The following is a 56,388-nucleotide window of genomic DNA, read 5'->3' on the forward strand; positions in this document are numbered from 1 at the left end:
GGTGTCGCCATGCCCAAGACGGCCTACGTCCGCACCAAACCGCATCTGAACATCGGCACCATGGGTCACGTCGACCACGGCAAGACCACCCTGACCGCCGCCATCACCAAGGTCCTCGCCGACCGCGGCGCCGCCACCCGGTACGTCTCCTTCGACCGCATCGACCGTGCCCCGGAGGAGGCGGCGCGCGGCATCACCATCAACATCGCGCACGTCGAGTACGAGACCGACACCCGGCACTACGCCCACGTCGACATGCCCGGCCACGCCGACTACGTCAAGAACATGGTCACCGGTGCCGCGCAGCTCGACGGGGCGATCCTCGTCGTCTCCGCGCTCGACGGGATCATGCCGCAGACCGCCGAGCACGTCCTGCTCGCCCGGCAGGTCGGCGTCGACCACATCGTCGTCGCCCTCAACAAGGCCGACGCGGGCGACGAGGAGCTCATCGACCTCGTCGAACTGGAGGTCCGCGACCTGCTCACCGCGCACGGCTACGGCGGCGACGCCGTGCCCGTCGTACGGGTCTCGGGGCGCTGGAGGGCGACCCGCGCTGGACGGCGTCGGTCGAGGCGCTGCTCGACGCGGTGGACACGTACGTCCCGATGCCGGAACGGTACGTGGACGCCCCGTTCCTGCTGCCGGTGGAGAACGTGCTCACCATCACCGGCCGCGGCACGGTCGTCACCGGCGCCATCGAGCGCGGCACGCTCCGCGTGGGGGACCGGGTGGAGGTGCTCGGCGCCGGCGTCGGCACCGTCGTCACCGGGCTGGAGACCTTCGGCAAGCCCATGGAGGAGGCGCAGGCCGGGGACAACGTGGCGGTACTGCTGCGCGGCGTGCCCCGGGACGCCGTACGGCGCGGGCACGTGGTGGCCGCGCCCGGCAGCGTCCGGCCGCGGCGGCGGTTCACCGCGCGGGTGTACGTGCTGTCGGCCCGCGAGGGCGGACGCACGACGCCCGTCTCCACCGGCTACCGGCCGCAGTTCTACATCAGGACGGCCGACGTGGTCGGCGACGTCGACCTCGGTGACGTGGCCGTCGCGCGGCCCGGCGACACGGTGTCGATGACCGTGGAACTGGGCCGGGAGGTTCCGCTGGAGCCCGGCCTCGGGTTCGCCGTCCGTGAGGGCGGCCGCACCGTGGGGGCGGGCACGGTGACCGCCGTCCACTGAACAGCGTCAGGGGAAGGCCCGCCGACCGGTTCCGGCCGGTCGGCGGGCCTCGAGCCCTCCTGCACGCAGGCACAATGGGCAGGTGAACGAGCCCATACCCGTGACCCGCGTCACCGATCACGGCACCGTCAAGCTGATGCCCGACGTGGACCGGGAGCGGGCGTGGCTGCTGACCGTCGACGGTGCGCCGCAGTCGTACGTCGACCTCGACGAGCCGACGCACCTGGAGTTCGAGTACGCCCGACGGCTCGGCCACGTCCTGGACGTCGTCGCGGAACCGGGACGCCCGCTGGACGTCCTGCACCTCGGTGGCGGTGCGTTCACTCTGCCGCGGTACGTGGCGGCGACCCGGCCCGGCTCCCGGCAGGACGTCGTGGAGGCCGACCGGGGACTGCTGGAGCTGGTCGCCGGACACCTGCCGCTGCCGGACGGCGCGGGCATCACGGCGCACGCGGCCGACGCGCGCGCCTGGCTGGCGTCCGCGCCCGCCGACTCGGCGGACGTCCTGGTCGCCGACGTCTTCGGCGGCTCCCGCGTGCCCGCGCACCTGACGTCCCTCGCGTACGCCGGGGAGGCGGCGCGGGTGCTGCGGGACGGCGGCGTCTACCTGGCGAACCTCGCCGACGCGGCGCCGTTCGCCTTCCTGCGCTCCCAGCTCGCCACCTTCGCCGCGCTGTTCGAGTATCTGGTGCTGATCGCCGAGCCGGGCGTGCTGCGCGGGCGCCGCTTCGGCAACGCGGTGCTCGTCGCCGCGCACCAACCCCTCGACACCGCAGCCCTGGCCCGGCGGACCGCCGCCGACGCGTTCCCCGCCCGGGTCGAACACGGCCCCGCCCTACGGGACTTCACCGGCACCGCTCGGCCCGTCCTGGACGGGGACGCCGTCCCCTCACCCGAGCCACCGGGCGGCTCGTTCGGCATTGGCTGACCTTTGCATTCCGTGTGGCCGGTGAGGCTGAAAGGATCTGATATGACGTCAACTCAGCGGCAGTCGGTGCGTTGAGCGGATTCAAGGGTGGAAGGGGCGGGGGATGGCGGACGCGGAGGCGGATGCAATCGAGATCGTCCGTGCGAAAGAGGAGCACCTCGAGCAGATCGCAGAACTGGCTGCGTCGCGAAGCCTGGACCGTACGGATCGGAGTACGGCAGCCGCGGAGGGCTTCCTCGTCTCGGGCTATGCAGTGGAGACCTACCGGGCCCGGTTGACCACGGCCGAGCACTTCTACGTAGCGGTCAAGGGCCGAAACGTTCTCGGCTTTTTGCTGGCCTACAGCGACCAGCAGATCGAAGCCGACGAGTGGCTCAACCGCAGGATCAAGACGGTGCTGGGCAACTTCCTGGTGATCAAGCAAATCTGTGTGTCACGCTCTGCCGCCAGACAAGGCATCGCGTCGCGGCTGTACTACCAAGTCCTCGAGCAGTGGAAGCAGAGCCCCGTGATCGCCGCTGTCGTCTCCGATCCGCCCAACGAAGCTTCCAGCAGGTTCCACCGCAAGCTCGGCTTTGAGGAGCTGACCCGGCTCACGCCCCCGGACGGCCGCCTGCGCGTGGTGTGGGTGCGGCGCCAACCGCGGGAAGGGATGCTGCAGACGCAGTACACCATCGCCGTGGACCTCTACAAGCACGAGGACTCGATCAACTGGCAGAAACTGAACAACTTCCTGTACATCACCGCCGGCCTCGCCGCCGCCGTCGGCATCGCCCTGGGGCCCGACGGAGCCAAGTCCGAGCGGCTCGCTCGCTGCCTGGTCCTGATCATCTCGGCCATCGGATTCTGCGCGGCTGTGGCGTTCTCCCAGATGCTGCGTTACGGGCGCCGCTACCTGCTGGCCCGTAAGCAGGTGGTCACGGAACTGGAAGAGCGCATGGCCTGGCACGGTGGACAGCGGATCGTCGGCCGGGCGGTGGGAGAGACCGGCTCGGAGTGGCTGCAGGTATCGCCGACCGGGCTGTTCATGGTGCTGCTTCCCGCACTGACGGCGATGTGCTGGCTCATGATGATCGCCGTGGTGATCGTCGGTTGACCGCGCGGGCCATGCCGCGACGGGTTCGAGGGTCCGGACCGGGAGTCGTGACAGAACACTCCGGTCCGGACCTGGCGTCGTGCATCAGCCGCCCGTGGGCTCCCCGTGCGTCCGGACCGTGCTGAGGATCTTCATGATGGTCTCGTCGGGTACTTCGTCCTTGACGCCGCGGGCGCCGTAGAAGTTCCAGGAGACGAAGTCGCCGGCCGAGTTCTTGAAGCCGAACGTGAAGGCCTTGCCGTCGCTCGCGCACTTGCCCTTCTGCGGCGTGCCGTTCGACTTGGCCGTGGCGATGCTGCCCTTGATGCCGGCCTTGGTCGTGTAGGCCTTGGCCTTCTTGTCGAAGGTGATGCTCTTCTTGTCGGGCTGCGTGTAGCCGCCGAACACCCACCAGGCGACCGTGTTCACGGCGACCTCGTCGGTGTCCTTGGCACCGTTGGCGCCCTTGGTGCCGGTCGCGGCGAGCGAGGTGTCCTCGGTGCGGCCGTCCTTGTTCTCGTCGGTCGTGCACCACTTGGACTTGTAGATCGCCGGGGCCGACATCACGATGAGCGGCTTGCCGTCGTCGGACTTGTCGTCCTCGAAACCGATCGTCAGACCGGGGGACTGGACTTCCCAGTCGGCGGGGACGTCGAAGGCCGTGCCCCACTTCGGGTTGATGACGACCTTCCAGCCGGGGATGGTCGGCTTCTCGGTCTCGGTGCCACGCGGGTTGTCGTCGGAGCCCGTGGCGGACTCGGTCGGCTTGCCCGGTTCCGAGGGCGACGCGGACACCGTCGCGCCGCCACCGCCCTTGGTGCCGCCGCTGCCCGCCGTGTCGTCCTCGTCGCCGCCGAGCACCAGGAATCCGGTGACACCGGCGACCACGACGACGGCCGTGGCAGCGATGATCGCGATCAGCTTCGTGCGGTTGCCGCCCCCTCCGCCGGGCGGCTGCGCGGTGATCGGCACCGTGGGCTGGCCCCACTGGGGCTGGCCCTGGGGACCGGTCTGCTGGTAACCGGGCTGCTGATACGGGTTCGGCTGCTGGTATCCGGGCTGCTGGTACGGGTTGTTCGCCTGCGGGTTCTGGTCGCCCCCGGGCGGCTGCTGTCCTGGCCACATGGGCAGCCACCCTAGCGGCGCCAGGGACACGGTTCGGTCACTGCCCTTTGACGGGCACGTAGCAACTCGCGGCGGGGACGCTTCGATGCGGCCGGCTCCTCGAGCGCACGGCCGAGAGGATCGCCCGGACCATGGTGTCCGCCATTCTCGCCGGACACCCCGGTGCGCCGACGTACGACCACGAGACGAAGTGGCCCTGCCCGCCGTACGGGCCGGCCCGTGGTGGCCGGCCCGTACTGGTGCGGATGCGGCGCGACGCTGCGACGGCTGCTCGGCGCCGACACGCTCGGCTGCCGGTGCCGCTGCCGCTGCCGCTGCCGGTGCCGGGGGCGCCGGTCGACCCGGGCGGCTGCCCGGTCGGCCGCCCGAGCCGCGCGGTTACGACGATCATCACACGCCCCTGGTCAGCCGAGGCTACCCATGGGTAACGTTCGGGTATGACCGCAGACCAGATGTCGATCGGCGAGCTGCTCGCCGCCACGGTGCCGATGGTTCGGACCCTCAACCTGGAGTACCTGGAAACCACGCCGGAGAAGGCCGTCCTGGCACTCCCGGACCAGAGCGAGTACCGCAACCACGTCGGCGGGCCGCACGCCGGCGCGATGTTCACGCTCGGTGAGTCCGCCAGCGGCGCGATCGTCCTGGCCGCCTTCGGGGACCAGCTCTCGCGCGCCGTGCCGCTGCCCGTCACCGCCGAGATCGCGTTCAAGAAGATCGCCCTCGGACCGGTCACGGCCACCGCCACGCTGGGCCGGCCGATCGCCGAGGTCGTCGCCGAGCTCGACGCGGGCCGGCGCCCCGAGTTCCCGGTGAGTGTCGCCATCCGGCGCGAGGACGGCGCCGTAACCACCGAGATGACGGTTGTCTGGACGCTGCGTCCCAACGGCTGACCTCGCGTCTCGGCCCCGTCGCGCCGCCCGCGGCCCGTACCTCGCCCCGCCCGGCGCCCGCCTCGTACCGGGGGAGTGCGCTGCCGCGTGGAGCGGGGGCGGTGTCCCGGTGACCCGGTAGGCTTCCCTGACGGGCGCCGATCGCGGCGTGCCTCCGCGCAGCGCGGATCCGCGGGACGCGCAGACGCGGACATGCGGAGATCTGCAAGACGCGCAGACGCCTGCGGAGATCTGCGGGGCGCGGAGATCCACGAGACTGGGAGGACCGGCGTTGCACGTCCAGGAATGGCTCGACACCGTGCCCGCGGCAGCCGTCTACGCCGTCGTCGGCCTGGTCATCGGCCTGGAGAGCCTCGGCATCCCGCTGCCCGGCGAGATCATCCTGGTCTCGGCGGCCCTGCTGTCCTCCCAGCACACCGGCATCGACCCGATCGTCCTCGGCGTCTGCGCCACCGTCGGCGCGGTGATCGGCGACTCCATCGGCTACGCCATCGGACGCCGCGGCGGACGGCCGCTGCTGGCCTGGCTGAGCGGGAAGTTCCCGGGCCACTTCAGTGACGGCCACATCGCGACGGCCGAGCGGTCCTTCGAGAAGTGGGGCATGTGGGCGGTGTTCTTCGGCCGCTTCATCGCCCTGCTCCGCATCTTCGCCGGCCCCCTGGCGGGCGTACTGCGCATGCCGTACTGGAAGTTCCTCACGGCCAACGTTCTCGGCGGCATCCTCTGGGCGGGCGGCACGACGGCCGTCATCTACTACGTGGGCGTGGTCGCCGAGGCCTGGCTGAAGCGCTTCTCGTGGGTGGGTCTGGTCCTGGCGGTCCTGATCGGCCTCACGTCGATGCTGGTCCTCAAACGCAAGGCGAAGAAGGCGCAGGCAGCCACAGCCGCGGGCGCAGCTTCGGACGGGGACACGTCGGCGGAGCCGGCACCGGCGACCCGCGACTGAACCGGCCCCTGCGCAGGGCCGCGACCGCGCGGCCCAGCGGCCCGGGGCCCACCGGCCGACGGCTCACCGTCGTGCGAGGACGGCCGTCCGTCGTACGCCCGCCCGTCAGTCCTCGTACGCGTCCCGATGAGCCCGCGCCAGACCCGCGTACATGTCGCCGTTGAGGGTGATGCCCTCCCGCTCCTCCGCCGTCAGCTCGCGCTTCACCCTGGCGGGCACCCCGGCCACCAGGGACCCCGCGGGCACCCGCATCCCCTGGGGCACCAGGGCCTGGGCGGCGACCAGTGAACCGGCGCCGATCACCGCGCCGTTGAGCACCGTGGCACCCATGCCGATCAGGCAGCCGTCCTCCACGGTCGCGCCGTGCACCACGGCGTTGTGGCCGACGGACACCCGCTCGCCGACCGTGACGGGGAAGCCGGGGTCGGCGTGCAGCGTGCAGTTGTCCTGGACGTTGCTGTTCGCGCCGACGCTGATCCGCTCGACGTCGCCGCGCAGCACCGCCCCGTACCAGACGCTCGCACCGGCGTGCAGCGTCACGTCCCCGACCACCGAGGCCGTCGGTGCCACGAACGCCTCGGGATCCACCTTCGGTTCCCTGCCGCCGATGCCCCGGACCAGCGCCTCGTGCGCCATCGTCGCCTCCCTGTTCGCCCTGCCCTGGTGTTCCCCGGCACCGTACGCCACCGCGGTGGGGTGAAGATCACAGGCCTGCGATGTCCGATTCGGGCGATCGCTGAGTACCGTGAGCGGGTGCCCCGTCACAAGAACACGTTCTCGTCATGGTGGCGCCGCCTCGGGCAGCGCGCCGTTCACGCGGCCTGGGCCTGGGTGCAGCGCACGGGCTCCGTGACCGCCGAGCACCCCGGGCGGTTCCGGTTCGGAGCGATGGGAACCAGTACCAGGCTGGCCTTTCCGCTCGGCACGGTCTTCGGTGAACCGTGGATCCACCTGGGCTCTCACTGCATCGTGGCCGAGCAGGTCACCCTGACCGCCGGCCTGATGCCGGACCTCGACCTCGGGCCGGAGCCCATCCTGCGGATCGGCGACGGTGTCGTCCTCGGCCGCGGCAGCCATGTCATCGCCGACACGACGGTCACCATCGGCAGCGACTGCTACGTCGGGCCGTACGTCTACGTCACGTCCACGAACCACTCCTACGACGATCCCCACCAGCCCATCGGCAGGCAGTGGCCGCGGATGGAGCCCGTGGAGATCGGGCCGGGCTGCTGGATCGGCACCGGCGCGGTGATCCTGCCGGGCGCGCGCATCGGGCGGAACGTCGTCGTCGCGGCCGGTGCGGTGGTGCGCGGCACCGTGCCCGACCATGCCGTGGTGGCGGGGGCGCCGGCCCGGGTCGTACGGCGGTGGACGGCCGGCGAGGGCTGGCAGCCGCCGCTCAGGACCCCGGCGCCCGTGCCGATCCCCGACGGGGTCACGCCGGACCAGCTGCTCGCGCTGTCGGGGCTGGACGAGGCGCAGGCGGCCCGGCTCGCCGAGCTGGAGCCCGGGGCCTGAGGCGCCGGGCGCGTCGGCGGCCGGCCCGGGTGCGCTCAGCCGCTCGCCAGCAGCACCGTGCCCATCAGTGCCAGGCCCGCGCCCGCCGCCTGCACCCCGCGCAGCCGCTCGTGCAGCACGCCCCGCGCGGCGAGCGCCGTCACCACCGGGTAGAGCGAGGCGAGCACGGCGGCCACCGTGACCGGGCCGTGCCGGGCGGCGATCGAGTACGTGCCGTTGGCGGCCACGTCCGCCAGGCCGACGAAGCCCAGTGCCGGCAGGGAGGCCCAGGGGAAGCCGGCCGGGGGCAGCGCGGGCGCGCCGCGCCGCACGGAGACGCAGAGGGCGAGGCCGCCCGCGGCCACGTTCGTCACGCGTTGCACGAACAGCGCGAGGAACAGCCCGGTGACCGTGGTCGAGGCCTCGGCGATCAGGGCCATCACCGCGCCGAACCCGAAGGCCGCCACCAGCGTGAGCCAGATGGCCTGCCGCTGCACGGGGGCGCCGCCGCGGAACTGCGGGCCGCCCGCGAGGCACACTCCGGCGACGGCCACCACGATGCCGACGATCTGCAGCGGGCCCGGACGCTCGCCCAGTGCCAGGCCCAGCGTGACCGGGACGATCACGCCCAGTGAGCAGAGCGGGGAGACGACGCCCATCGGGCCCAGGGCGAGCGCCTTGTAGAAGGTCAGCATCGCCACCGGGCCCACCAGTCCGGCGGCCGCCGCGAACCACAGCAGCGGTCCCGCCTCCCTCCAGGCGCCCGTGGCGGCGACGATCGTGCCGAGCACCACGACCGTCACGGTCTGCGAGACGACGACCACCGTCAGGGCGGGCGTCCGCCGGGTGAGCAGGCCGCCGCCGAAGTCGGCCAGCCCCCACAGGAGGCTGGTGGCGAGAGCGAAGAGTGCTGTCATGGGGCGGTGGCCTCGCAGTACAGTGCAATGGACGATCCGGTGCATCACACAATAGTTCATTGTGCTGCACCATGACATGCAGAATATTGTCCAGAAGTGTGGATGGAACGTGTCGGACCTCGACCTGCTGACCCAGTCCCTCGCGCGCAACGTCAGGCGCTGGCGCACCGAGCGCGGCTTCACCCTCGACGTGCTCGCCGCCCGCGCCGGCGTCAGCCGCGGCATGCTCATCCAGATCGAGCAGGCCCGCACCAACCCGAGCCTCGGCACCGTCGTCAAGATCGGCGACGCGCTCGGCATCAGCATCACCACCCTCCTCGACTACGAGCAGGGGCCGAAGGTCCGCATCGTCCCCGCGGACCAGGCCATGCGGCTGTGGCACACCGCGGCGGGCAGTTACAGCCGCCTGCTCGCCGGAACGGAGGCGCCCGGCCCGCTGGAGATGTGGGACTGGCAGCTGATGCCCGGCGACAGCAGCGCCTCCGACCCGCACCCGACCGGCAGCGTCGAGATCGTCCACGTCACCGCCGGCGAGCTCACCCTCACCGTCGACGGCGCCGACCACCTCGTACCGGCCGGCGGGAGCGCCACCTTCGAGGCCGACACCCCGCACACCTACGGCAACCGGGGCGACGTACCGACCGCCATGGTGCTCGCCGTGTCGGTGCCGCCGGTCCGCTGAGACGCCCCCTCGGACGCTGTGCGCCCGGCGGTAATCTGCGCCCATGCGCGCTCCGATCGGACACTTCGACCACGCCCGGCCCGCCCCCGACTGCCTCGACGAGCTGACCCGCCCGGTCGCCGACGCCGTACGCGACTGGCGCGGCAGCGTCCCGGCCGACGAGATCGTCTACGTCGACACCGACCCGCGGTGGGCCGACACCGACGTCTTCGTGGAGCACTACGGCCGGGAACTGCTCCAGCGGTCCGCGAACTGCGTGGTCGTCGCGGGCAAGCGGGGCGGCGACACCACGCTCGCCGCGTGCGTCGTCCTGTCCACCGCGCGGGTCGACGTCAACGGCGCCGTGCGTCGCCGGCTGGGCGCGCGCAAGGCGTCCTTCGCCGCCATGGACACGGCGACCGGGGAGACCGGCATGGAGTACGGCGGCATCACGCCGCTCGGTCTGCCGGGGGCCTGGCCGCTGCTGGTCGACCCGGCGGTCGTCGACCTGCCGTACGTGCTGGTCGGCAGTGGACGACGGCGTGGCAAACTGCTGGTCCCGGGCAAGGCGTTCGCGGAACTGCCGGGGGCCGTGGTGCTGGAGGGGCTGGGAGTCCCCCTGGCCTGAGCCGCGGTGATGCCTCGCCGGGCGGCCTGCGGGAGGTGGCGCGGAGCGCGGTTACGCCGTCGCGTGGTGGGCGAGCGGCAGGTGCGGGTCCGCCTCGCCGGGCAGCGGCTCCGGGTCGGCGTGCACCAGTGCGGCCGTGAGACGGGGGACCGCGTGCAGCAGGGCGTGCTCGGCGGCGACGGCGATGCGGTGCGCCTCCCGTACGGACACGTCCCCGCGGACCACGACCGCGACCTCCGCGCGCAGCCGGTGCCCGATCCAGCGCAGTCGCAGCTCACCCACCCCGCGGACCCCTGGGACTCCGGCCAGCGCGTGCTCGGCGCGGTCCACCAGCGCCGGGTCCACGGCGTCCATCACCCGCCGGAACACCTCGCGCGCCGCGTCCCGCAGCACCAGGACGATCGCGGCCGTGATCGCCAGTCCGACGACCGGGTCGGCGAGTCGCAGGCCCAGGGCGGAGCCGCCCGCGCCCAGCAGCACGGCCAGTGAGGTGAAAGCGTCGGTACGGGCGTGCAGGCCGTCCGCGACCAGCGCGGCCGAGCCGATCGCCCGCCCGACCCGCATCCGGTACCGGGCCACCCACTCGTTGCCCGCGAAACCGGCGAGCGCCGCCACCGCCACCGCCGGTACGTGCTCGACCGGACGCGGGTCCAGCAGCCGGTCCACGGCCGTCCACCCGGCGAACACCGCCGAGGCCGCGATCGTCAGCACGATCGCGAGGCCCGCGAGATCCTCCGCCCGCCCGTAGCCGTACGTGAAGCGGCGATTGGCCGCACGCCGCCCCAGCACGAACGCGACGGCCAGCGGCAGGGCCGTCAGCGCGTCCGCCGCGTTGTGCACCGTGTCGCCGAGCAGCGCCACCGAACCGGAGACGGCCACCACGACCGCCTGCGCGAGCGCGGTCACGCCGAGCACGGCGAGCGACACCCACAGGGCGCGCATGCCGCGGGCCGAGGTCTCCAGGGCGGAGTCCAGCTTGCCGGCGCTCTCGTGCGAGTGGGGGGTGAGCAGGTGCGTCAGACGGCGCAGGCCGCTCGGGGAGGGATGGGGGTGCTGATGCTCCTGGAACTCCTGGTGCTCACGGCCGTGCGTGTGGTCGTGGGTGTGGGCGTGGTCGGGTGCGCGCAGGTGGTCGGGTGCGTGCGGGGGGCCTGACTCTGGGTGGTGGCGGTCGCTCACGGGTCGCCCCTTCCGATGTGCGCGGGTGGACGAGGGCCGCCCACGGCGCCATTATGTGCGTATGAGCGCACGCATGCACCTGTCATCTGCGCATGATGCGCACCCGCGCAGTCCGGGCGAGGAACAGTTCGCGCTCGCCGCGGAGCTCCTCGCCCTGCTCGGCGACCGCACCCGCCTCACCCTGCTGCACGCGCTGACCGGGGGAGAAGCCGATGTCACGACACTCACCGAGGCGTGCGGCACGGCGCGCCCGGCGGTCAGCCAGCATCTGGCGAGGCTGCGGCTCGCGGGGCTGGTCACGACACGCAAGGAGGGGCGACGCGTCGTCTACAGCCTGCGGGACGGCCATCTGCGCCGCCTGCTGGAGGAGGCGCTGAACGTGGCGGACCACCGGCTCAGCGACCGGCCCCCGCACGACTGAAGGGGGTGAGGTGCCCGTGGGCGGTGTGCTTGCCGATGTACAGCTCGGCGAACGCCGCCGCCGCGGTGGGGGAGTCGAGGAGGCGGCGCAGCCGGGCGAGCGTGGTGCCCGCGCGGAACGGATCGCCGGACGACGCCCCGTGGAAGACGTCGGACAGCCACAGCGAGAACTCCTGGTACTGCCACACCAGTCGCAGGCTCGCCTCGGAGTAGCCGCGCAGGCCGTGGTCGTCGCCCCCGGTGAGCCACGCGACCAGTGCGTCACCGAGCAGGAAGGCGTCGTGCAGGGCGAGGTTCATGCCCTTCGCGGCGATGGGCGCGGTGAGATGGGCCGCGTCGCCCGCGAGGAACAGGCGGCCGCTCGTCATGGGCTGCACCACGTAGTTGTGCATGTCGAGCACGCGTCTCTCGAGCAGCCGCCCCTCGGTGAGCGGCGGTGCCCCGGTCGCCGCGAGCCGGTGGCGCAGCTCGGACCAGACGCGGTCGTGGGGCCAGTTCTCCGGGTCGTCGCCGGGCGGGCATTCGAGGTAGTAGCGGGTGACCTGGGGGCTGCGCGCCATGTGGGCGGCGAAACCGCGTTCGTTGATGCCGAAGACCACGGAGTCCGAGGACGGCGGTGCCTCGGCGAGCAGGGCCAGCCAGCCGATGCCGTAGTCGTGCCGAGCCGTGCGCCCCGGGGGCGGCACGGTGCGGGTCACGCCCCGCGCCCCGTCGCAGCCGGCCACGACGTCGCAGTGCACGACCTGCCGTTCACCGCTCTCGGGGCAGACGTACGACACCGAGGGGTGGTCGGTGTCGGTGTCGTGCAGCGTCACGTCCCGGACGCCGAAGCGCACGGCCCCGCCGCGCACGTCGGCGTACTCGCGCACCAGGTCCGTCACCAGCAGCGGCTGGGGATAGACGAAGTGCCGCATGCCGGTCAGCTCGGTGTACCGGAACCGCTGCCGGGCTCCGCCGACCCGGAACTCGCACTCGGTGTGCGTCGGCGCGTGCTCCAGCAACCGCCCGGCCAGTCCGCGTCGTTCGAGGCCGCGGACCGCCCACTCCTCGATGAACCCCGCCCGGGGCCGCTGCTCGATGAACTTCCGCGTACCGGTCTCCAGGACCAGGCAGTCCACGGAGGCAGCCCGCAGGATGTTCCCGAGCGTCAGGCCGGCCGGACCGGCGCCCACGACAACGACCGGAAACCGTGCGGGACAAGGGGAGTCGGCGTCGGCCGGGCGAGGGGTGCGGGTCACGGGCCCATTATGAGCGCCGGGCTGTCCGCGGGGTGCGGGAGGCGGCCCGGGCTGCGTGTCCGAGGGGGGGCGACCGCTGGACCGTGATGTGCGGCGGGGGTGCTTCCGGGCGGGCGGTGCTCAGCCCAGGCGGGGTATCTCGATCGCCGGGCAGCGGTCCATGACCATGTCCACACCGGCCTCGCGGGTCCGCGCGTACGCCGCCTCGTCGATCACGTCGAGCTGGAACCAGACGGCCTTGGCGCCCTTCGCCACCGCCTCGTCGGCGACCGCGCCCGCCAGGTCGCCGTTCACGAACACGTCGACCACGTCCACGTCGAAGGGAATGTCCTGCAAGGACGCGTAACCCTGCTCGCCGTGGACCGGCTCCGCCTTCGGATGGACGGGCACGACTCGCTTGCCGAAGCGCCGCAGCACCTCCGCGACGCCGTATGCGGCACGGGAGCGGTTGTTCGACAAACCCACCACCGCCCAGGTGTCGCCCAGGTCGGTGAGGATCCTGCGAACCGTTGCGTCGTCGCCGTACACCGTCGGCCTCCTCGGGCTGAGCCGCGCGCTTCTCCTGTCATCCGGGGAACGGGCAGGGGTGCCGGAAGATTCCCCGGAGATCACGACGACGGACCCGGGACGCCGGCCCACCGTGCCGAAGGCGCCCGAGGACGGGGTGAGGACGGGGCGGGCGGCGAACGGGCGAAGCCGGACGGAGGAGGGGCAGAGGACGGGCGGGATGTGCGCGGAGGTGGGGTCCGCCGGACTGCGTTCCGCCCTCGGGGCGCCTACGCTCGCCTCGTGCTGCGCATCACCGACGCCCGTAGCGGCGAGCTCGTCGACGCCGCCCGGCCCCGCCGCGTTCTGACCCGGGTCGAGGCACACACCTCGGGGTTCGACCCCACGAACCTGCGCGTGCTGCTCGTCGCGGACACCCTCGTGCGCGCCCTGGAACTCGGCGGCACACCTGTCTGGGCGCTGCTGTCCGGTGAGCGTGACCGGGCCGAGCTGTGCGCCGCGGCCGCCGCCCTCGGCATCCGGCCTTTCGAGCACGGCACGGACGCCGACGCGAGGGGGCTCGGCGAGACCCGGGTTATTCACGTGGTCGCGGAGGGAAGCCGGATGGCGGAAAAGCCCGGGGCGGCCCGGGCCGGTCGGGCGACCGAGGGCGAGGGCGGCCCGGGGGCGGACGGCGATCCGGCGGTGGTGACCGGTGTGGCGGTCGCGGGCAGTTCCACGGCCGGGGCCGGCCCGAACAGCGACGGCATCCGCATCGCTGTGGCGCCCGTCGAGCAGGCGGCGTCCGGCGCGGAGGGGACGCTCGACGCGGAGGCGGCGCCCGGCGTGGGCGCGGCCTGCGGTGTGGAGGTGGCGTCGAGCGTGAGGGCGAGGGCGAGGGCCGACGCGGTGGCCGCGTCCGGTGGGGGAGCGGTGTCCGGTGCGGCGGAGGCCGCTGACCCGACGGCCAAGGAGCCCGACCCCGCCGCCCTGCGCCTCGCGCTGCTCATGCATCCCCGTAGCGCACCCTGCCGTCTCGACCCCGCCGCGTTGCGCGACGCCCGCGACACGCTCGCCCGCTGGCGGCGCGCGGTCGCCGACTGGGCGCGCCTGCCCTCGCGGCCCGTCCCGGACGACGTGCGCGCACGCGTGCGTGCCGCCTGGGAGGACGACCTGGACGTGCCCGGAATGCTCCACGTCCTGCGGGACGTGGAGGGCGACCCGGAGCTGCCGGACGGCGCCCGGTTCGAGACGTACGTGCACGCCGACCGGATTCTCGGCGTCGGCCTCGCCCGTGACCTGGGCGGCCCGGCGTGATCGAGCGTTCCGGCGCGGGCCCGCTGCGCCGCCTCGTCGTCCTCCGGCACGCCAAGTCCGCCCGGCCGGAGGGCATCCCCGACCACGCCCGCCCGCTCGCCCCGCGCGGGCGACGCGACGCCCCCGCCGCCGGACACGCCCTCGCCGAGGCCGACCTGCTTCCGGACCTCGCCCTGTGCTCCACCGCCGTCCGCGCCCGGCAGACCTGGGACCTGGTCGCCGGGCAGTGGGGCACGCCGCCGCCGGTGCGTCACGACCCGCGGCTGTACGCCGCCGGCGCCGACGACCTGCTCGCCGTCGTGCAGGCGGTACCCGCGCGGGTCGCGACCCTGCTGCTCGTCGGACACAACCCGGGCCTGGAGGACCTCGTCCTGGAACTCGCCGGGGACGGGCTCGGCGACACCCTGCGGCAGGTCAGGACGAAGTTCCCGACATCCGCCGTCGCCGTCCTCGCCCGGCACGGCACCGGCTGGCGGGATCTGGCACCCGGCACCGCCGTCCTGACCTCGGTGATGGTGCCGCGCGGCAGGAAGCGGTAGCCGCCGCGGCCGCCGGGCGCGGCCCGTCCCTGCCCCCGCGGCGGCCCGGCCCCGCGCCCGGGCGAGGCGCCCCTCCGGAACGCCCCTGACCACCAATTAGGCTGACCGGATGCCGGACGAGTACCGCACAGTGGCCCACGCGGGCGTGCACGAGACCGAGGTCAACCGCTCCCGCTTCCTGTGCGCGCTCGCCCCGGCGGCCACCGAGCAGGAGGCGCAGGAGTTCGTCGCCGCGGTCCGCGGGGAGCACGCCGACGCGAGCCACAACTGCTGGGCGTACGTCATCGGAGCCGGCGCCGCGATCCAGAAGGCGAGCGACGACGGCGAACCCGGCGGCACCGCGGGCGTCCCGATGCTCCAGATGCTGCTGCGCCGCGACATGCGGTACGTCGTCGCCGTCGTCACCCGCTACTTCGGCGGGGTCAAGCTGGGCGCGGGCGGACTGATCCGCGCGTACGGCGGCGCCGTCGGCGAGGCACTCGACGCGCTCGGCACGATCACCCGGCGGCGTTTCCGGCTCGCCACCGTCACGGTCGACCACCAGCGCGCGGGCAAGCTCCACAACGAGCTGCGCTCCACCGGACGCCAGGTGCGCGACGTGCGCTACGGCGAGGCGGTCACGATCGAGATCGGACTGCCGGACGAGGACGTGACCGCGTTCGAGTCCTGGCTCGCCGACGTGACCGCCGGCACGGCACGGTGCGAACTGGGCGGAGAGGCCTACGGGGACGCCCACGACAACGCCTGACCGGGCGGGCGCGCGGACCGGTGAACAGTCCCCGACATCCCTAACGGGCTGTGCCCTGACGGGTGATACGGGACTGATCACCCCACTGTCAGACCCGGCCGTTAGTCTCTGGATCATGCGACTGCTGCACACTTCCGACTGGCATCTCGGCCGGGCGTTCCACCGGGTGAACATGCTCGGGGCCCAGGCCGAGTTCATCGGTCACCTCGTCACGACCGCGCGGGAGCGCGAGGTCGACGTGGTGGTCGTGTCGGGGGACGTGTACGACCGCGCGGTGCCGCCGCTCGCCGCCGTCGAGCTGTTCGACGACGCTCTGCACCGCCTCGCCGCCCTCGGCGTGCCCACGGTGATGATCTCCGGCAACCACGACTCGGGCCGACGGCTCGGTGTCGGCGCCGGACTCATCGGACGCGCCGGCATCCACCTGCGGACCGAACCGGCCGCCTGCGGCACCCCCGTGCTGCTGCCCGACGCCCACGGCGACGTCGCGTTCTACGGGCTGCCCTACCTCGAACCCGCTCTGGTGAAGGACGAGTTCGGCGTCGACAGGGCGGGCCACGAGGCCGTGCTCGCCGCCGCCATGGACCGCGTCCGCGCCGACCTCGCCGCACGCGCGCCCGGCACCCGCTCCGTCGTCCTCGCCCACGCCTTCGTCACCGGCGGCCGGGGCAGCGACAGCGAGCGGGACATCACCGTCGGCGGCGTCGCGGCCGTGCCCGCGCGCGTCTTCGACGGCGTCGACTACGTGGCGCTCGGGCACCTGCACGGCTGCCAGACCATCACCGACCGCGTCCGCTACTCCGGCTCCCCCCTGCCCTACTCCTTCTCCGAGGCCGACCACCGCAAGAGCATGTGGCTCGTCGATCTCGCCGCCGACGGGACCCGCACCGGCGAGCGCGTCGACTGCCCGGTGCCGCGCCCGCTGGCCCGCATCCGGGGCACCCTGGAGGAGCTGCTCGCCGACCCCGGGCTCGCCCGGCACGAGGAGGCGTGGGTCGAGGCCACCGTGACGGACGCGGTCCGCCCGCCCGAGCCCATGGCCCGGCTCGCCGAGCGCTTCCCGCACACCCTCAGCCTCGTCTTCGACCCCGAACGCCGACCCGACGACCCCGACGTGTCCTACGCCCGCCGCCTTGAGGGCCGCGACGACCAGGAGATCGCCGAGGACTTCGTCGCCCACGTGCGGGGCGCGGCCCCCGACGCGCACGAGCGGGCCGTCCTGCGGGACGCACTCGACGCGGCACGCGCGGACGACGCGGTGCGGGAGGTGGCGCGGTGAGGCTGCACCGGCTGGACATCACGGCGTTCGGGCCGTTCGGCGGGACCCAGAGCGTCGACTTCGACGCGCTGTCGGCAGCCGGTCTGTTCCTGCTGCACGGTCCCACCGGCGCGGGCAAGACGTCCGTCCTCGACGCCGTCTGCTACGCCCTGTACGGCTCGGTGCCCGGGACCCGGCAGAGCGGCGGACAGGGCATGAACCTGCGCAGCGACCACGCGGCCCCGGCCACCCGCAGCGAGGTCACCCTCGACCTGACCGTCGCCGGACGCCGCCTGGAGATCACCCGGCAGCCGCCCTGGGAACGCCCCAAGAAGCGCGGCTCGGGCACCACCCTCGACAAGGCCGGGACGTGGCTGCGCGAGTACGACGCGCGGGCCGGCGCCTGGAAGGACCTCAGCCGCTCCCACCAGGAGATCGGCGAGGAGATCACCCAGCTGCTCGGCATGAGCCGGGAGCAGTTCTGCCAGGTCGTGCTGCTGCCCCAGGGCGACTTCGCGCGGTTCCTGCGCGCCGACGCCGAGGCCCGCGGCAAGCTGCTCGGTCGTCTCTTCGACACGCGCCGGTTCGCCGAGGTGGAAAAGCGCCTCGCCGAGCGCCGCCGCGCCACCGAGACCCGGGTGCGCGACGGCGACGCCGAACTGCTCGCCGACGCCCACCGCATGCAGCAGGCCGCGGGCGACGCCATGGAGCTCCCCGCACTGGCACCGGGGGACCCCGGCCTCGCCGACGCCGTCCTCACCGCCGCCGCCGTCGCCCGCAGCACCGCCCGCGAACAGCTCACCGCCGCCCACAGCCGCCTCGCAGCCGCCGAATCCGCCCGCGCCGTGGCCGACCGCGCACTGCGCGACGTACGCGAACTGGCGCGGCTGCAGCACAGGTTCGGGGAGGCGCGGGAGCGGGCCCGGCGGCTGCAGGAGCGTGCCGACGCCCACCGGCAGGCACAGCAGCGCATGGAGCGCAGCCGCAAGGCCGAGGCGGTGGCGCCCGCCCTGGACCTCAGGGAGTCCGCCGACGCCGAACACCGGCGCGCCGCGGCCGAGGAGCTACGCGCGCGTACGCCGCTGCCGGACCACCTCGCCGACGCCGGCGCCGCCGGGCTGGCCGCCGCCGCCCGCCGGGCCGCCGAGGAACTGGGCGGACTGGACGCGGCACGCCGCGCCGAACAGCGGCTGGCCCGGCTCGTCGCCGAGCGCGCCGACCTGGACCGGCAGGAGCGCGCCGACGAGGACGTACGGGAGGAGGCGGAGGCCTGGCTGGCCGAATGGGACACGCTCCGCACCGGGCTGCAGAACGGCGTGGACGCCGCCCAGCAGGCCGCGACCCGTGCCGAACAGCTCGCCGTGCAGCGCGAACCGGCCCGGCGGCGGCTGACCGCGGCCCGGCAGCGCGACCGGCTCGCCCTCGACTGCGACGAGGCGCAGCGGCAGGCCCTCGCCTCGGCCGAACACGCCGTCGGGGCCCGCGCGCACTGGCTCGACCTCAAGGAACAGCGACTGACCGGCATCGCCGCCGAACTCGCCGCGAGCCTCAGCGAAGGCGAACCCTGCGCCGTCTGCGGAAGCCCGGAACACCCCGCCCCCGCCCGCAAGTTCGCGGGCCACGTCGACCGGGACGCGGAGGAACGCGCCCTCGCCGCCCACCAGCGGGCCGAGGAGCGGCGCATGGAGGACGAGCGCCGCCTCGGCGCCGTACGGGAGGCGCTGGCCGCCGCGACCGCCGAGGCCGGTGACGCGCCGGCCGGGCGCCTGGCCGCCGAGGCGGAGCAACTGGAGCGGGAGTACGCGCAGACGCGCGAGGCCGCCTCCGGGCTGCACGCCGCGCAGGAGGAACTGCGCCGGGCCGAGCACGAGCGGGAGCGGCGCGTCGCCGTCCGGCAGGAGGCCGCCGTCCGCGCCGCCTCCCGCGTCGGACACCGCGAGCGCCTCGACCGTGAGAAGGCCGGTCTGGAGGAGGAGCTCGCGCGGGCGCGCGGCGCCCTGGACAGTGTCGCCGCCCGCGCCTCCCAGCTGGAACGACAGGTCGCGCTGCTCACCGACGCCGCCGACCGCGCCCGCACCGCCCAGGACACCGCCCAGCGCCTCAAGGCGGCCGACTCCCGGCTCGCCGACGCCGCGTTCCGCGCCGGCTTCGACACCCCGCAGGCCGCCGCCGTGGCCCTGCTCGGCGACACCGCCCACCGCGAACTCCAGCACCGGCTCGACGCCTGGCACGCGGAGGAGGCCACGGTGCGCGCGGTCCTCGCCGAGGCCGACACCGCGGTCGCCGCGCAGGCCCCGCCCGCCGACGTCACCGCCGCCGAACACGGCCTGGCCGAGGCGGACCGCCGGCTGCGTGACGCGGTCTCCGCGCGGGACGCCGCAGCCCGCCGCTGCGCCGAACTCGACCGGCTCTCCGCCCACGCCGCGGCTTCCGTCCGGCGCCTCGGGCCGCTGCGCGAGGAGCACGACCGCATCGCCCGCATGGCCGGCCTGGCCGCCGGGACGTCCGCGGACAACGAGCGGAAGATGCGCCTGGAGTCGTACGTGCTCGCGGCCAGGCTGGAGCAGGTCGCCGCCGCCGCGACCGCACGCCTGCAGCGCATGTCGTCCGGCCGCTACACCCTCGTCCACTCCGACGACCGCACCGGCCGCGGCCGCAGTGGGCTCGGGCTGCACGTCGTGGACGCCTGGACGGGACGGGAGCGGGACACGGCGACGCTGTCCGGCGGCGAGACGTTCTTCGCGTCCCTCGCGCTCGCCCTCGGCCTCGCGGACGTCGTCACCGACGAAGCGGGCGGGGTGCGCCTGGACACCCTCTTCATCGACGAGGGCTTCGGCAGCCTCGACGACCAGACCCTCGACGAAGTCCTCGACGTCCTCGATTCCCTGCGCGAACGGGACCGCAGCGTCGGCATCGTCAGCCACGTCGCCGACCTCAGGCGGCGCATCCACGCCCAGTTGGAGGTCGTCAAGGACCGGACCGGTTCGGTGCTGCGCCAGAGCGGAGCGCGCTGACCTGCGCCTCCGCGCCTCTGCGCCTCTGCATCTCTGCGCCTCCGCATCTCCGTGTGACGCCGCCGCCCGCGCGAGTGCTGGTCAGAGCTGCTTTCCCGAGCATTCTCGGCTTTTCCGCGCTCGCCGTTCCCGGCCTTCGCGCTCGCCGTTCCCGCCCTTCGTTCCCGCCCTTCGTTCCCGCCCTTCGTTCCCGCCGTTCCCACCTTTCGCGCCCGCCGTTCCCGGCCGTCGCGTCCGGGAGATGCCCCGCGGCTTCGACCGCTGGGTGCGCGGGGCTTCCCGTACGAGACCCGGCAGAGCCGTGTGAGCCGTACGGCCGGTCCGCTGTCACCCGGTCAGGCCCCGCACCGCACCCGTGGCGCCGACTGCGTTGTACGACAGGGGAGTTGGCCGACGGCAGACGGTTGCGGGTGGGCATGTGCATGTAGGTTTTGCGCATGGTGCGTTACGCGGAGCCGGGCACGGTGCAATGGGTCGATTCGGGCGGCGGGCCCCTGGTGGCGGTGCCGGAGACAGTGCTGCCGTTCTGGACGGGGGCCGACGGCGAGGAGACCGCGTCGGACTACGACCGGGCCTGCGAGGTCGACGGCCAGGTGGGGCTGCTGCCCGTCGGCGACGGCGTGGCCCTGGTCTTCGGCGAGGAACCCGCCTCGACCGCCTTCCTGCCCGACCAGGGCGTCTTCGTCCGCTGGTCCGCCGCCGACTCCGAGGCGGAGCTGCTGGCCGGCGTGCCCGCGGCCCTTCAGGTGGCGGAGTGGTCGCCGGAGGTGCGGTGGAACGTGCCCGGCCCGGTGCGGTTGTTCGACGCGGCCCGGCCCGGCAATGCCGACCCGGGCGCCGGCCAGGTCCGCATCGCCCTCGCCCCCGGGCGCTACGCAGTCCGCGCGGCCCGGGTACAGCCGGGCCCCGAGACCTGGCTGGGCCTCGTCCAACTGCGGCGGCTCGCCTAGAGGGCGGCTGACACCTGCGCGCGGGTGAAGGAGCGGAGCCGGGTGGGAGCGGTCGCCGGCACCGGTACGTCCTGCCGGCGGAGCCATCAGGGGGTTCGGCAACGTGGGGGGCTCGCGTGCCGGGCGCCGGTCTCGCGGTGACCATGTGTCAGGCATCCCTGAAGCCGGTCGTCCGGACCACCCGGCGCACGGTGCGTCCCGACCGGCCCTAGCAGACTCAAATGCGTGCGGCTGCGAGGCGGAGGAAGCGGGGCCTACGGGCGGGAAGCCGGGTTCACGCTTCCCGTGGACGAGGCGCGGATCCGCAGGACCGGGGCGAGCTCGACCGAGGTCACCTGTTTGCCGGCCAGCAGGTCCAGCAACGTTTCTGCCGCTGTTTGTCCCATGCGGTGCGGGTTGCTGTCCACACTGGTGAGGGGGATGGTCAACTGCCGTGCGATGTCGGTGTCGTTGAAGCCCGCGACAGCGATGTCCCGGCCGGGGACCAGGCCCCGGTCGCGCATGGCGGCCATCACTCCCAGTGCCGAGTAGTCGTTGACCGCGAAAATGGCGGTCGGCCGGGGTGCCAGATCGAGGAGCGCCTCGGCCGCGCGGCGGCCACTGTCCACGTCGAATCCGTAGTGCAGCACGTGGTCGTCGGGCACGCGCACGCCCTGCTCGGCGAGGTGGGTCCGGCAGCCGCGCGCCCGGTCCACGGCGGTGCTGGCCCACGGGTGGCCCCCGGCGATGCCGATACGGCGGTGGCCCAGGTCGAGGAAGTGCCGGCCGACGAGGCGTCCGCCCGTCTCGTCCGCGCAGGTGACGGAGACATGGCCGGCGACCCGCCGGTTGACCAGCACGAACGGCACACCGGTGTCGGCGATGTCGGCCAGTGAGTCGTCGGTGAGATGCGCGTCGGCGACGATGAGTCCGTCGATGCGGCGCTTGAGGAGGCTCAGACGGCGGTGGCGTTCGTCCGGGTTGTCGCCGGTGCTCGCCACGACTGCCTGGTAGCCGTTGTCGGTCGCGTGGGCGTCGATGCCCTCGAAGATCGTCGCCAGTACGGCGTCGGTGAGCCGCGGCACGACCACGCCGATGCCGCGTGTTCTGCGGGTGCGCAGGCTGGCCGCGGCGGTGTTGGGCTGGTAGCCGAGTTCGCGGGCGATCTCCCGGATGCGCGCGACCACTTCGAGGCTCACGCCGGTGGTGGATTCGCTCAGCGCGCGGCTGACCGTCGATACGTGCACCCCGGCGTGCTCGGCCACTGCCTTCATGGTGACGGGCTGCCTGCGGCGGGGCGCGTCGTGGGACTCGGCCATGCCTCGATCCTCCCATGTCTTGACGGACGCAACCGATTGCGTAATCGTCATGCGCAACCGATTGCGTTCCTATCGTATCGCCCCGAAGTCCGCCCGGGCGGAGCTCACTTGCGGGCGTCGAAGGCACCTCGGCTCCGAACATCGAGGAGAGATCATGGCTGTCACGACGACCACGACGACGCTGACCGCGCGCACAGGCGCGGCCTTCGAGGTCCCGCGGGGCGGAACACTGCGTGTGATCAACACGTACGGCAGTCAGGTCGTCGACACCTGGGCCGTGGTGCGGCAGGAGCCGGGCCACGCGCTGTCGATGGCGCACACGCGCGCCGTGCTCGGCCGTCTGATGGTGCGCACCGGTGACACCCTGCTCGACGACCGGCGCTCGCCCGTCCTGCAGATCGCCGAGGACACCTCTCCGGGCGTGCACGACACCTTGATCCCGGCCTGTGACCCCGTCCGCTACCAGCAACTGGGGCACGAGGGCCACCACGACAACTGCAGCGAGAACTACCGCCGGGCCCTCGCCGACGCCGGCCACCCGGACCTCCTGGCCCCGGTGCCCGCTCCGCTCAACCTGTTCATGAACGTGCCCGTCGACGCGGACGGCAGCATCGTGTTCGGTGCGCCGGTCAGCTCTCCGGGCGACTCCGTGCTCCTGCGGGCCCTCACGGACGTGGTGGTCGTGCTGTCCGCCTGCCCCCAGGACCTCGTCCCGGTCAACGGTGACCTCCAGCAGCCGATGGACGTGGAGGTCCGGGTCACGGGCGCCCCGGGCGAGCAGACGGTCGAGTCGTCATGACGCGGGAAGAGGCCCCGGACAGCGCCTCCCACGTGGTCGTCGATCCGGCCGGTCTGCCGCGCGATGAGGTCTTCGACCTGCTCAGCGCCGGCGTGGTCCCGCGCCCCATCGCCTGGACCTCGACCGTCGGCAGCGACGGCGTGCTGAACCTGGCCCCGTTCAGCTTCTTCACCGTCGTCTCCGCGGAACCGCCCATGCTGTCGCTGACGATCGAGGCGGCACCCGACGGGGAGCCCAAGGACACGCTGCGCAACATCCGGGCGACCGGGCAGCTCGTCGTGAACCTCGTCTCCGACGACCTCGCGGACCGGATGAGCCGCACGTCTCCCGACTACGCCGCCGACGTGGACGAATTCCAGGTCGCCGGCGTGACACCGGCCGCGTCGGTCAAGGTGCGGCCCCCGCGGGTCGCCGAAGCCGGGATCAGCATGGAATGCGCACTCCACACGGTCCTCACCCCCGGCAGTGACGCGCTCGTCATCGCCGAGGTCGTCGCGTTCCACGTTGCTCGCGAACTGTTCACCCCGGGCAGTGGACACATCGATCTCGGCAGGCTCCGTCCCCTCGGCCGGATCGGTTCCCGTTTCACCCGCGTCACGGACGTCTTCCCCCTGCCCGCCCGGCCCCGCCCGGACCTCCCCGAAAAGGTGAAGAAGGAGGAGGAGTTGCCATGTCGAATGATTCCTTCATCGACGACGCACCGCTGAACCGGTTCCACAAGAAACTCACCCTGTACTCCGCCGGCGGCCCGTTCCTGGACGGCTACGCGCTCACCATCATCGGCATCGCCCTGATCACGATGGAACCGGCTCTCGGCCTGTCCGGAGTCGAGACCGGACTGGTGGCCGCCGCGGCACTGGCCGGGATCTTCGTCGGCGGCGGCGTGTTCGGCCTCATCACCGACAAGGTCGGCCGCCAGGTGATGTACGTCGCCGACCTCCTCGTCCTCACCCTCGCCTCCCTGGCCTCCGCCTTCGTCACCGAGACCTGGCACCTCGTCGCGCTGCGGTTCGTGCTGGGCGTGGCCATCGGCGCCGACTACCCCATCGCCAGCAGTCTGCTCGCCGAGTTCGTGCCCAGCAGACACCGGGGGAAGCTCCTGGGGAGCCTGTTCGTGGTCTGGGCCGCGGGAGCCGCCGCCGCGGCGGGCTGCGGCTGGGCCCTGTCCACGCTCGGCGACGACGCCTGGCGGTACATGCTCGCCTCACCGGCCCTCTTCGGAGCGGCGACCCTGCTGTTCAGGCTGGGTACGCCGGAATCCCCCCGGTGGCTGCTCAGCAAAGGGCTTACCACGGAGGCCGAGACGGTCTGCCGGCAGGTGTGGGGCGAAGGCGCGCGCCTCGGCCAACTCGCCGAGGAACCCGCGCCCACGCGGTACGCGGACCTGTTCCACCCGGTCTACCTGCGCCGCGTCGTCTTCGTCGGCATCTTCTACACGGCCCACGTCATCCCACTGTTCGCGGTGTACACATTCGGTCCGGACATCCTGGCCGGGATCGGGCTGGGGACGGACTCGACGTACTCGACCGAGCTGATCATCAGCGCGATGTTCCTCCTCGGTGGTGTCCCGGGCCTGATGCTCGTCGACCGGATCGGCCGCCGTCCGCTCCTGACCTGGACATTCGTCATCATGGCCGGTGCGTTCGCCTTCATGGCGCTCGCACCCGGCGCACCGCCGCAGGTCCTGGTGGCGGCACTGGCCCTCTACGCGGTCACCTCGGGGGCCTGCAACTTCCTGGAGATCGTCTACCCGAACGAGCTGTTCCCCACGGCCGTACGGGCCACCGCCACCGGAACCGTCGTCGCGATCAGCCGCGTCGGCGCCGCGATCTCCACGTTCATGCTCCCGATGATGCTCGACGGCACCGGGGTCGGCGCCATCATGTGGCTGATGGCCGGAGTGAACATCGCCGGACTGCTCGTCACCCTCACCCTCGGCGAGGAGACCCGCGGCCGCTCCCTGGCCGACACCGCCTCCACGCAGCGCCCCGGCCCGCTCCCGAAACCGCTCCCGAGCCCGCTCCCGGGCCCTTTCCCCGACACGGCAGGCACCGGCCTTGAACACTGACCGACAGCAGCAGCCCGGGCACGGCGGCTGTTACTTCGACGGACACGACGTCCACCTCGAAAGCCGTCCGGGTGGCGACGCCGACGACCACGCGGACGGCCCCTCGGACGGCTGCGCCACCGCCTCCCGGCTGGCCGCCGGTGATCTCGACGCCCGCCGGCTCACCGACCACGCCCTCCAGCGCACCCAGCACTCCCGGGCGGCATGGGTGTTCATCACCGTCACCGCCGAACGCGCCGAGGCAGAGGCCGAAGCCAGCCAGGCGCGCTACGCCACCGGACGGCCCCTGGGCCCCCTCGACGGCGTACCCGTCGCCGTCAAGGACAACTACGACGCCGCCGGGGCCATCACGACCGCGGGCTCGAGAATCTGCGCCGCACGGCCGCCGGCCCGCAGCGACGCCGCCGTCGTGCAACAGCTCTCGGCAGCCGGGGCGGTCCTCACCGGCAAGACGAACCTGAGCGAGTTCGCGTTCTCCGGCCTCGGGGTCAACCCGCACTACGGAACCCCGGCTAACCCCTCCAGCAGCCCCGGCCGGCCGCTCGTCCCGGGCGGATCCTCCTCGGGATCAGCCGTGGCCGTCGCCCTGGGCATCGTCCCCATCGCCATCGGCACGGACACCTCCGGGTCGGTGCGCATCCCCGCGAGCTTCTGCGGAGTGATCGGCTACAAGGCCAGCGAGAACCGCTACAGCAACGACGGCATGATCCCCCTGGCGCCCACCCTGGACTGCCACGGCGTCTTCGCCACCTCCATGCGGGACATCACCGTCACCGACCGTCTCCTCGCGCAGCCGTCCGCCGCGCAGGTACCGGCCACCGGGCCGCTCCGGCTCGTCGTCCCCGTCGGAGAATTGGTCACCGACTGCGCACCCGGTATCCAACGCCGGTTCGCCCAGGTACTCGACGTCCTCGCCGACCAGGGCGTCCACGTCGAGGAGCGGCACCTGCCCGCCCTGGACCAGGCGCAGAGCCTCATGGACCAGCACGGAACCATCGTCGCCGCCGAGGCCCACCAGCGCTACGGAGACGTGCTCAGGTGCGCCCAGCGCGACAGGATCGACCCCGGCGTCCTGCGCAGACTCACCGAACACGCACGCCGGCAGCCGCGCGTCGAACTCGTCCACCAGGCGATGCACCCCCTGCGCCGCCAGTTGCAGGCCGAACTCGGCGACGGGAACGCCGTCCTCGTCTGCCCCGCGGTCCGGCACCTGGCACCCCCGCTCGAACCCCTCCTCGCCGACGAGCACACCTACGACCTCACCAACGGCCGCACCCTGCGCACCACCATGCTGCTCAGCTACCTCGGAATGCCCGGCGTCACCCTGCCCATCGGCACACCCACGACCGGCAACATCGGCTTCCTGGCCTCCGCACCCGCTCACCACGACACCCGCCTGCTGGCCGCCGCGACCTTCCTGGAGACGACACTGCGACGAACGGACCGTCCCTTTCCCGGCGGTGGCTGACGAGCTCTCGGCCGGCCGGCCGCACCGCCCTCGCGGGCGTACGGCACCGGCCCGCCTCCCCCGTGGCGGGCCACGGACGAAGCGGGCCGGATCACCGGTCGGGTCCGCGAACCCACCGGTCGGTCCTCGACCCCACCGGTCGGGTCAGGGACTCGGAGGGCGGACTCCGCCGCTGAGGACGGGCCGAACGGCGGCCGGGTTCCATGACGACCGGCCGCCCCGGGACAGCCGGCCTCCGGCGCCACTGCTCCGCCCCGGGCGCACGGTCGCGGCCGTGCCGCCGCTCACAGTCGCGACAGTTCGTCCACCAGGTCGTCCAGGCCCAGCGAGCCCTGCGACAGGGCCGCCATGTGCCAGGCCTTGAGGTCGAAGGCGTCGCCGTGGCGCTTACGGGCGTTCTCCCGGCCCAGCAGCCAGGCCCGTTCGCCCAGCTTGTAGCCGATGGCCTGGCCCGGAATGGTCAGGTAGCGGGTCAGCTCGCTCTCCACGAAATCCGCCGGACGGCTGCTGTGCGCGCCGAAGAACTCCTCGGCCAGCTCCGGTGTCCAGCGCTCGCCCGGGTGGAACGGCGAGTCCGCCGGGATCTCCAGCTCCAGGTGCATGCCGATGTCCACGATGACCCGCGTGGCCCGCATCATCTGCGCGTCCAGGTAGCCCAGCCGCTGCTCGGCGTCGGTGAGGAAGCCCAGCTCGTCCATCAGGCGCTCCGCGTACAGCGCCCAGCCCTCCGCGTTCGCACTGACCCCGCCGATCGTCGCCTGGTAGCGGGACAGGTTCCCGGCGACGTACGTCCACTGCGCGAGCTGGAGGTGATGACCCGGGACGCCCTCGTGGTACCACGTCGACACCAGGTCGTAGACGGGGAAGCGGGTCAGGCCCATCGTGGGCAGCCAGGTGCGGCCCGGCCGGGAGAAGTCCTCCGACGGGGACGTGTAGTACGGTGCGGCGGCGCTGCCGGGCGGGGCGATGCACGACTCCACCTTCCGCACCGGCTCGGCCAGTTCGAAGTGCGTGCCGTCGAGCTTCTCGATCGCTTCGTCCATCAGGCCCTGCAGCCAGACGCGGACCTCCTCGACGCCCTCGATGTGCCGGCCGTGCTCGTCCAGGTGCGTCAGCGCCACCCACGGCGTCCCGGCGCCCGGCAGGATCTTCTCCGCCTCCTGCTTCATCTCGCCGAGGATGCGGTGGAACTCGGACCAGCCGTAGGCGTACGCCTCGTCCAGGTCGAGGTCCGTGCCGTTGTAGTAGCGCGACCAGCGGGCGTAGCGCTCGCGTCCCACCGTGTCCGGCGCGCCGTCGACGGCCGGTGCGTACACGTCGCGCATCCAGTCCCGCAGCTCCACCACGGCCGCTGTCGCACCCTGGGCCGCCTTGTCCAGCTCGCCGCGCAGCGCCTCGGGGCCGTCGGCGGCGAAGTCCTCGAACCAGCCCCGGCCCCGGCCGGTGTCGGCCCACTCGCCGAGCTGGCCCACGAAGGTGGCCGTCGGGCGGGGAGCCGCGTACAGCTTGCGCTCCAGGCCCAGGGCCAGGGACTCGCGGTATCCGGCGAGCGTCGCGGGCACCGCGCGCAACCGCTCGGCGATCGCCGCCCAGTCCTCCTCGGTGTCGTTCGGCGTCACCGAGAAGACCTCGCGCACCGAGTGCGCCACCGTGCCCAGGTTGCCCACCGCGCGCAGGTGCTCGTCGGCCTCGTGCACGGCGAGTTCGGCGGTCAGCCGCTCGCGCAGCAGCCGTGCGCACCGGCGTTCGATGTCACTGTCCGCACCGGGCTGCCGCTCGGCCTCGTCGAGGCGGGCCAGCGTGGTCCGCAGCAGGTCCGCGACGGCCTCCTGGCCCGCGGGCGACAGGTCGGGCATCCTGCCCGAACTCTCCTTCACGCCTAGGTAGGTGCCGGTGACCGGGTCGAGGGCGATGAGGTCGTCGACGTAACGGTCGGCGACCTCGCGGGGCAGCGGGCTCTTGGTGTCAGACATGTCGCCATCCTGCAACGCAGACCGCCGCACGTCACTCGGATTGAGCCGAGGGCGAAGGAGGCAGCAGCGGCCCGCACTCCCACTGCTGGAAGATCAGCCGCGTCTCCACCCGGGCGACTTCGCGCCGTGAGGTGAACCCGTCGAGAACCAGCCGCTGAAGATCGGCCATGTCCGCGACGGCGACATGGACGAGATAGTCGTCGGGACCGGTCAGGTGGTACACGCTCCGCGACTCCGGCAGCGCCCTGATCCGGTCCACGAACGGGCCCACCAACTCCCGCCGGTGCGGCCTGACCTGCACCAGCAGCAGCGCCTCCAGGCCCCGGCCGAGCTTCGCCGGGTCCAGTCGCAGCCGGTGCCCGAGGATCACTCCGGCCCGCCGCAGCCGCGTCACCCGGTCCAGGCAGGTGGACGGCGCGACCCCGATCCGGGTGGCGAGATCGCGGTAGGTGGTCCGGGCGTCGTTCTGCAGCAGCCGCAGCAGGTGAAGATCGACCGGATCCAGTACGACAGATTCGGACACCGACCGAACGTAACACGGGCTTCGCCCCCGGAACACCGGCCGCCGTTCACTCTGCGGTCATGGACACGCCCACCGCATCGAGAGCACTGGCCACCGAGGCCGTGCACGCCGGCCGCGACGATCTCGCCCGGCAGGGACTGCACGCCCCGCCGATCGACCTGTCCACCACCTACCCCTCGTACGACAGCCGTGGCGAGGCCGCACGCATCGACGCGTTCGCCGAGACCGGCGCGGACCCGGACGGCCCGCCTGTCTACGCCCGGCTCGGCAACCCGACCGTCGCCCGGTTCGAGACCGCCCTCGCCAAGCTGGAGGGCACCGAGGCCGCGGTCGCCTTCGCCAGCGGCATGGCCGCCCTCAGTGCCGTCCTCCTCGCCCGCAACGCGACAGGTCTGCGCCACGTCGTCGCCGTACGGCCGCTCTACGGCTGCAGCGACCATCTGCTGACCGCCGGGCTGCTCGGCTCCGAGGTCACCTGGACCGACCCGGCGGGCATCGCGGACGCGCTGCGCCCGGACACCGGCCTGGTGCTGGTCGAGTCGCCGGCCAACCCGACGCTCGCCGAGGTCGACCTGCGCGCCGTCGCCCACGCCTGCGGCACCGTGCCGCTGCTCGTGGACAACACGTTCGCCACGCCCGTCCTGCAGCGGCCCGCCGAGCAGGGGGCGCGGCTGGTGCTGCACAGTGCCACCAAGTACCTCGGCGGGCACGGCGACGTGATGGCCGGGGTGGTCGCCTGCGACGAGGAGTTCGCCGGGCGGCTGCGGCAGGTGCGGTTCGCGACGGGCGGGGTGCTGCACCCGCTGGCCGGCTATCTGCTTCTGCGTGGCCTGTCCACGCTGCCCGTCCGGGTGCGGGCCGCGTCCGCGAACGCCGCCGAACTCGCCCACCGCCTGGCCGCCGACCCGCGCGTGTCCCGCGTGCATTACCCGTCGATCGGCGGCGCGATGGTCTCCTTCGAGGTGCACGGCGACCCGCACGCCGTCATCGCGGGCGTCCGGCTGATCACCCCGGCGGTCAGCCTCGGCAGCGTCGACACGCTCATCCAGCACCCGGCGTCCATCAGCCACCGCATCGTGGACGCCGACGACCGCCGCGGCGCCGGGGTCGGCGACCGGCTGCTGAGGATGTCGGTGGGCCTGGAGGACGTCGACGACCTGTGGAACGACCTGGACGGGGCGCTCGGGGAGCCCGCGACCGCGACGACGCCGCACGCGGCGCTGGCCAGGGACTGAGCCGGGGGCGGGGCGGGAGCGCTTCCGCGTCCCCGCCCCGGGACGGCGGACGGTCCGGCGGGGTGTTCCGCCGGGCCGCCGGCACAGGAGGTCGTGGTGTGGTGTGCCGCTTCGCGGTACGCGGCCTCTGTTGCCGACGGCCGGGCCGTCACTGGCCGACCAGGCCCGGCTGGAGCACCTTGGTGAACAGCACCGTGCCGTCCCGTTCGCGCAGCCGCACCGTCATCTCCCCGCTGTCGCCGTCGATGTCGACCTCCCCGAAGAACTGGTAGCCGCCCGCGGGCGAGACGTTCGAGGTGGTCGGCGCCTTCAGGAACACGCGCTCCGGCCCGAACGTGCCGTCCAGCGCGGCCGCCGGGAAAGCACCGGCGTTCAGCGGCCCCGACACGAACTCCCAGAACGGCTCGAAGTCGGCGAACGCGGCACGCGACGGCTGGTAGTGCTGCGCCGAGGTGTGGTGGACGTCGGTCGTCAGCCACACCGTGCCGGTGATCCGCCGGTGCTTGACGAACCGCAGCAGCTCGGCGATCTGCAGCTCACGGCCGAGGGGCGCGCCCGGATCGCCCTGCGCGACCGCATCGAAGTTCCGCCTGCCCTCCCCGCCGTCCGGCACCACGAGCCCGATCGGCATGTCGGAGGCGATCACCTTCCACACCGCGCGCGACCGCGCCAGTTCCCGCTTCAGCCACTCCAACTGCTCCTGCCCGAGGATGCCCTGCGGGTCCACGGTCTGGTCACCGGCCGAGTTGGCGTTGCGGTACGTCCGCATGTCCAGCACGAACACGTCCAGCAGCGGACCCTGCCGCAGCACCCGGTACATACGGCCCTCGGCGGCGCCCGGCCGCAGCGTGGACACCGGGGTGTACTCGCTGAACGCCCGCAGCGCACGCGCCGCCAGCACGTCGAGGCTGCGCTCGGTGTAGCGGGCGTCGCTCGCGGGGACGCTCTCGCCGGGATACCAGTTGTTGCGCACCTCGTGGTCGTCCCACTGGGCGATCGTCGGGACCCGGGCGTTGAACCGCCGGAGATTGTCGTCCAGCAGGTTGTAGCGGAAGTTGCCGCGGAACTCCGCCAGAGTCTCGGCGACCTTGGACTTCTCCTCCGTGGTGACGTTCCGCCAGACGCCGCCGTCCGGCAGGGCCGCCGTGGCCGAGATGGGGCTGTCGGCGTAGATGGAGTCGCCGCTGTGCAGGAAGAAGTCCGGGTCGAGGCGGGCCATCGCGTCGTAGATGCGGTAGCCCCCGACGTCGGGGTTGATGCCCCAGCCCTGCCCGGCCAGGTCGCCTGACCACAGGAAGCGCACGCCGTCGCGGCGGACGACGGACGTGGTGCGGAACGTGCCGGTGACCGGCTCGCCGCCGCGGCGCGGGTCGTCCGGGTCGGCGAGCAGCACCCGGTAGTGGATCTGCTCGCCGGGCGGCAGCCCCCGCAGCCGGGTCGTGCCCGTGTAGTCGGTGCCGGCGTCCAGCAGCGGACCGTGCCATCTGCGGGGGTTGCGGAACGACTCCGTCGCGGACGTCTCCACGATCATCCGGGCCGGGCGGTCCGAACGCACCCACACGAGACCGGAGTTCGCGGTCACGTCTCCCGCCTGTACGCCCCAGTCGGCCGAGGGGCGGCCGGACCGGGCGAACGCCGGGGCGGCGCGCAGCACGGTGGCCGGCAGGGCGAGGGCCGCCGACGCGGCGAGGGAGCCGCGCAGCACGCTGCGGCGGCCGGGGAGCGGACGGTCTGACATGGCTGCGCCTCCAGGGACGTGATCCGGCCAGTGTGCAGTGCCACACCTACTGGTGCGTCGCAGCGCACACGCAAACCCCAAGTGAACAACCGACCGCACACGGAAGGGAACCGGTACGACCACCTGGAGGGGCCCCACCCTCACGTCCGTGGGGACGAGTGAAGACCAGATGGCCACAGCGTTCGTACGCACGCGTGATCCCGGAAGCCCGGGGACGCCAGGAACGATGCGGGACCTCCAGCGCCCGGACCGAGCCCTACGCACGGCACGGCGCCACGAAGCGGGGCCCCTCCCACGGCACACCGCGTCTGCCCCCCCGCTCCCGGTACCGCCCCCGAGCGTAGGCGGTTTCACCCCCTCGCCCGGCTCTCTCCCGGATCACAGCCTCTTGTCCGTCGAGCCCATCTCGCACGCTTTTCGGCATCGAGCCCCTTTTTGTCTCCGTCTGCCCGTGGCCGATCCACGTCAACCGGGCGGCTACCGCGCCGATCGATGGCCCCAATCAGGGCTCGGTATGCCGGACGGGGACAGGCAGCATCTCCCCTGTCTGCCGTACGGCAGGGCGCTCGCCGATGTGACAAGGAGTAGTCCGTGAAGGGCAGTACGACCACAGCCCCGGAACCAACCCCGGTCCGTCTCTCCCCGCGCCGCGTCCTGCTGGGCTACGGCGCGCTCGTCGGTGTGCCCGTCGCCGTCACCGCGATGGTGCTGGTGTCCGTCGGATACGCCGGGCCCACCGGCCGCGCCTCCACCGCCCCCGAAGGCGTGCCCCTCTACCGGGTGCTGGGCGCCCTCGCCCTGGTCACCGCGTGCGCGGGAGCGGCCGGAGTGCTGGCCCGCCGGATCGGACAGCCCCGGGTGGTGGGGGAGATCGGCGCCGGAGTCCTGCTGGGGCCCTCGGTGTTCGGGGCGCTGGCACCGGACGCCCAGCAGTGGGCACTGCCCACCGAAGTGGTCCCCTTCCTGAACAACTTCGGCCAACTGGGTGTCACCCTCTTCATGTTCACCGTGGGGCTGGAGTTGTCCCTGGCGACACTGCGGAGCAACGGACTGCCCGCGTCGACGCTCATCGGCCACTCCGGCATGGCCCTGCCGTTCCTGGCCGGCGTGCTCATCGCCCTCGTCATGCCCGCCGGCCAGCGACCCGACGGTGTGGCGACGCTGCCCTTCGTGCTGTTCCTCGGGTTGAGCATGAGCATCACGGCCGTGCCCGTCCTGGCCCGCCTGCTGTCCGACGAGCGCATGCTGCACAGCAGGCTCGGCACCCTCGCGATGGCCTCCGCGAGCGTCGCCGACGTGACCGCCTGGTGTCTCCTCGCCCTCGTCCTCGCGCTCGCCTCCGGGGGTTCCCCGGCAACGGCGGCCGTCACGGTCGGCTGGGTCGCGCTGTTCGCCGTCGTGGTGTGGTGGGGCGTACGACCTCTGCTGGCCCGCCTCCTCGCCGGGCAGCGCTCCGACGGGCCCATGGCGGCCGCCCGTACCGCCAGCATCGTCCTCGTCACCGTCCTGCTGTGCGCCCTGGCCACCGACCAGGCCGGGGTGCACGCGCTGTTCGGGGCGGTCGCCGCGGGGCTGGCCATGCCGCGCACCCAGGCCGTACGGGACATCGCCTGGCGGGTGGAAGGGCTCACCAGTTGGCTGCTGCTGCCGTCGTTCTTCATGACCGTGGGCCTCGGCACGCACCTGGGCAGCGTGCACGGCACCAGCGGCTGGCTGCTCTGCCTCGCCGTGCTGGGCGCCGCGGCGCTGAGCAAGTTCGCCGGCACGCTCGTACCCGCGCGTCTCGCGGACCTGTCGTGGCGGGACTCCTCCCGGCTCGGCGCGATGATGAACTGCCGCGGTCTGACCGAGCTGATCATCCTCAACACCGGCCTGTCCGCCGGTCTGCTGTCACCGTCCCTGTTCGCCATGCTGGTGCTGATGGCGCTCGCGACCACCGCCGTGACCGGCCCCCTGCTGCGCCTGCTCAGCCGGGAACGGGACGAGGAACCGGGCTGACGCGCAGGTTGCGACGGCGCACACCGGGCGGACGCGATCCGGGGGGCGCTCCACGGTTACCGTTCGGGGAAGAGCCCGGATCCCGGGCCCCGGAGCGGCCTCGGGCCCCGATCGCCGTACCGGACACGCACGGACCCGCCCCGCCCCGTCCCCGGGCCTCGGTCGGCGCCCCGACCGGCCGGCCGACCGCCTGCGCAGACCGGCCGACCGGCCGGGTGACGGGCGGAATCCGCGCGGCGGGACCCGCGGGCCGGTCAGCGGCTGCCGTCGAGGAGGACGCGCGCGACCAGGGCGGGGTCGTCGTTCATGGGGACGTGACCGCAGCCGGGCAGCCGTACGAGTCGTGCGCGCGGGATCACGTACGTGGCCCGTATGCCCTGCCGGGGCACCAGCAGCCGGTCCCCGCTGCCCCACGCCACGGTGACCGGAACCCCGGGCAGGGGGTCGGTGAACCGCACCTCCCGACCGGCGCGCAGGATCTCGTCGAACCCCTCGGCGCGGGCCAGGGCGAGCGTCTCGGCGACCACCGCCTCGGGCGAACGGCGGCCCGGACGAGCGTAGATGGTGCTCGTCAGCATGGCGCGGCCGACGACCGAGCGCGCCAGCCGTTCGACGGCCGGCCGGGGTATCAGGCGCGCCCCGACCCGCATCCCCTTCAGCACCCCGAAGGCGTAACGCCGCTCCGCCCGGGTCCAGAAACCGGCCGGGGACAGCGCGGTGACGGATCGTACGCGCTGCTCACGGCCGAGTTCCAGGGCCAGCAGGCCGCCCAGCGAGTTGCCCGCCACGTGCGGCCGTCCGATCTCCAGCGTCTCGCAGAGAGCGGCGAGCACGGCGGTCGTCGTCGGCAGGTCGTGCGCCAGGCCGGCCGGGAGCGGCGCGGAGCCCCCGCAGCCCGGAAGGTCCACGGCTATCACGTCCCGCTCGGTCGCGAGCACCGGTATCACCGGGTCCCAGGCCTGCCGGTGGTGGCCTATTCCGTGCAGCAGGAGGAGGGGCTCGCCGGTTCCCACCCGCCGGTAGGCGACGGTCAGGGGCTCCGGGCCACGGGGCGTGGGGATCGTGACGGAGACGGTTGCGGACATGCTGCTCCTCGTCGGCTCGACCGGACGAACGGTGTGGGACAGCCTGTCAGCAACAGTTACCGGCGGGTAGACCCGGGGTGTGCCGGGACGGGTCCGGAGGCCCGTCCCGCGCTGTGATCACCACGGGAGGGAGGATTGGTCTTGACCAAGGGTGAGGGCCGCCTTATGGTCACAGATAAGTGAAACAACCTTTAATAAACAAGGGCGCTGAAACGACGCCGGGACGCGGCGGCGAAACACGGCGACGTGACACGGCGATCGTGGAGGACAGGGTGGGGACCACGCAGCTCGAATCGGTGCCGGAGCCGAAGTACTGGCACCTCAAGACCGTGCTCAGCGACGCGCTGGACTCGGAGTTCACGGTGGGGGAGATCCTGCCCAACGAGCGCGACCTCGCCGCCCGCTTCGGCGTCGCCCGCGCCACACTCCGCCAGGCCTTGGAACAGCTCGAGCTGGAAGGCCGCCTGCAGCGCCGCCGCGGCGTCGGTACGACGGTGGCTCCGCCCCGCGTGGGCGTGTCCGTCGGTGCCGAGCAGGACACCTGGCCCGGCGCCACCGGTGACGCCTGGCAGCCCGTCGACTCCGACCTGGGCGCACCGCCCGTCGCCGTGGCCGCCATCCTGGGCACCGGCCGGGACGAGCCCGTGCACACCGTGCGCCGCTCCCGGACCACGCACGGCCAGCCGGTAGCCGCCGAGCTGCTGTACATCCCGTCGGCGTCTGTGCCCGACCTGACCGCCATAGACGCACCCTGCGGCCCCGCACGCGCGCGTGCCGTCCTGCGGGAGCTGCAGCGGCTGGACCTGGAGCGTCAGGAGAACGCCGTCGAACTCGGCTCGGCCCGCGCGGACGACGCCAGGGAACTCGACCGCCTCCCGGGCGCGCCGGTCCTCGTCGTCACCACGCGCTACTTCACGGCGAGCGGCGTCGCCGCCGTCTCCCTCGCGACGTACCGCGCAGACACCTGCCGCCTCACCTTCGGCGAAACGGGCGGGGTACGGATCCACGAGGACCCGCAACGCCGGGCGTCCTGAACGAAGGGAACGGGTCCGGCACGCGCGCCGCGGGCAACAGCCGTGCGCACCGGGCCCGTTCGTCCGTCCGTGGAAGCGGCATGTCCGTCGACCCGCCGTCCGTCGACCCGCCGGCAGTCGTGCCGCCGGGGCGGCACGGGCGGGCGCGGGCGGCAATCGGTGCGGCGCCGGTCCGCGCATCCGCCCGACGCGGCACCGGCACCGCGGGGCACCTGAGAACACCGGTGCCCCGCTCCTGCCCCGCCGCCCGTCACCGCCCCGTGACGGTCCCCTCCACCGCGAACAACTGCTCCTCCACGTGATCCAGCGCGAGCCGCAACGCCCCCGTGGCCACCGCCGCCTCCCCGAGCAGGGACAACGCCACCTTCGGCGGCCGCAGGCAATAGCGCGCCAACTCCCGCCGCAACGGCTCCAGCACCCCGTCGAGCCCTGCCGCCCACCCACCGACGACGACCAGTTCGGGATCGAGCGCCAGCACCAGCGCCGCGACATGGTGCACGAGCCGCTGCAGGAACCGTTCGACCGCCGCACGGGCCCGCTGGTCACCTTCGCGGGCCTGCCTGAACACCTCGGCGACCGCCTGCTCGTCCAGCGGGTGCAACGGCTCGTCCGTCGTCGACAGCAGTGTCTCCGGCGTCGCCTCCCGCCCCAGCAGGTGCAGCGCGCCGATTTCTCCGGCCGCCCCGCCGTACCCCCGGTGCAGCCGCCCGCCGATCAGTGAACCGGCTCCCGGGCTGAGCCCGGCCAGGACGAACACCACGTCGTCCGACTCGGTGGCCGACCCCTTCCAGTGCTCGGCGACCGCGGCCGCGTTGGCGTCGTTCTCCACCAGCACCGGACACTTGAAGGACCGGCTCAGCCGCTCGCCCAGCCGCAGCCCCGTCCACTCCGGCAGGGCCGTACTGAGACGCACGACGCCGTCCGCCTCCACGATGCCCGGCGTCGCCACCCCCACGGCCCGCAGCGATCCGCGGGCCACCCCGGCCCGGCGCAGCAGTTCGGCGACGGCGCCCCGCAGCCGCTCCATCCGCTCGTCTGCGGAGTCGGTTTCGCCGACGGGTTTGGCCTGGGAGCCGATGACCCGCCCGTCGAGGTCGGACAGGAGCACGGCGACCCGGCGGGCGCCGATCTCGAGGCCCAGCAGATGCCCGGCCTCGGCCCGGAACCGGAACCGCCGCGCCGGCCGACCCTGCTTGCGCGCGGCACCTTCCTCGGCCGCCTTCTCCACGACGAGCCCGGCCTCGATCAGCCCTTCGACAACGTCCTCGACGGTCGGCCGGGACAGGCCCGTCACCCGGGTGATCTCGGTCAGCGTCGCGCAGTCCGTGGCACGCAGCGCGTGCAGCACCACCGCGTTGTTGATCCTCCGCAACAGCGAGGGATCCCCGCCGGTCAGCCGTCCCACCGTCCGTCCTCCCAGCTCGTGCGCGTGTTGGCCGGATCGTACTCGGCACCGGGCACCCCGGCGACCGAGGGAACACCGGGGCCCGCCCGGACCCACTACGGGCCGCCGTTTCGCCGCGCTGCCCCGAACCCGGCTCGTAGGCCGTGATCACGGCCCGGGTGCGGACCGCGCCCCGGTTTCGCCGGCACCGCGCCCGCGCGCGACGCCACCGTCCGCGCCGTGCACGGCCGGGTGCGGAGCGCGCTCCGCCGGGACACCCGACAGTGCGGCGGGGACGTCTGCCCGGGGGGCCGCCCCCGCGGGACGGTGCCTGATGGAGCGCCAATTGTCAGTGGTGACGGGTTTACTGGCTCCCATGGACATCGCGCGGGCTCTCGCAATAATCGAGCGGCTGTGCTCCCAGGACCTGACCGCGGAGTACGGCAGACCGCGTGTCGCGTCCGGCCGGCTCGGCCCTGCCACGGCCGCGCTGGCGACGAGCGGGGAGTTCTGGGCGGGGGACCCGGCCGAGTGGGAGCGGGCCGAGGAGCAGTTCGAGGCGTACCGGGACGGCCTGAGCGAGCGGCTGGCCGCGCGCTGGGGACCGCCGTACCTCATCGGCCTGGCCGGGGTGTTCGAGCGGGCGCAGAGCGCGGAGGACATACCCGAGCCGTGGGACACGCTGAGCTCCCACGTGCCGGACCTGCACCTGTGGCGCATACCGGGCCGGGACCGCTGGCTGGCCCTCGGCGTCTCCCAGTGGGACAGGGAACTGCCGTTCCAGCTCCTCGCGGTCGTCACGGACGTCGACCCGCCGTAACGTGACGCGCTACCCCTCGGAGGCGGCCCTGAGCCTCGCGAACTCCTCGGCCATCGTCGCGGCCGTCCAATGTGCGTTCAGCCCGCTGGGGTTGGGCAGCACCCACACGCGCGTCTCCCCGATGGTCCGCTCCTGCGGACCGACCTGCGCCTTCCGGTCGTCGAACGCCGCCCGGTAGGCCGTCACCCCGACCACGGCCAGCCACCTCGGCCGCAGCCGCGCCACCTTCAGGGCCAGCAGCCGCCCGCCCTCGCGGTACTCCTGGGCGGTCAGTTCGTCCGCCCGCGCAGTGGGCCGCGCGGCGACGTTCGTGATCCCGAGCCCGTACGACAACAACTCGTCCTGCTCTGACGGCTTCAGCAGCCGCGGAGTGAAGCCGGACAGATGCAGCACCGGCCAGAACCGGTTGCCGGGTCGGGCGAAGTGGTGGCCGGTCGCGGCCGTCATCAGGCCCGGGTTGATGCCGCAGAACAGCACCCGCAGGCCGTCCGCGACGACGTCCGGTACGAGACGGTCGCGGGCGGCCTCCAGTTCGGCGGCGGTGAAGCGCGGCACAACGGGCGGTCGGCGCCCCGTCAGAGGATCGCGCCGGGTGTGTAGCCCGCGGCCCCGGGGTGCTGCTTCACGATCTCCTCGATACGGCCGACGACGACGGCGACCTGATCGCCCGCCGCGCCCGTGAAGGACAGCTTGTCCGCCATCAGCGCCTCGAGCCCGGCGCGGTCCAGCGGGATGCGCCCGTCGTCGGCGAGCTTGTCGAGCAGGTCGTTGCGCTCGGCGCCCCGCTCGCGCATCGCGAGGGCCGTCGCGACCGCGTTCTCCTTGATCGCCTCGTGCGCGACCTCCCGGCCGACGCCCGCGCGCACCGCGCCCATCAGCACCTTGGTGGTGGCGAGGAACGGCAGGTAGCGGTCCAGCTCCCGGGCCACGACCGCCGGGAACGCGCCGAACTCGTCCAGCACCGTCAGGAACGTCTCCAGCAGACCGTCCAGCGCGAAGAAGGCGTCCGGCAGCGCGACCCGGCGCACCACCGAGCAGGACACGTCGCCCTCGTTCCACTGGTCGCCCGCCAGCTCGCCGGTCATCGACGCGTAGCCGCGCAGGATCACCATCAGGCCGTTGACGCGCTCGCAGGAGCGGGTGTTCATCTTGTGCGGCATCGCCGACGAGCCGACCTGGCCGGGCTTGAAGCCCTCGGTGACCAGCTCGTGCCCGGCCATCAGCCGGACCGTCTTCGCCAGCGAGGACGGCGCGGCGGCCAGCTGCACCAGCGCGGTGACGACCTCGTAGTCCAGCGAGCGCGGGTAGACCTGGCCGACCGACGTGAACGCCTGCGAGAAGCCGAGGTGTCCGGCGATCCGCTGCTCCAGTTCGGCGAGCTTGCCCGCGTCGCCGCCGAGCAGGTCGAGCATGTCCTGGGCGGTGCCGACCGGGCCCTTGATGCCGCGCAGCGGGTACCGGCCGAGCAGTTCCTCCACGCGGCCGTACGCCACGAGCAGCTCGTCGGCGGCGGTCGCGAAACGCTTGCCGAGGGTGGTGGTCTGCGCGGCGACGTTGTGGGACCGGCCGGCCATGACCAGCTCGCCGTACTCCCCGGCCAGCTTGCCCAGGCGGGCCAGCACGGCCACGGTCCGGTCGCGCATCAGCTCCAGCGACAGCCGGACCTGGAGCTGTTCGACGTTCTCCGTGAGGTCCCGGGACGTCATGCCCTTGTGCACGTGCTCGTGTCCGGCGAGGGCGTTGAACTCCTCGATCCGCGCCTTCACGTCGTGCCGCGTGACCTTCTCGCGCTCGTCGATCGAGGCCAAATCGACCTGGTCGAGGACCCGCTCGTACGCGGTGAGCGCCTCGCCCGGGACGTCGATGCCGAGGTCCTTCTGGGCGCGCAGCACGGCGAGCCAGAGCCGGCGTTCCAGCTTCACCTTCTGCTCGGGAGACCAGAGCACGGCCAGCTCGGCGGAGGCGTAGCGTCCGGCGAGGACGTTGGGAATGTGGGGCGTGGGCGCGGGAGCAGAAGTCACGTGGATTGAGTCTACTGGCGATTCGTGCAGGTCCGTGCAACGGGTCGGTTCGTGGGAACCTACGAGAACCGGTCGGCCGTCCGGCTCCGGCGCCCGGCGGGCCGGTGCCCGCCGCGCCCGACAGGCCGTCGGACACCTCCGTGCGGCGCCCCACGGTCCCGCCGCGATCTCGCCCCTACGCGGACGGCCCCTCGTACGGCAGCAGTTCCGCCCCTTCCAGCGGCAGCAGTTCCGGCCTCTTGGGAGCGCGGCCGTCGCCGGAGGAGCGGCCTGTCAGGCGGCGGCCGATCCACGGCAGCAGGTGCCGGCGGGCGAACCGGACGTCCGCGACGCGCCGCGCGGCCCAGCCGGGCGGTGGCGTCAGCGCCATCGGCACGTGCCACTCGGCGTCCTCCGGCTCGTGGCCGAGGCTCTGCCACACGGCTTCCGCGACCCGGCGGTGGCCCTCCGCCGTCAGGTGCAGCCGGTCCACGTCCCACAGCCGCGGGTCGCCCAGCGAGGGCGCTCCGTACAGGTCGACGACCAGCGCGCCGTGCCGGGCGGCGAGGTCGTCGACGCAGGTGAACAGCGCCTCCATGCGGGGCCGGAACCGTTCCAGGACCGGGCCCCGCCGGCCGGGGCTGCGCATCAGCACCAGCTGCTTGCAGCTCGGTGCCAGCCGCTCCACGGCCTCGGTCAGCAGGTCACGGACGCGCACCATGTCGCACGCGGGCCGCAGCGTGTCGTTCAGGCCGCCGACCAGCGTGATGACGTCGGGCTGCATGGCGACCGCCGTGCCGACCTGTTCGTCGACTATCTGCTGGATGAGCTTTCCGCGTACGGCGAGGTTGGCGTACCGGAAGCCGGGTGTGCGGGCGGCCATCCGGGCGGCGAGGAGATCGGCCCAGCCCCGGTAGGAGCCGTCGGGCAGGAGGTCCGACATGCCCTCGGTGAAGGAGTCGCCGAGGGCGACCAGGCTGGTGTGGGAGGGGTTCGTCTGCATGGCGACAGAAAGGGTAGCGCGTGCACATACCCGACAGTCGGTCGCCCTGACGGCCACGGCCCCGACGGCGCGGGCTGTGACAGCGGGGGCCCGATGGCCAGGGCCTGTCGGCCAGGACGTGTCGGCCCTGGCCCGACGGCACAGGGGTCTGACACGGGGTCTGACGGCCAGGGCCCGGCGCGAGGCCCCGGCCGCCCGGCGGAGACCGCCCGCTCAGGTCCGCCGGCCGAACAGCTCCTGCAGCACGTCCTCCATGGTGACCAGCCCGGCCAGCTTCCGGTCGGTGCCCAGCACCGCCGCCAGATGCGTACGGCTGCGGCGCATCGCGGTCAGGACGTCGTCCAGCGGCGTGCTCTCCCGTACGCGCGCGATGGGCCGCATGTCCCGCGCCAGGAACGGCACGTCGCCCGACGAGGCGTCCAGGGCGTCCTTCACGTGCAGATAGCCCACGATCCGGCGTCCCTCGTCCACCACCGGGAAGCGGGAGAACCCGGACTCGCCGGCCAGCGCCTCCAACTGCCCGGGCGTGACGCCCTCACGCGCGTAGACGACGCGTTCCAGCGGCAGCACCACGTCCCGCACGGGGCGGCGGCCCAGCTCAAGGGCGTCGTGCAGCCGCTCCTGGGCGCGGTCGTCGATGAGACCCGCCTCGCCGGAGTCCCTCACGATCCGGGCCAGCTCGGCGTCCGAGAACGTCGCCGTGACCTCCTCCTTGATGTCCACCCGCAGCAGCGTCAGCAAGGCGTTGGCGCACGCGTTGATCGTGAAGATCACCGGCCGCAGCGCCCGGGCCAGCGCCACCAGCGGGGGCCCGAGCAGCAGCGCGCTGTGCACCGGTTCCGCGAGCGCGATGTTCTTCGGCACCATCTCGCCCAGCAGCATGTGCAGATACGTCGCCACCACCAGCGCGATCACGAACGACGCCACGTGCCCCGCCCCGGACGGCACCCCCAGCGCGTGGAACACCGGCTCCAGCAAGTGCTCGATCGCCGGCTCGGCCACGACACCGAGGACCAGGGTGCACAGCGTGATGCCGAGCTGGGCGGCGGCCAGCAGCGCGGACACGTGCTCCAGCCCCCACAGCACGCTCTTCGCGCGCCGCTCGCCCTCCTCGGCGTACGGCTCGATCTGGCTGCGGCGCACGGAGATCAGCGCGAACTCGGCGCCGACGAAGAACGCGTTCAGGACCAGGGTGGCCAGGCCGATCAGCAGTTGTACGACGGTCATCGTCCGTCCGCCCCCTTCTCGTGCTTGTCGCGCTTCTCGCGCGGCGCGCGTGTCCCGCCGACCGGCTGCGCCGCGTCCGGCTCGTCGGCCAGCGGCGCGCGCATGAGGACCCGGGCCGCGCGGTGGCCCGTGGCGTCCACCACCCTCAGCCGCCAGCGGGCGATCTCCAGGGTGTCGCCCACGGCGGGGATACGGCCGAGCTCGGTCGCGATCAGCCCGGCGAGCGTCTCGTACGGCCCCTCCGGCGGGCGCATGCCCACCCGGACGAGGTGGTCGACGCGGGCCGCGCCGTCCGCCGAGTACAGGGCGTGCCCCCCGTCGTCGGTGCCGGCCGCGGCGATGTCGGGCGTCTCGTGCGGGTCGTGCTCGTCCCGGACCTCGCCGACGACCTCCTCGACGATGTCCTCCAGCGTGGCCACGCCGGCCGTACCGCCGTACTCGTCGATCACGACCGCCATGGTGCGCCGGCCCGACAGCCGGTCCAGCAGCCGGTCGACGGTCAGCGACTCGGGCACCAGCAGCGGCTCGCGCATCAGGTCGGAGACCGGCACGCGCGTGCGGCGCTCCGCCGGCACCGTCAGGACGTCCTTGATGTGGGCGGTCCCGACGACCGCGTCGAGGCTGCCGCGGTAGACCGGGAACCGCGAAAGGCCGGTGGCGCGCGTCGCGTTCGCCACGTCCTCGCAGGTGGCCTGCGCCTCCAGGGCGACGACCTGCACGCGCGGCGTCATGACGTTCTCCGCGGTCAGGTCGGCGAGGTTCAGGGTCCGGACGAACAGTTCGGCCGTGTCGGCCTCCAGGGCGCCCTTGCGCGCGGAGTGCCGGGCGAGGGCCGCGAGTTCCTGCGGCGAGCGCGCGGACGCCAGTTCCTCGGCGGGTTCCACGCCCAGGCGGCGCACCACGCGGTTCGCGGTGTTGTTGAGGTGCGTGATGAAGGGCCGGAAGACGGCGCTGAACCAGCGCTGCGCGTTGCCCACCCGTTTCGCCACGGCCAGCGGCGAGGAGATCGCCCAGTTCTTCGGCACGAGCTCGCCCACGACCATCAGGATGACCGTCGACAGGGCCGTACCGATGACCAGCGCCAGCGAGGACGCCGTGGACCGCGGAATCCCCAGGTCCTCCAGCGGCCCGGCGATGAGCGCCGCGATGGAGGGCTCGGAGAGCATGCCGACGACCAGATTGGTGACGGTGATGCCGAGCTGTGCTCCGGAGAGCTGGAAGGTCAGGGCCCGTACGGCCTTCAGGGCGCCGGCGGCGCCGCGCTCACCGCGCTCGGCCGCCGTTTCCAGCTCGCCGCGCTCGACGGTGGTGAGCGAGAACTCGGCCGCGACGAACGCGCCGCACGCCAGCGACAACAGGATCGCCACCAGGAGCAGGAGCACTTCGGTCATCGGGTCACCTCCGTCCCATGATCGGGCAGGAGGGAGTGGTTCGCGCGATGTCGCGGACAGGGAGGCTCGCCCATGGGCGGACGCTCACACCTTTCATGGAGACCGAGTAATCCCCCAAGAGTAAAGGACAGGCAAAGCGCGTTGGCCGCGGGGGCGTCCGCCCCTGCCCGGGGAGGGGCTTCACCCGACGCCGCCACCGTTCCTCGGGCGTGTACCCGGTGACCCGCCAGGCATGGCGCGCGGGCCCGGAACGCGGTGCGGTGTCCGGATCTGGACGAGCAGGTTGAGCTCCGCCGGTTCCGTACGGTCCCGGGCCGGTTCCCGGTAGCGGGCCACCCGGCCGTCGAGGTCCTCGGCCGAGAGCGGTTCCCGCTGTCCTGTCGTGCTGCCGGGCACCGTCCGCGCGCCGGTGAACGCGGCGATGTCCGCGTGCTGGGCGGTCAGCCGCAGCATCCGGTCACCGTTCGCGCCGATCAGCAGCGGTGCGCGCGATTTCCGCACGGGCCCGGGCCCATCACTCGTGTGCGATGGCCGCCAGCACGTTCATGCGGGAGGCCCGCAGCGCCGGCAGCAGCGCCGCCACGACGCCCACCACCGCCGAGCCGATCACGACGGCCACGATCGTGCCCCAGGGAATCGCCAGCGCCGGCATGCTCTCCAGCGCCAGCACCTGCTGCGTACACACGCCCCACACCAGCCCCAGGGCAAGGCCCAGCACCGCGCCGAACACCGCGATCACGACGGACTCCAGCCGGATCATGCGGCGCAGCTGACGCCGGGCCAGCCCGATGGCCCGCAGCAGCCCGATCTCGCGGGTGCGCTCCACGACCGACAGCGCGAGGGTGTTCACCACGCCCAGCACGGCGATGACGATGGCCAGCGCGAGCAGCGCGTACACGAGGTACAGCAGGACGGCGATCTGGTCGTGCACCAGCTTCTTGTAGTCGCCCTGGTCACGGACCTGGACCTGCGGATACGGGTCGAGGGCGCGCTCCAGCCGGGCCCGCAGCGCGTCCGCGCCGGTGCCGGGTGCCGTGTTGACGTACAGCGCCGCCTCCTGCCCGCCCGGTACGTACTTCTCGGCGGTCGCGATGCCGAAGAACAGCCCGCCCCGCGTGCCGAATCCCTCGCCGGTGCCCTGTTCGGTGAGGGCGCGTACGGTCAACCCGGTGTGCCGCCCCGCCGGGAACTCGACCGGCAGCACGCTGCCCACGCGCACGCGGTGGTCGCGCGCGAAGTCGACGTCCATGGCGAGTGCCCCGTCCGCCAGCGCGGCCTTCGTGCCACCGCTCGCGTACGTCACGTGGGCGACGTCGTCGAAGTCGTCGTCGTAGCCCGAGGCGGTCGTCTCGGCCCGCTTGCCGTCCGGCAGTCGTACCGCCAGCGGCACGAAGCGCTGTCTGACGACCGTGCCGACGCCCTCCGTGCCACGGACCGTGGCGGCGATTTCCGGCGAGAACGGCCTGAAGTTGCTGTTCTGGACGACGAAGTCGGCGCCCAGGGTCTGGTCGATCTGCTGGTCGAACGACTTCGACATCGAGGCGCTCGCCACCGACATCCCGCCGACCAGCGCCAGCCCCACCATCAAGGCTGCGGCCGTGGCGCCCGTGCGGCGCGGGTTGCGCAGGGCGTTGCGCTGGCTCATCCGGCCGACCGGCCCGAACAGGGCCGGGAAGGCGCCGCCCAGCACCCGGATCACGGGCCGTACCAGCAGCGGGCCCGCGATCACCGTCGCGAGCAGCGTGAGGACGACACCGAGCCCCAGCAGCGAAGCCGCCGACGCCGTCGTCGTCGCGGCCACGCAGCCCACCAGCGCCGCCGCGCCGAGCACCCCGACGACGCCGCCCACCACCGCGCGCGCCCTCAGCGGTTTGCCCACGCCGGCGATCTCGGCGTCCGCCAGCGCCGCCATCGGCGACACCCCGGCGGCCCGCCGCGCCGGGAGATACGCGGCCACGAACGTCACCCCGACCCCGACGACGTACGCCGTCACCGGGGTGATCCAGCCGACCACCATCTCCGTCGTCTTCAGGTTCATGCCGAAGGCGCCCATCAGCCGGATCAGCCCGGCCGCGAGCCCGGCACCCGCGGCCAGGCCCAGCGTCGAACCGGCCAGGCCGAGCAGCACCGCCTCGGTGAGCACCGACCGCCGCACCTGCCGCCGGTCGGCGCCCAGCGCCCTGAGCAGGCCCAGCTCACGGGTCCGCTGGGCGATCAGCATCGAGAACGTGTTGACGATGAGGAAGACCCCGACCAGCACGGCGATCCCCGCGAAGCCCACCATCACGTACTTGACCACGTCGAGGAACGTGCCGAGCTCGTCCGTGGCCGACTTCGCCTGCTGGGCCGCGGTGCGCACCTCGTAGCGGCCCGGGCCGAGCTCCGCCGTGATCCGGCGGGCGAGTCGGGCGTCGCTCACACCGGGAGCCGCGTCCACCGTGACCCCTGTGGCCCGATGCGCGGACCCGAGCAGCCGGGTCTGCGCGGTCCGCCCGTCGAGGAAGACGAGGGTCGTGCCCGGGTTCGTGGTGGTGAAGGAGGCGATGCCGACGATCCTGGTCCTGAACGATCCGGGCGTGGCCAGCACGGTCAGCGTGTCGCCGATCTCCAGGTGCTTCCTCTCGGCGGTGTCGGCGTCGATCAGCGCCTCGCCGTCGCCGCGCGGAGCACGGCCCGAGGCCAGCGTGAGGGGGCTGTGGTCGGTGACGTACCAGTTCGTGACGACGGTGGGGGCGCCCGCGGTCGCCCCCACCGGATCGTTGTGCTCGTCGACGACCGTGACGTACCCGACCTCCACGTCCAGATGCGCCGCCCCCGCCCCGTCGACCCGGGCGATCCGCTCGACGAGCGAGGCGGGAAGCGTCTGCACGGCACCGGCCGTCCGGGAGGAGTCCAGGCCCTTCTTCGGCTCCACGGTCACGTCGGCGGACGTGGAGGCGAACAGCCGGTCGAAGGCACGCGTGACCGTGTCGGAGAAGATCAGGCTGCCCGCGACGAACGCCACGGACAGCACCACGGCCAGCGCGGACAGCAGCAGCCGCCCCTTGTGCGCGATCAGACTCCGGAGGGTCGCCTTCAGCACGGCGTCAGTCTCTCCCGACGGGGGCGACGCCGTCCGCACCGGTGCTGTCCGGGCCGCCGTCCGCACCGGGCTCGGCCGGACCGCCGCCTTCGCCGCGGCCGCGGTGCGCGTCGAACTGCTTCAACCTCTCCAGCACCGTCTCCGCCGTCGGCCGGCCCATCTCGTCCACGATCCGGCCGTCCCCCAGGAAGAGCACCAGGTCGGCGTGGGCGGCGGCCCGGGGGTCGTGGGTCACCATCACGACCGTCTGACCGAGCTCGTCCACGGCGTTCCGCAGGAAATCGAGCACTTCGAGGCCGGACCGCGAGTCGAGATTGCCGGTCGGCTCGTCCGCGAAGATCAGCTCGGGTCGGGAGGCCAGCGCCCGTGCGCACGCCACGCGCTGCTGCTGACCGCCGGACAGCTGAGCGGGCCGGTGCCGCAGCCGGCCGCGCAGCCCCAGCGTGTCGATGACCTGGTCGAGCCACGCCTGATCGGGTTTGCGGCCCGCGATGTCCATGGGCAGGGTGATGTTCTCCAGCGCGTTCAGCGTCGGGATGAGGTTGAACGACTGGAACATGAAGCCGATCCGGTCCCGGCGCAGCCGTGTCAGCTCGCGCTCCTTCAGCCGGGTGATCTCGGTGTCGCCGATCCACACCTCTCCGCCCGACACCGTGTCGAGCCCTGCCAGGCAGTGCATCAGCGTGGACTTCCCGGAACCCGACGGGCCCATCACGGCGGTGAACCGGCCGCGCGCGATGTCCACGTCGACCGAGTCCAGGGCGAGCACGGTCGTCTCGCCCGAGCCGTATGCCTTGGTCAGGGCGCGGGCGTGGGCCGCGGTCCCGTTCTCGGACGACGCGAGGCCGGGCGCGTGCTGTGCGGCGGGTGTGGACAAGGCTGCCTCCGTGGTGACTCCCCGTGGTGGCTCCCGTGCTGGTTTCGCGTGCACGGGCGGGCGCCCGGCGCTCGGCGCCCGAACCCAGTGTGACCCGCCGCGCAACGTGTATGCCTCAGAAGAGCGGATGCGCGCCAGGTCGCGGACACGGACGGCGGACACGGGCAGCCGACCCGGGACGCGGCCACGGGCAGCCGACCCGGGCGGCGGCCACGGACGCAGCCGTGGACAGGCGCGGGTGACACGATGGCCGGGACCCGGGCACACGCCGGGGCCCAACCCTTGCCTCCGCTAGCGATTCGGCGCTAGCTTCGAGGTATGGCGAAGACCCAGCTGAATGTGCGAGTGGACGAGGGCACGGCCCGCGCCGCCCGCGAACGCGCCCTGGCCCGCGGGATGAGCGTCAACCGCTACATCGAGGAACTGGTCAGACAGGACACCGGCGAGGTCGGCCACACCTTCGTGGAGTCCGCCGCCGACTTCATGAAGCAGTACGAGTCCGTGTTCGCCGAGGAGTTCGGTACGGACCGTGAGGGCACGCGCGAAGGTCGCCGCTGATCCGTTGAGCAACCTGAGAATCGACCTCGCCTGGCTGCTGATGCTCGCCGAGCAGAAGACCCCCGGGGACCCGCAGATCACCGACTGGGGAGCCCTCGTCGCCGCCGTAGCACGCCACGAGGCCGAGATATTCGACGTCCCCGTCTACGACACCCCGTACGCGCGTGCCGCCGCGCTGCTGCAACTCCTGATGCACGTCCCCGCGCTGGAGCGTTCCAACGCGCTGTTCGCCTCCGCCGTGGCCTACGCCTACCTCGTCGCGAGCGGCGCGAAGGTCGTCATCTCGCCCGTGCAGGTGCGGGAGCTGGCCCGGCTGGTCAAGAGCGGAGAGGCGTCCGTGCAGGACATCGCCGAGGAACTGCGGCAGTGGAGCCTGTGACCGGAACCGCCCGCTGTCCGTGCCGTCGGCCCGCTGCGAGGCCCGGAGGCCCGGAGGCCCGGAGGTCCTGACACCTGTGGCCCTGAGGTCCCGGGGTCTTGTCGCCTTCAGGCTTGGTGGCCCTGTGTCCCTACCGCTCGGCGGCCGGGCGCCGCGCCGTGCCCAGCACGCAGTAGGACGTCGGCAGCGTCGGGCCCTTCTCCGGCATTCTCATCCGCCGGTGGGTGCCCAGCTCGAACCCGGCCGCCCGCAGCGCGCCCACCGGGTCACGGGACAGATGGCAGCCGCCGTTCAGCAGGGGCCACAGGGTCCGGTCCAGCGCGCGCTGCGTGAACGTCATCGCCCGGCCGCCGCCCGCCCCGTGCTCGAAGAACCGCACGGCACCGCCCGGGCGCAGCACCCGCCGCACCTCCGCGAGGGCACGTGGCACGTCGCGCACGCTGCACAGCACCAGAGAGAGGACCGCCGCGTCGAAGGCCTCACTCTTGACGGGCAGCGCCTCGGCCGCGCCCGGCACGACATCGACGGGCAGCTCGGCGCGCAGAGCCGCCTCGACCGCCAGCTGCCGCAGCACCCGTTCCGGTTCGATCGCGACGATCTCGGAGACCGTGCCCGGATAGTGCGCGAAGTTCAGGCCGTTGCCCGCGCCGATCTCGATCACCCGCCCGGACAGCCCGGCCAGCAGCTCGCGCCGCACGTCGGCCATCCCCATCCGGGACTCGGCGGCGACGCTGATCCGCGCGTAGTACCGGGCGAACAGGGGATGGTGAACCGCGTCGCCCGCCATCCGGCCATCGCCACCGGAACCGTTGGACCGCAACACCATGAGGACCTCCCCAGCAGAACCGGACCAGGTCGATTCTCCCCCGGATCGTCCTCCGGCGTCGCCAGGACACCGCCGGTGCGTCCGCCGGCGTTGCACGTCCCGCCCGGCTGAGCGGGGCCCGGCCTCACACCCTCCCGGGCGGCGCCTCCCGCACCCGGAACGCCTCCGCGTCCCACGTCCCGTGCAGCCGGGGCGCCAGCCAGTCCGGGGCCGCGGCCCGGAACGTCGCCGGGCCGAGCGCCGCCGCGCGCTCCGGCAGGGCGCCGAGCAGGGGCGTACCGGAGCACTCCGGGAGGTCCGCGAGGTTGCAGCGGGAGGCGAGGTCCGGGTCGGCCGGCCAGCTGCCGATCACCACTCCCAGCGGCTCCAGCCGCCGTGTCCGCAGCTCACGTGCCGTCAGCTCGGTCGCGTTCAGTGTGCCGAGCCCGGCGGTGGCCACGATCAGGACCGGCGCCGACAGCAGCCGCGCCGCGTCCGCCAGCGTTCCGCCGGCCGCGTCGAACCGTACGAGCAGGCCGCCCGCGCCCTCCACCAGCACCAGATCGTGCTCGGTGGCCAGCTTGGCCGCGGCATCGGCGACGTCCTGCGGATGCACGGGTGCCCGCCCGGCCCGCCGCGCCGCCGTGGCCGGCGCCAACGGCTCCGGATAGCGGGCGACCTCGGCCGCCGTGACGTCGCCCGCGAGCCGCGCGACCTCCGCGGCGTCCCCGCGCTCGTCCTCCCGTACGCCCGTCTGCGCGGCCTTGAGCACGGCCACCGACAGGCCCGCCGCCAGCGCGGATGCCGCCACGGCGGCCGTCGCGACCGTCTTGCCGACCTCCGTGCCCGTGCCCGTGATCACCAGTACCGGCATGTCATCCCTCCCGTGCCGCCGCGCACACCGCGCGGGCGATCCGTGCCACGTCGGCGTCGTCCGTGACGTACGGCGGCATCGTGTACACCAGGTCGCGGAACGGCCGCAGCCACACGCCCTCGCGCACCGCCGCCTCCGTGGCCGCCCGCATGTCGACGGTGTGGTCCAGCTGGACCACACCGATCGCGCCGAGGACCCGCACCTCGCGCACGCCCGGTAGGTCCGCCGCCGGTGCCAGCCCGTCCCGCAGGCCCGTCTCGAGCCGTTTCACCTCGGCCTGCCAGTCCTGCCCGAGCAGCAGCTCGACCGAGGCGCACGCCACGGCGGCGGCGAGTGGATTGCCCATGAAGGTCGGGCCGTGGGCGAGTACCGGGACCTCGCCGCGGGAGATCCCGTCGGCCACCTCGGGCGTGCACAGCGTGGCCGCCATGGTCAGATAACCGCCGGTCAGCGCCTTGCCCACGCACATCACGTCGGGCGTCACCGCCGCGTGTTCCGCCGCGAACAGCGCGCCGGTACGCCCGAAGCCGGTCGCGATCTCGTCGAGGACCAGCAGCACGCCGTGCGCGTCGCACGCCTCGCGCAGCACCCGCAGGTAGGCGGGGGAGTGGAACCGCATCCCGCCCGCGCCCTGCACCACCGGCTCCACGATCACCGCGGCCAGTTCGTCGGCGTGCCGCTCGACGAGCGACCGCAGCTCGTCCGCGTACGACTCCTCGTACGCGGCGGGCGGCGGGCCGGCGAACACCTGGCGTGGCAGGACCCCGGCCCACAGGTCGTGCATCCCGCCCTCGGGGTCGCACACCGACATGGGCTGCCAGGTGTCCCCGTGGTAGCCGCCGCGCCAGGTCAGCAGCCGCCGTTTGCCGGGGCGGCCCAGCGAACGCCAGTACTGCAGGCACATCTTGACGGCGACCTCGACCGACACCGACCCGGAATCGGCGAGGAACACATGCTCCAGACCGTCCGGTGACATGTCGACAAGGAGCTTCGCGAGGCGTACGGCGGGCTCGTGGGTGAGCCCGCCGAACATCACGTGACTCATCCGCCCCATCTGCTCGCGCGCGGCCTCGTTCAGCACCGGGTGGTTGTAGCCGTGAATGGCCGACCACCACGACGACATGCCGTCGACCAGTTCCCCGGAGCCGTCGGCGAGGCGCAGCCGCACCCCGCTCGCCGACTCCACCACGAGCGGCTCCTGCCGCCCGGGCATCGGGCCGTACGGATGCCACACGTGCCGCCGGTCGAGGTCGAGCAGCTCGGGTACGCCCAGGTCAGGCATTGGGCGCGAGGTCGGTCCCGGCACCCCGGCGGCGCACGGCGACGAGATCGGTACGAGGCGCGTCGGCCGTGACGGGAGCGGCGCCGGGCACGGAAGCGGACGACGACGCGGGCGCGGAGCCGCAGACCCCGCCGCCCTCGTGGCACCCGCCCGCAGCACCCTCGTGGCACCCGCCCGCGTCGTCCCCGTGACAGCCGCCCCCCGCGCGGTGCCGAGGCAGCGTCACGTCGCCGGCGCCCTCCACCTCGAACCCGGCGTCCGCGATCATGTCGAGGTCGGCCCTGCCGGCCTGGCCCTCGCTGGTGAGGTAGTCGCCGAGGAAGACCGAGTTGGCCAGGTGCAGCGCGAGCGGCTGCATCGACCGCAGATGGACCTCGCGGCCCCCCGCGATGCGCACCTCGACGTCCGGGCACACGAACCGCACCATCGCGAGGATCCGCAGGCAGCGCTGCGGGGTGAGGTGCCACTCCGTGGCGAGCGGTGTGCCCTCCATCGGGATCAGGAAGTTCACCGGCACCGAGTCCGGGTCCAGCTCGCGCAGCGAGAACACCACGTCCACGAGGTCCGCGTCGCTCTCGCCCATGCCCGCGATCAGGCCGGAGCAGGCGGACAGCCCGGCCGCGTGCGCCTTTCGCACGGTGTCGACCCGGTCGGCGTAGGTGTGCGTGCTGGTGATGTCGCCGTACGTGGACTCGGAGGTGTTGAGGTTGTGGTTGTAGGCGTCGGCGCCCGCGTCGCGCAGCCGGTCGGCCTGCCCGTCGGAGAGCAGGCCGAGGCAGGCGCACACCTCGACGCCCTCGTTCTGCTCCTTGATCGTCTTGATGGTCTCGGAGACGCGGTCCACGTCACGGTCGGTCGGGCCCCGTCCGCTGGCCACCAGGCACACCCGCTTGGCGCCGCCGGCCACCCCGGCCGCGGCGGCCTCGGAGGCCTGGTCGGGCTTGAGCCAGGTGTACTTGAGGATGTCGGCCTTGGAGCCGAGGCGCTGCGAACAGTAGGAGCAGTCCTCGGGGCACAGGCCGGACTTGAGGTTGACGAGATAGTTGAGTTTCACCCGTCGGCCGAACCAGTGCCGGCGTACCTTTCCGGCCGCGGCCACCACATCCAGCAGGTCGTCGTCGGTCGTGGCGAGAACGGCCAGGGCCTCCTCGCGGGTCGGCAGCTCGCGCCGAAGCCCCTTGTCCACCAGCGTGTTCAGCAGATCCATGAGAGCCGATCCTTACGTACGGAGGCGTGCCGGGCCAAGGATGGTTCGCACAACCCTCCCCGTTCGGCGTGTGTGGATTGCCACACCATGGGCGGCCGACCGTCCGGCTAATGTCTGTGCACTGCCTACAAAGGCCGGTGCCGCGCGGAGAGGATCGCGAAGGCACTGTCCACCACAGCACCGGAGGGGCCATGGGGTTCGGCTGGATCGACGAGCGGGCGGAGCAGCGCCGGCGCGCCGGACTCGTACGGACCCTGCGGCCCCGCCCCGCCGCGTCGGACCTGCTGGACCTGGCGAGCAACGACTACCTGGGCCTGGCTCGGCACCCCGAGGTCATCGAGGGCGCGGCGCGGGCCGCGCGGACCTGGGGCGGCGGGTCGACCGGCTCCCGACTGGTCACCGGCAGCACCGGACTCCACGCCGAGCTGGAATCCGAACTGGCCGCCTTCTGCGGCTTCGAGTCGGCCCTCGTCTTCTCCTCCGGCTACGCGGCGAATCTGGCCGCGGTGACCGCGCTGGCGCCGCACGGCTCGCTGATCGTGTCCGACGCGGGCAACCACGCCTCGCTGATCGACGGCTGCCGGCTGGCGCGCGGCACCACCCAGGTCGTCGGGCACGCCGACCCGGAGGGCGTGCGCAAGGCACTTGCCACGCACGGGGGGCCCGCCGTCGTCGTGTCCGACACGGTGTTCTCGGTGGACGGCGACGCCGCCCCGCTGGCCGCTCTCGCCGCGGCGGGCCGGGAGCACGGGGCGGGCCTGGTCGTCGACGACGCCCACGGCCTGGGCGTCCTCGGCACCGGCGGGCGGGGCGCGGCCGAGGCGGCCGGGATCGCGGGCGCCGGCGACGTGGTCGTGACGGTCACGCTGTCGAAGTCCCTCGGCGGCCAGGGCGGCGCGGTCCTGGGCCCGGCCCGGGTGATCGACCATCTGGTCAACGAGGCCCGGACGTTCATCTTCGACACCGGGCTCGCGCCCGCGGCCGCGGGCGCGGCGCTGGCGGCGCTGCGGCTGCTGCGCCGCGAGCCGCAGCGGGCCGCGCGGGCCCGTGGGGTCGCGGCCGAGCTGCACGCCCGGCTGACGGCCGGGGGCCTGGAAGCGGTACGTCCCGACGCCGCGGTGGTCTCCGTGCGCGCGCCGTCCCCGGAGGGTGCCGTGCGATGGGCGGCGGACTGCCGCGTCGAGGGACTGGCCGTGGGCTGCTTCCGTCCTCCTTCCGTGCCCGACGGTGTCTCACGGCTCAGGCTGACCGCCCGCGCGGATCTCTCCGGGGAGCAGCTGGAACACGCGGTGCGGGTCATCGGCGAGACGCGGCCATGAGTCGGCGTCGCACGGCCGTGTGTCGTCCGGGGTGACCGGTCAGTCGCGCCGGGGTGCCCGGCGGCTCACCGGAACGCGACCGTGAACGCCGCCCAGCTCTCCGGGGAGAAGAGCAGCGCGGGTCCGGCCGGTTCCTTGGAGTCGCGGACGGCCAGCAGCCCGGTCCAGGGACCGGAGCGTGGACGGGCCGCCTCGACGCAGTTGTTCGCTCCGGTGCTGTAGCTGCTGCGCAGCCAGTGCACGTCGTGCAGGTCGTTGCTGGAAGGGACGTTCCGAGGCAGTGCGGTCATGGTGCCTCCTTACGTGTCACCGGTCATACCGGCGATGAATTCCAATGATTCCTCGGGTGAGAGAGCGTGAGCCAGCAGGGAGTCGAAGGCCTCTGCGTAGGCCTCTAAGTCTTCTTTCCGTTCGAGATGGAGGCTACTCGTCAAGTGGTCGAGAACGACGACATCCAGATCAGATGTGCGCGAAAATGAGAAAATAACGAAAGATCCCGTGACCCCGATGTGGGCTCCGGCGGCAAACGGCAGTACTTGCAGTCGTACGTGCGGCATAATCGCCGCCTCCGTCAGCCTCTCCAACTGCCGCGACATCACCCCGGGCCCGCCCACTTCCCGGCGCAGTACGGCCTCGTCCAGTACCGCGCTCAACGTCAGCGGGGGTTTCGCGCGCAGCACGTCCTGCCGGGCCAGCCGCACCTCCACCAGCGCGTCCAGCCGTTCCTCGGACAGGCCTTCGACCGCGGCGCAGGTCACCGCTCTGGCGTACTCCGGGGTCTGCAGCAGTCCCGGCACCACCGAGGTCTCCAGGGTGCGCATCGCGCTCGCCTGGGACTCCAGACTGATGAAGTCCCGGTAGGTGGGCGGCAGTTCACCGCGATAGGCATGCCACCAGTGGTTGCGTCCGTTGCCGTCGTGCGCGCCCGCGAGGACGAGCAATAACTCCCGGAGCTGGTCGTCCGCCACGCCGTAGGCGTCCAGAAGCAGTCTCACGTCGGCCGGTTTCACGCCGCTCGTGCCGGTCTCGATCCGGCTCACCTTCGACTGGTGCCATCCCACCAGCCCGGCCGCTTCCCCACTCGTGAGGCCCACCGAGGTGCGCAGCGCACGCAGTTCGGCGCCCAGTTTGCGGCGGCGCACCGCGGGCCCGTGCTTCATGGGCTTCTCCTTACTCCTTACGAGTCGCCCAAATACGTTCTCGCGTCGCAGAGTTCACCGCATCGAGCGACAGATATATGCAGATGTTGATGGATCGCCGCCCTTGCCGTGGTGATGATGGCAGTGTGGCGAGGAAGCACCAGTCCGGGACCGTACTCCAACCGTCCGCTTCATGCCGGACCAAGGTCCCCTGGGAAAGGGACGAGAGCGCCATGGCAGACCATCTGGAAGCATCCGTCACTTTGGCAAGCGATCCCGCCTCGGTGTCCGCGTCCCGTTCCTTCGTGGTGGACACACTGGCGGAATGGGGACTGCCGGCGGGCACGGACGAGTCCGAGACGATCCGGCTCATCGTGTCCGAGCTCGCCACCAACGCGGTCCAGCACACTTTGGGCACGTCACCCACCTTCACGGTGGACGTCGCCCTGCACCGCGACGAACGCCTGCGCGTCGGAGTGACCGACAGCCACCCGCGGTTCCCGAAGCGGCTGCCCGCGGCCGTCCAGCAGGACAACGGGCGCGGTATGAGGATCATCCGGTGGCTGGCGGCGGAGTGCGGCGGCAGGCTGCGCGTCAGACCCACGCGCGAGGGCGGCAAGACGGTCTCCATCGAGCTGCCGTGGCACGGCACGGCCCCGCCGGCCGGAGCGGTGGCGGCGGCGGGACAGCAGGAGCCGTAGGACAGCCCCGGTGCGGGGGCGACGGCACGTCGGTGCCGCCGCCCGCGTGTGGTCAGCGCACGCGCCCGTACCAGGCTCCGCGGCTCCAGATCCTTTCCAGCCGCACCACCGCCCCGGATTTCGGGGCGTG

General features: G+C 73.0%; 52 protein-coding genes and 2 pseudogenes (1 of these 54 cut by a window edge). 27 read left to right on the plus strand and 27 right to left on the minus strand.

Annotated elements, in window-relative coordinates; genetic code table 11:
• Positions 1–9: 9 nt before the first annotated feature.
• The 3 genes and pseudogenes from tuf (at position 10) to ABZ354_RS16715 (ending at position 3,199) form a co-directional block, all read left to right on the plus strand.
• A pseudogene (tuf, locus tag ABZ354_RS16705) lies at positions 10–1,175 on the plus strand (elongation factor Tu).
• A gap of 82 nt (positions 1,176–1,257) precedes the next feature.
• Positions 1,258–2,103: a fused MFS/spermidine synthase gene (locus tag ABZ354_RS16710; RefSeq protein WP_358657295.1), complete on the plus strand. Its 846-nt coding sequence runs from the start codon at positions 1,258–1,260 to the stop codon at positions 2,101–2,103.
• Positions 2,104–2,206: 103 nt separating this feature from the next.
• A complete protein-coding gene (locus tag ABZ354_RS16715; RefSeq protein ID WP_358657297.1) occupies positions 2,207–3,199 on the plus strand; it encodes a GNAT family N-acetyltransferase in 993 nt (330 codons plus the stop codon).
• 84 nt (positions 3,200–3,283) lie between these two features.
• Here the strand turns inward: ABZ354_RS16715 and ABZ354_RS16720 are convergent, their stop codons facing one another.
• The gene (locus ABZ354_RS16720; RefSeq protein WP_358657299.1) at positions 3,284–4,303 is read right to left on the minus strand and encodes a hypothetical protein; all 1,020 of its coding nucleotides are present in this window, start codon (positions 4,301–4,303) and stop codon (positions 3,284–3,286) included.
• Positions 4,304–4,755: 452 nt separating this feature from the next.
• On the opposite strand from ABZ354_RS16720, the gene ABZ354_RS16725 reads away from it, so the two are divergent.
• On the plus strand, positions 4,756–5,193 hold the full coding sequence (locus ABZ354_RS16725; RefSeq protein WP_358657490.1) for a DUF4442 domain-containing protein: 438 nt from the start codon (positions 4,756–4,758) through the stop codon (positions 5,191–5,193).
• A 271-nt stretch (positions 5,194–5,464) separates the two neighbouring features.
• Positions 5,465–6,139, plus strand: coding sequence for a DedA family protein (locus tag ABZ354_RS16730; protein WP_358657300.1), 675 nt, complete (start codon positions 5,465–5,467; stop codon positions 6,137–6,139).
• Between the two features lie 105 nt (positions 6,140–6,244).
• Here ABZ354_RS16730 and ABZ354_RS16735 read toward each other — a convergent pair whose 3' ends face one another.
• Complete coding sequence (locus ABZ354_RS16735; protein WP_358657302.1) at positions 6,245–6,775, minus strand: gamma carbonic anhydrase family protein; 531 nt, start codon at positions 6,773–6,775, stop codon at positions 6,245–6,247.
• A 117-nt stretch (positions 6,776–6,892) separates the two neighbouring features.
• Between ABZ354_RS16735 and ABZ354_RS16740 the strand changes: the two genes are divergently transcribed.
• A complete protein-coding gene (locus tag ABZ354_RS16740) occupies positions 6,893–7,657 on the plus strand; it encodes an acyltransferase (protein ID WP_358657304.1) in 765 nt (254 codons plus the stop codon).
• 35 nt (positions 7,658–7,692) lie between these two features.
• Here ABZ354_RS16740 and ABZ354_RS16745 read toward each other — a convergent pair whose 3' ends face one another.
• Positions 7,693–8,553, minus strand: coding sequence for a DMT family transporter (locus ABZ354_RS16745; RefSeq protein ID WP_358657306.1), 861 nt, complete (start codon positions 8,551–8,553; stop codon positions 7,693–7,695).
• A gap of 109 nt (positions 8,554–8,662) precedes the next feature.
• Here ABZ354_RS16745 and ABZ354_RS16750 point away from each other — a divergent pair, with 109 nt between their 5' ends.
• Positions 8,663–9,235, plus strand: coding sequence for an XRE family transcriptional regulator (locus tag ABZ354_RS16750; protein WP_358657308.1), 573 nt, complete (start codon positions 8,663–8,665; stop codon positions 9,233–9,235).
• A 43-nt stretch (positions 9,236–9,278) separates the two neighbouring features.
• Positions 9,279–9,842 carry a YbaK/EbsC family protein gene (locus ABZ354_RS16755; RefSeq protein ID WP_358657310.1) on the plus strand — a complete coding sequence of 188 codons (564 nt, stop codon included), beginning with the start codon at positions 9,279–9,281 and terminating at the stop codon, positions 9,840–9,842.
• A 51-nt stretch (positions 9,843–9,893) separates the two neighbouring features.
• Here ABZ354_RS16755 and ABZ354_RS16760 read toward each other — a convergent pair whose 3' ends face one another.
• Positions 9,894–10,871 carry a cation diffusion facilitator family transporter gene (locus ABZ354_RS16760; RefSeq protein WP_358657492.1) on the minus strand — a complete coding sequence of 326 codons (978 nt, stop codon included), beginning with the start codon at positions 10,869–10,871 and terminating at the stop codon, positions 9,894–9,896.
• Between the two features lie 211 nt (positions 10,872–11,082).
• Between ABZ354_RS16760 and ABZ354_RS16765 the strand changes: the two genes are divergently transcribed.
• Complete coding sequence (locus ABZ354_RS16765; RefSeq protein ID WP_358657312.1) at positions 11,083–11,442, plus strand: metalloregulator ArsR/SmtB family transcription factor; 360 nt, start codon at positions 11,083–11,085, stop codon at positions 11,440–11,442.
• Here the strand turns inward: ABZ354_RS16765 and ABZ354_RS16770 are convergent.
• Together ABZ354_RS16770 and ABZ354_RS16775 are read right to left on the minus strand one after the other, a co-directional pair.
• Positions 11,417–12,679 (minus strand): 4-hydroxybenzoate 3-monooxygenase, encoded by a 1,263-nt coding sequence (locus ABZ354_RS16770; RefSeq protein WP_358657313.1) that lies wholly within the window; start codon positions 12,677–12,679, stop codon positions 11,417–11,419. The two genes, ABZ354_RS16765 and ABZ354_RS16770, sit on opposite strands and share 26 nt — an antisense overlap.
• Before the next feature lie 120 nt (positions 12,680–12,799).
• Positions 12,800–13,207 (minus strand): CoA-binding protein, encoded by a 408-nt coding sequence (locus ABZ354_RS16775; protein WP_358657315.1) that lies wholly within the window; start codon positions 13,205–13,207, stop codon positions 12,800–12,802.
• Positions 13,208–13,468: 261 nt separating this feature from the next.
• On the opposite strand from ABZ354_RS16775, the gene ABZ354_RS16780 reads away from it, so the two are divergent.
• The 6 genes from ABZ354_RS16780 to ABZ354_RS16805 all read left to right on the plus strand — a co-directional run bounded on the left by ABZ354_RS16780 (position 13,469) and on the right by ABZ354_RS16805 (position 20,991).
• The gene (locus ABZ354_RS16780) at positions 13,469–14,482 is read left to right on the plus strand and encodes a hypothetical protein (protein WP_358657317.1); all 1,014 of its coding nucleotides are present in this window, start codon (positions 13,469–13,471) and stop codon (positions 14,480–14,482) included.
• Entirely contained in the window at positions 14,479–15,021 is a 543-nt protein-coding gene (locus ABZ354_RS16785; RefSeq protein ID WP_358657319.1) for a histidine phosphatase family protein, read from the plus strand. The genes ABZ354_RS16780 and ABZ354_RS16785 overlap by 4 nt, the downstream gene beginning before the upstream one ends.
• 109 nt (positions 15,022–15,130) lie before the next feature.
• Positions 15,131–15,769: a YigZ family protein gene (locus ABZ354_RS16790; protein WP_358657321.1), complete on the plus strand. Its 639-nt coding sequence runs from the start codon at positions 15,131–15,133 to the stop codon at positions 15,767–15,769.
• A 115-nt stretch (positions 15,770–15,884) separates the two neighbouring features.
• Positions 15,885–17,048, plus strand: coding sequence for an exonuclease SbcCD subunit D (locus ABZ354_RS16795; protein ID WP_358657323.1), 1,164 nt, complete (start codon positions 15,885–15,887; stop codon positions 17,046–17,048).
• Positions 17,045–20,041 (plus strand): SMC family ATPase, encoded by a 2,997-nt coding sequence (locus ABZ354_RS16800; protein ID WP_358657325.1) that lies wholly within the window; start codon positions 17,045–17,047, stop codon positions 20,039–20,041. The genes ABZ354_RS16795 and ABZ354_RS16800 overlap by 4 nt, the downstream gene beginning before the upstream one ends.
• Positions 20,042–20,478: 437 nt before the next feature.
• Positions 20,479–20,991 carry an immunity 21 family protein gene (locus ABZ354_RS16805; RefSeq protein ID WP_358657327.1) on the plus strand — a complete coding sequence of 171 codons (513 nt, stop codon included), beginning with the start codon at positions 20,479–20,481 and terminating at the stop codon, positions 20,989–20,991.
• Positions 20,992–21,245: 254 nt separating this feature from the next.
• Here ABZ354_RS16805 and ABZ354_RS16810 read toward each other — a convergent pair whose 3' ends face one another.
• On the minus strand, positions 21,246–22,289 hold the full coding sequence (locus tag ABZ354_RS16810; protein ID WP_358657328.1) for a LacI family DNA-binding transcriptional regulator: 1,044 nt from the start codon (positions 22,287–22,289) through the stop codon (positions 21,246–21,248).
• Between the two features lie 154 nt (positions 22,290–22,443).
• Here ABZ354_RS16810 and ABZ354_RS16815 point away from each other — a divergent pair, with 154 nt between their 5' ends.
• From ABZ354_RS16815 to ABZ354_RS16830, 4 genes are read left to right on the plus strand one after another with little or no spacing between them, the layout of a single operon-like run.
• Positions 22,444–23,088, plus strand: a complete 645-nt coding sequence (locus ABZ354_RS16815; protein WP_358657330.1) for an urea carboxylase-associated family protein — start codon at positions 22,444–22,446, stop codon at positions 23,086–23,088.
• A complete protein-coding gene (locus ABZ354_RS16820; protein ID WP_358657332.1) occupies positions 23,085–23,795 on the plus strand; it encodes a flavin reductase family protein in 711 nt (236 codons plus the stop codon). The genes ABZ354_RS16815 and ABZ354_RS16820 overlap by 4 nt, the downstream gene beginning before the upstream one ends.
• Entirely contained in the window at positions 23,759–25,156 is a 1,398-nt protein-coding gene (locus tag ABZ354_RS16825; RefSeq protein WP_358657334.1) for an MFS transporter, read from the plus strand. Before ABZ354_RS16820 ends, ABZ354_RS16825 begins: the two co-directional genes overlap by 37 nt.
• Positions 25,146–26,624 carry an amidase family protein gene (locus ABZ354_RS16830; protein ID WP_358657336.1) on the plus strand — a complete coding sequence of 493 codons (1,479 nt, stop codon included), beginning with the start codon at positions 25,146–25,148 and terminating at the stop codon, positions 26,622–26,624. Before ABZ354_RS16825 ends, ABZ354_RS16830 begins: the two co-directional genes overlap by 11 nt.
• Before the next feature lie 284 nt (positions 26,625–26,908).
• Here ABZ354_RS16830 and ABZ354_RS16835 read toward each other — a convergent pair whose 3' ends face one another.
• Both ABZ354_RS16835 and ABZ354_RS16840 read right to left on the minus strand, forming a co-directional pair.
• Positions 26,909–28,597 (minus strand): DUF885 domain-containing protein, encoded by a 1,689-nt coding sequence (locus ABZ354_RS16835; RefSeq protein WP_358657338.1) that lies wholly within the window; start codon positions 28,595–28,597, stop codon positions 26,909–26,911.
• 31 nt (positions 28,598–28,628) lie between these two features.
• Positions 28,629–29,120 (minus strand): Lrp/AsnC family transcriptional regulator, encoded by a 492-nt coding sequence (locus ABZ354_RS16840; protein ID WP_358657340.1) that lies wholly within the window; start codon positions 29,118–29,120, stop codon positions 28,629–28,631.
• Positions 29,121–29,179: 59 nt separating this feature from the next.
• Here ABZ354_RS16840 and ABZ354_RS16845 point away from each other — a divergent pair, with 59 nt between their 5' ends.
• Positions 29,180–30,355 carry a PLP-dependent transferase gene (locus ABZ354_RS16845; protein ID WP_358657342.1) on the plus strand — a complete coding sequence of 392 codons (1,176 nt, stop codon included), beginning with the start codon at positions 29,180–29,182 and terminating at the stop codon, positions 30,353–30,355.
• Positions 30,356–30,503: 148 nt separating this feature from the next.
• Here ABZ354_RS16845 and ABZ354_RS16850 read toward each other — a convergent pair whose 3' ends face one another.
• Positions 30,504–32,093: an alkaline phosphatase D family protein gene (locus ABZ354_RS16850; protein ID WP_358657344.1), complete on the minus strand. Its 1,590-nt coding sequence runs from the start codon at positions 32,091–32,093 to the stop codon at positions 30,504–30,506.
• 591 nt (positions 32,094–32,684) lie between these two features.
• Between ABZ354_RS16850 and ABZ354_RS16855 the strand changes: the two genes are divergently transcribed.
• On the plus strand, positions 32,685–34,091 hold the full coding sequence (locus ABZ354_RS16855; protein ID WP_358657345.1) for a cation:proton antiporter: 1,407 nt from the start codon (positions 32,685–32,687) through the stop codon (positions 34,089–34,091).
• Positions 34,092–34,345: 254 nt separating this feature from the next.
• Here the strand turns inward: ABZ354_RS16855 and ABZ354_RS16860 are convergent, their stop codons facing one another.
• Complete coding sequence (locus ABZ354_RS16860) at positions 34,346–35,176, minus strand: alpha/beta fold hydrolase (RefSeq protein WP_358657347.1); 831 nt, start codon at positions 35,174–35,176, stop codon at positions 34,346–34,348.
• Positions 35,177–35,448: 272 nt separating this feature from the next.
• Here ABZ354_RS16860 and ABZ354_RS16865 point away from each other — a divergent pair, with 272 nt between their 5' ends.
• The gene (locus tag ABZ354_RS16865) at positions 35,449–36,210 is read left to right on the plus strand and encodes a GntR family transcriptional regulator (RefSeq protein ID WP_358657349.1); all 762 of its coding nucleotides are present in this window, start codon (positions 35,449–35,451) and stop codon (positions 36,208–36,210) included.
• A gap of 250 nt (positions 36,211–36,460) precedes the next feature.
• On the opposite strand, the gene ABZ354_RS16870 is transcribed toward ABZ354_RS16865, so the two are convergent.
• Positions 36,461–37,615, minus strand: coding sequence for an ROK family transcriptional regulator (locus ABZ354_RS16870; RefSeq protein ID WP_358657351.1), 1,155 nt, complete (start codon positions 37,613–37,615; stop codon positions 36,461–36,463).
• A 355-nt stretch (positions 37,616–37,970) separates the two neighbouring features.
• On the opposite strand from ABZ354_RS16870, the gene ABZ354_RS16875 reads away from it, so the two are divergent.
• On the plus strand, positions 37,971–38,414 hold the full coding sequence (locus ABZ354_RS16875) for a hypothetical protein (protein ID WP_358657353.1): 444 nt from the start codon (positions 37,971–37,973) through the stop codon (positions 38,412–38,414).
• A gap of 9 nt (positions 38,415–38,423) precedes the next feature.
• Here the strand turns inward: ABZ354_RS16875 and mug are convergent, their stop codons facing one another.
• The 8 genes and pseudogenes from mug to ABZ354_RS16915 all read right to left on the minus strand — a co-directional run bounded on the left by mug (position 38,424) and on the right by ABZ354_RS16915 (position 47,994).
• Positions 38,424–38,969, minus strand: coding sequence for a G/U mismatch-specific DNA glycosylase (gene mug / locus ABZ354_RS16880; RefSeq protein WP_358657355.1), 546 nt, complete (start codon positions 38,967–38,969; stop codon positions 38,424–38,426).
• Between the two features lie 20 nt (positions 38,970–38,989).
• Positions 38,990–40,435, minus strand: coding sequence for an adenylosuccinate lyase (gene purB, locus ABZ354_RS16885; protein WP_358657357.1), 1,446 nt, complete (start codon positions 40,433–40,435; stop codon positions 38,990–38,992).
• Positions 40,436–40,610: 175 nt separating this feature from the next.
• Complete coding sequence (locus ABZ354_RS16890) at positions 40,611–41,417, minus strand: SGNH/GDSL hydrolase family protein (protein WP_358657359.1); 807 nt, start codon at positions 41,415–41,417, stop codon at positions 40,611–40,613.
• 213 nt (positions 41,418–41,630) lie between these two features.
• Positions 41,631–42,644, minus strand: a complete 1,014-nt coding sequence (locus ABZ354_RS16895) for a hemolysin family protein (protein WP_358657361.1) — start codon at positions 42,642–42,644, stop codon at positions 41,631–41,633.
• Positions 42,641–44,035, minus strand: coding sequence for a hemolysin family protein (locus tag ABZ354_RS16900; RefSeq protein WP_358657363.1), 1,395 nt, complete (start codon positions 44,033–44,035; stop codon positions 42,641–42,643). Before ABZ354_RS16900 ends, ABZ354_RS16895 begins: the two co-directional genes overlap by 4 nt.
• Before the next feature lie 267 nt (positions 44,036–44,302).
• A pseudogene (locus tag ABZ354_RS16905) lies at positions 44,303–44,545 on the minus strand (LLM class F420-dependent oxidoreductase); the annotation flags it as partial.
• Between the two features lie 4 nt (positions 44,546–44,549).
• A complete protein-coding gene (locus ABZ354_RS16910) occupies positions 44,550–47,117 on the minus strand; it encodes an ABC transporter permease (protein ID WP_358657365.1) in 2,568 nt (855 codons plus the stop codon).
• A gap of 4 nt (positions 47,118–47,121) precedes the next feature.
• Positions 47,122–47,994, minus strand: a complete 873-nt coding sequence (locus tag ABZ354_RS16915; protein ID WP_358657367.1) for an ABC transporter ATP-binding protein — start codon at positions 47,992–47,994, stop codon at positions 47,122–47,124.
• A 318-nt stretch (positions 47,995–48,312) separates the two neighbouring features.
• Here ABZ354_RS16915 and ABZ354_RS16920 point away from each other — a divergent pair, with 318 nt between their 5' ends.
• Together ABZ354_RS16920 and ABZ354_RS16925 are read left to right on the plus strand one after the other, a co-directional pair.
• On the plus strand, positions 48,313–48,552 hold the full coding sequence (locus ABZ354_RS16920; RefSeq protein ID WP_358657369.1) for a toxin-antitoxin system HicB family antitoxin: 240 nt from the start codon (positions 48,313–48,315) through the stop codon (positions 48,550–48,552).
• 4 nt (positions 48,553–48,556) lie between these two features.
• Positions 48,557–48,931, plus strand: coding sequence for a fic family toxin-antitoxin system, toxin component (locus tag ABZ354_RS16925; RefSeq protein WP_358657370.1), 375 nt, complete (start codon positions 48,557–48,559; stop codon positions 48,929–48,931).
• Between the two features lie 130 nt (positions 48,932–49,061).
• Here ABZ354_RS16925 and ABZ354_RS16930 read toward each other — a convergent pair whose 3' ends face one another.
• From ABZ354_RS16930 to bioB, 4 genes are all read right to left on the minus strand, one after another.
• On the minus strand, positions 49,062–49,757 hold the full coding sequence (locus ABZ354_RS16930; RefSeq protein WP_358657372.1) for a class I SAM-dependent methyltransferase: 696 nt from the start codon (positions 49,755–49,757) through the stop codon (positions 49,062–49,064).
• A 124-nt stretch (positions 49,758–49,881) separates the two neighbouring features.
• On the minus strand, positions 49,882–50,610 hold the full coding sequence (gene bioD / locus ABZ354_RS16935) for a dethiobiotin synthase (RefSeq protein ID WP_358657374.1): 729 nt from the start codon (positions 50,608–50,610) through the stop codon (positions 49,882–49,884).
• A gap of 1 nt (position 50,611) precedes the next feature.
• A complete protein-coding gene (locus ABZ354_RS16940; protein WP_358657376.1) occupies positions 50,612–51,892 on the minus strand; it encodes an adenosylmethionine--8-amino-7-oxononanoate transaminase in 1,281 nt (426 codons plus the stop codon).
• Positions 51,885–53,099, minus strand: a complete 1,215-nt coding sequence (gene bioB, locus ABZ354_RS16945) for a biotin synthase BioB (RefSeq protein ID WP_358657378.1) — start codon at positions 53,097–53,099, stop codon at positions 51,885–51,887. The genes ABZ354_RS16940 and bioB overlap by 8 nt, the downstream gene beginning before the upstream one ends.
• Positions 53,100–53,290: 191 nt before the next feature.
• Here bioB and ABZ354_RS16950 point away from each other — a divergent pair, with 191 nt between their 5' ends.
• Positions 53,291–54,418, plus strand: a complete 1,128-nt coding sequence (locus tag ABZ354_RS16950) for an 8-amino-7-oxononanoate synthase (protein WP_358657380.1) — start codon at positions 53,291–53,293, stop codon at positions 54,416–54,418.
• A gap of 65 nt (positions 54,419–54,483) precedes the next feature.
• Here the strand turns inward: ABZ354_RS16950 and ABZ354_RS16955 are convergent, their stop codons facing one another.
• Entirely contained in the window at positions 54,484–54,708 is a 225-nt protein-coding gene (locus tag ABZ354_RS16955; protein WP_358657382.1) for a DUF397 domain-containing protein, read from the minus strand.
• A gap of 9 nt (positions 54,709–54,717) precedes the next feature.
• Positions 54,718–55,578, minus strand: a complete 861-nt coding sequence (locus tag ABZ354_RS16960; protein ID WP_358657384.1) for a helix-turn-helix transcriptional regulator — start codon at positions 55,576–55,578, stop codon at positions 54,718–54,720.
• 212 nt (positions 55,579–55,790) lie between these two features.
• Here ABZ354_RS16960 and ABZ354_RS16965 point away from each other — a divergent pair, with 212 nt between their 5' ends.
• Positions 55,791–56,258 (plus strand): ATP-binding protein, encoded by a 468-nt coding sequence (locus ABZ354_RS16965; RefSeq protein ID WP_358657385.1) that lies wholly within the window; start codon positions 55,791–55,793, stop codon positions 56,256–56,258.
• 52 nt (positions 56,259–56,310) lie between these two features.
• Here the strand turns inward: ABZ354_RS16965 and ABZ354_RS16970 are convergent, their stop codons facing one another.
• Positions 56,311–56,388: the 3' end of a C40 family peptidase gene (locus ABZ354_RS16970; RefSeq protein ID WP_358657387.1), read on the minus strand. The gene runs 396 nt beyond the window's last position; the window shows 78 of its 474 coding nt (coding positions 397–474); its start codon lies off the right edge, out of view — the gene reads right to left on this strand; its stop codon occupies positions 56,311–56,313.

Origin of the sequence: Streptomyces sp. NPDC005925 (genome assembly GCF_040638805.1) — a bacterium.
Lineage (GTDB): Bacteria > Actinomycetota > Actinomycetes > Streptomycetales > Streptomycetaceae > Streptomyces.

Excerpts from the sequence above, each read along its gene's own strand:
- bioB (WP_358657378.1), bottom strand. The coding sequence starts at position 53,099 with ATGGATCTGCTGAACACGCTGGTGGACAAGGGGCTTCGGCGCGAGCTG.
- ABZ354_RS16765 (WP_358657312.1), top strand. The coding sequence starts at position 11,083 with ATGAGCGCACGCATGCACCTGTCATCTGCGCATGATGCGCACCCGCGC.
- ABZ354_RS16790 (WP_358657321.1), top strand. The coding sequence starts at position 15,131 with ATGCCGGACGAGTACCGCACAGTGGCCCACGCGGGCGTGCACGAGACC.
- ABZ354_RS16875 (WP_358657353.1), top strand. The coding sequence starts at position 37,971 with ATGGACATCGCGCGGGCTCTCGCAATAATCGAGCGGCTGTGCTCCCAG.
- ABZ354_RS16940 (WP_358657376.1), bottom strand. The coding sequence starts at position 51,892 with ATGCCTGACCTGGGCGTACCCGAGCTGCTCGACCTCGACCGGCGGCAC.
- ABZ354_RS16805 (WP_358657327.1), top strand. The coding sequence starts at position 20,479 with ATGGTGCGTTACGCGGAGCCGGGCACGGTGCAATGGGTCGATTCGGGC.
- ABZ354_RS16735 (WP_358657302.1), bottom strand. The coding sequence starts at position 6,775 with ATGGCGCACGAGGCGCTGGTCCGGGGCATCGGCGGCAGGGAACCGAAG.
- ABZ354_RS16755 (WP_358657310.1), top strand. The coding sequence starts at position 9,279 with ATGCGCGCTCCGATCGGACACTTCGACCACGCCCGGCCCGCCCCCGAC.
- ABZ354_RS16725 (WP_358657490.1), top strand. The coding sequence starts at position 4,756 with ATGTCGATCGGCGAGCTGCTCGCCGCCACGGTGCCGATGGTTCGGACC.
- ABZ354_RS16810 (WP_358657328.1), bottom strand. The coding sequence starts at position 22,289 with ATGGCCGAGTCCCACGACGCGCCCCGCCGCAGGCAGCCCGTCACCATG.
- ABZ354_RS16900 (WP_358657363.1), bottom strand. The coding sequence starts at position 44,035 with ATGACCGAAGTGCTCCTGCTCCTGGTGGCGATCCTGTTGTCGCTGGCG.
- ABZ354_RS16835 (WP_358657338.1), bottom strand. The coding sequence starts at position 28,597 with ATGTCTGACACCAAGAGCCCGCTGCCCCGCGAGGTCGCCGACCGTTAC.
- ABZ354_RS16950 (WP_358657380.1), top strand. The coding sequence starts at position 53,291 with ATGGGGTTCGGCTGGATCGACGAGCGGGCGGAGCAGCGCCGGCGCGCC.
- ABZ354_RS16920 (WP_358657369.1), top strand. The coding sequence starts at position 48,313 with ATGGCGAAGACCCAGCTGAATGTGCGAGTGGACGAGGGCACGGCCCGC.
- ABZ354_RS16845 (WP_358657342.1), top strand. The coding sequence starts at position 29,180 with ATGGACACGCCCACCGCATCGAGAGCACTGGCCACCGAGGCCGTGCAC.
- ABZ354_RS16955 (WP_358657382.1), bottom strand. The coding sequence starts at position 54,708 with ATGACCGCACTGCCTCGGAACGTCCCTTCCAGCAACGACCTGCACGAC.
- ABZ354_RS16930 (WP_358657372.1), bottom strand. The coding sequence starts at position 49,757 with ATGGTGTTGCGGTCCAACGGTTCCGGTGGCGATGGCCGGATGGCGGGC.
- ABZ354_RS16895 (WP_358657361.1), bottom strand. The coding sequence starts at position 42,644 with ATGACCGTCGTACAACTGCTGATCGGCCTGGCCACCCTGGTCCTGAAC.
- ABZ354_RS16825 (WP_358657334.1), top strand. The coding sequence starts at position 23,759 with ATGTCGAATGATTCCTTCATCGACGACGCACCGCTGAACCGGTTCCAC.
- ABZ354_RS16715 (WP_358657297.1), top strand. The coding sequence starts at position 2,207 with ATGGCGGACGCGGAGGCGGATGCAATCGAGATCGTCCGTGCGAAAGAG.
- bioD (WP_358657374.1), bottom strand. The coding sequence starts at position 50,610 with ATGCCGGTACTGGTGATCACGGGCACGGGCACGGAGGTCGGCAAGACG.
- ABZ354_RS16965 (WP_358657385.1), top strand. The coding sequence starts at position 55,791 with ATGGCAGACCATCTGGAAGCATCCGTCACTTTGGCAAGCGATCCCGCC.
- ABZ354_RS16860 (WP_358657347.1), bottom strand. The coding sequence starts at position 35,176 with ATGTCCGCAACCGTCTCCGTCACGATCCCCACGCCCCGTGGCCCGGAG.
- ABZ354_RS16890 (WP_358657359.1), bottom strand. The coding sequence starts at position 41,417 with ATGCAGACGAACCCCTCCCACACCAGCCTGGTCGCCCTCGGCGACTCC.
- ABZ354_RS16720 (WP_358657299.1), bottom strand. The coding sequence starts at position 4,303 with ATGTGGCCAGGACAGCAGCCGCCCGGGGGCGACCAGAACCCGCAGGCG.
- ABZ354_RS16795 (WP_358657323.1), top strand. The coding sequence starts at position 15,885 with ATGCGACTGCTGCACACTTCCGACTGGCATCTCGGCCGGGCGTTCCAC.
- ABZ354_RS16820 (WP_358657332.1), top strand. The coding sequence starts at position 23,085 with ATGACGCGGGAAGAGGCCCCGGACAGCGCCTCCCACGTGGTCGTCGAT.
- ABZ354_RS16745 (WP_358657306.1), bottom strand. The coding sequence starts at position 8,553 with ATGACAGCACTCTTCGCTCTCGCCACCAGCCTCCTGTGGGGGCTGGCC.
- ABZ354_RS16815 (WP_358657330.1), top strand. The coding sequence starts at position 22,444 with ATGGCTGTCACGACGACCACGACGACGCTGACCGCGCGCACAGGCGCG.
- ABZ354_RS16960 (WP_358657384.1), bottom strand. The coding sequence starts at position 55,578 with ATGAAGCACGGGCCCGCGGTGCGCCGCCGCAAACTGGGCGCCGAACTG.
- ABZ354_RS16850 (WP_358657344.1), bottom strand. The coding sequence starts at position 32,093 with ATGTCAGACCGTCCGCTCCCCGGCCGCCGCAGCGTGCTGCGCGGCTCC.